43 protein-coding genes and 1 pseudogene are annotated in these 51,862 nt (G+C 70.8%); 18 read left to right on the forward strand and 26 right to left on the reverse strand.

Features of this window, described 5'->3' with window-relative positions; translation table 11 throughout:
• The first annotated feature begins 137 nt into the window (after positions 1-137).
• Positions 138-1,775 (forward strand): MSCRAMM family protein, encoded by a 1,638-nt coding sequence (locus tag AC07AW_RS05535; protein WP_478814149.1) that lies wholly within the window; start codon positions 138-140, stop codon positions 1,773-1,775.
• A 106-nt stretch (positions 1,776-1,881) separates the two neighbouring features.
• Here AC07AW_RS05535 and AC07AW_RS05540 read toward each other — a convergent pair whose 3' ends face one another.
• The gene (locus AC07AW_RS05540) at positions 1,882-2,892 is read right to left on the reverse strand and encodes a polyprenyl synthetase family protein (RefSeq protein WP_392151127.1); all 1,011 of its coding nucleotides are present in this window, start codon (positions 2,890-2,892) and stop codon (positions 1,882-1,884) included.
• Positions 2,893-3,153: 261 nt separating this feature from the next.
• Here AC07AW_RS05540 and AC07AW_RS05545 point away from each other — a divergent pair.
• Positions 3,154-3,336: pseudogene (locus AC07AW_RS05545) on the forward strand (peptide MFS transporter); the annotation flags it as partial.
• Positions 3,337-3,372: 36 nt separating this feature from the next.
• On the forward strand, positions 3,373-5,379 hold the full coding sequence (locus AC07AW_RS05550; protein ID WP_478814150.1) for a CocE/NonD family hydrolase: 2,007 nt from the start codon (positions 3,373-3,375) through the stop codon (positions 5,377-5,379).
• Between the two features lie 32 nt (positions 5,380-5,411).
• On the opposite strand, the gene AC07AW_RS05555 is transcribed toward AC07AW_RS05550, so the two are convergent.
• Positions 5,412-6,743, reverse strand: coding sequence for a peptidase (locus AC07AW_RS05555; protein ID WP_478814151.1), 1,332 nt, complete (start codon positions 6,741-6,743; stop codon positions 5,412-5,414).
• 294 nt (positions 6,744-7,037) lie between these two features.
• Between AC07AW_RS05555 and fahA the strand changes: the two genes are divergently transcribed.
• Both fahA and AC07AW_RS05565 read left to right on the forward strand, forming a co-directional pair.
• Entirely contained in the window at positions 7,038-8,264 is a 1,227-nt protein-coding gene (gene fahA / locus AC07AW_RS05560; RefSeq protein ID WP_478814152.1) for a fumarylacetoacetase, read from the forward strand.
• A 137-nt stretch (positions 8,265-8,401) separates the two neighbouring features.
• Positions 8,402-9,118 carry a DUF6445 family protein gene (locus AC07AW_RS05565; protein WP_478814153.1) on the forward strand — a complete coding sequence of 239 codons (717 nt, stop codon included), beginning with the start codon at positions 8,402-8,404 and terminating at the stop codon, positions 9,116-9,118.
• 60 nt (positions 9,119-9,178) lie between these two features.
• Here AC07AW_RS05565 and nuoN read toward each other — a convergent pair whose 3' ends face one another.
• Genes nuoN through AC07AW_RS05635 form a run of 14 tightly spaced genes read right to left on the reverse strand, consistent with a single transcriptional unit; the run spans position 9,179 to position 24,904 of the window.
• Complete coding sequence (gene nuoN / locus AC07AW_RS05570; RefSeq protein ID WP_478814154.1) at positions 9,179-10,828, reverse strand: NADH-quinone oxidoreductase subunit NuoN; 1,650 nt, start codon at positions 10,826-10,828, stop codon at positions 9,179-9,181.
• Entirely contained in the window at positions 10,825-12,405 is a 1,581-nt protein-coding gene (locus tag AC07AW_RS05575; RefSeq protein WP_478814155.1) for an NADH-quinone oxidoreductase subunit M, read from the reverse strand. Before AC07AW_RS05575 ends, nuoN begins: the two co-directional genes overlap by 4 nt.
• Positions 12,406-12,410: 5 nt before the next feature.
• Positions 12,411-14,303, reverse strand: coding sequence for an NADH-quinone oxidoreductase subunit L (gene nuoL, locus AC07AW_RS05580; RefSeq protein ID WP_478814156.1), 1,893 nt, complete (start codon positions 14,301-14,303; stop codon positions 12,411-12,413).
• Positions 14,304-14,313: 10 nt separating this feature from the next.
• Positions 14,314-14,613, reverse strand: coding sequence for an NADH-quinone oxidoreductase subunit NuoK (nuoK, locus tag AC07AW_RS05585; RefSeq protein ID WP_017239464.1), 300 nt, complete (start codon positions 14,611-14,613; stop codon positions 14,314-14,316).
• Entirely contained in the window at positions 14,610-15,428 is an 819-nt protein-coding gene (locus AC07AW_RS05590) for an NADH-quinone oxidoreductase subunit J (RefSeq protein ID WP_478814157.1), read from the reverse strand. Before AC07AW_RS05590 ends, nuoK begins: the two co-directional genes overlap by 4 nt.
• Entirely contained in the window at positions 15,425-16,021 is a 597-nt protein-coding gene (gene nuoI, locus AC07AW_RS05595; RefSeq protein ID WP_478814158.1) for an NADH-quinone oxidoreductase subunit NuoI, read from the reverse strand. The genes AC07AW_RS05590 and nuoI overlap by 4 nt, the downstream gene beginning before the upstream one ends.
• Positions 15,996-17,360, reverse strand: coding sequence for an NADH-quinone oxidoreductase subunit NuoH (gene nuoH, locus AC07AW_RS05600; protein WP_478814159.1), 1,365 nt, complete (start codon positions 17,358-17,360; stop codon positions 15,996-15,998). The genes nuoI and nuoH overlap by 26 nt, the downstream gene beginning before the upstream one ends.
• Entirely contained in the window at positions 17,357-19,840 is a 2,484-nt protein-coding gene (locus AC07AW_RS05605; RefSeq protein WP_478814160.1) for an NADH-quinone oxidoreductase subunit G, read from the reverse strand. Before AC07AW_RS05605 ends, nuoH begins: the two co-directional genes overlap by 4 nt.
• Positions 19,837-21,186, reverse strand: a complete 1,350-nt coding sequence (gene nuoF / locus AC07AW_RS05610; RefSeq protein ID WP_478814161.1) for an NADH-quinone oxidoreductase subunit NuoF — start codon at positions 21,184-21,186, stop codon at positions 19,837-19,839. The genes AC07AW_RS05605 and nuoF overlap by 4 nt, the downstream gene beginning before the upstream one ends.
• The gene (gene nuoE, locus AC07AW_RS05615) at positions 21,186-21,926 is read right to left on the reverse strand and encodes an NADH-quinone oxidoreductase subunit NuoE (RefSeq protein WP_478814162.1); all 741 of its coding nucleotides are present in this window, start codon (positions 21,924-21,926) and stop codon (positions 21,186-21,188) included. Before nuoE ends, nuoF begins: the two co-directional genes overlap by 1 nt.
• Positions 21,923-23,245, reverse strand: coding sequence for an NADH-quinone oxidoreductase subunit D (locus AC07AW_RS05620; RefSeq protein WP_478814163.1), 1,323 nt, complete (start codon positions 23,243-23,245; stop codon positions 21,923-21,925). Before AC07AW_RS05620 ends, nuoE begins: the two co-directional genes overlap by 4 nt.
• Positions 23,245-23,976: an NADH-quinone oxidoreductase subunit C gene (locus AC07AW_RS05625; protein ID WP_478814164.1), complete on the reverse strand. Its 732-nt coding sequence runs from the start codon at positions 23,974-23,976 to the stop codon at positions 23,245-23,247. Before AC07AW_RS05625 ends, AC07AW_RS05620 begins: the two co-directional genes overlap by 1 nt.
• Complete coding sequence (locus AC07AW_RS05630) at positions 23,973-24,527, reverse strand: NuoB/complex I 20 kDa subunit family protein (protein WP_024756031.1); 555 nt, start codon at positions 24,525-24,527, stop codon at positions 23,973-23,975. Before AC07AW_RS05630 ends, AC07AW_RS05625 begins: the two co-directional genes overlap by 4 nt.
• A gap of 17 nt (positions 24,528-24,544) precedes the next feature.
• Positions 24,545-24,904, reverse strand: coding sequence for an NADH-quinone oxidoreductase subunit A (locus AC07AW_RS05635; protein WP_478814165.1), 360 nt, complete (start codon positions 24,902-24,904; stop codon positions 24,545-24,547).
• A gap of 670 nt (positions 24,905-25,574) precedes the next feature.
• Here AC07AW_RS05635 and AC07AW_RS05640 point away from each other — a divergent pair.
• On the forward strand, positions 25,575-26,432 hold the full coding sequence (locus AC07AW_RS05640) for a C40 family peptidase (RefSeq protein ID WP_478814166.1): 858 nt from the start codon (positions 25,575-25,577) through the stop codon (positions 26,430-26,432).
• A 67-nt stretch (positions 26,433-26,499) separates the two neighbouring features.
• Here the strand turns inward: AC07AW_RS05640 and AC07AW_RS05645 are convergent, their stop codons facing one another.
• The 4 genes from AC07AW_RS05645 to AC07AW_RS05660 all read right to left on the reverse strand — a co-directional run bounded on the left by AC07AW_RS05645 (position 26,500) and on the right by AC07AW_RS05660 (position 30,587).
• Positions 26,500-27,714, reverse strand: a complete 1,215-nt coding sequence (locus AC07AW_RS05645; RefSeq protein ID WP_478814167.1) for an ABC transporter permease — start codon at positions 27,712-27,714, stop codon at positions 26,500-26,502.
• A 122-nt stretch (positions 27,715-27,836) separates the two neighbouring features.
• Entirely contained in the window at positions 27,837-28,541 is a 705-nt protein-coding gene (locus AC07AW_RS05650) for an ABC transporter ATP-binding protein (protein ID WP_478814168.1), read from the reverse strand.
• Positions 28,538-30,064 carry a peptidoglycan-binding protein gene (locus tag AC07AW_RS05655; protein ID WP_478814169.1) on the reverse strand — a complete coding sequence of 509 codons (1,527 nt, stop codon included), beginning with the start codon at positions 30,062-30,064 and terminating at the stop codon, positions 28,538-28,540. Before AC07AW_RS05655 ends, AC07AW_RS05650 begins: the two co-directional genes overlap by 4 nt.
• Positions 30,057-30,587, reverse strand: a complete 531-nt coding sequence (locus AC07AW_RS05660) for a hypothetical protein (RefSeq protein WP_478814170.1) — start codon at positions 30,585-30,587, stop codon at positions 30,057-30,059. The genes AC07AW_RS05655 and AC07AW_RS05660 overlap by 8 nt, the downstream gene beginning before the upstream one ends.
• A gap of 297 nt (positions 30,588-30,884) precedes the next feature.
• On the opposite strand from AC07AW_RS05660, the gene AC07AW_RS05665 reads away from it, so the two are divergent.
• The 3 genes from AC07AW_RS05665 to AC07AW_RS05675 all read left to right on the forward strand — a co-directional run bounded on the left by AC07AW_RS05665 (position 30,885) and on the right by AC07AW_RS05675 (position 32,993).
• The gene (locus AC07AW_RS05665) at positions 30,885-31,301 is read left to right on the forward strand and encodes a hypothetical protein (RefSeq protein WP_478814171.1); all 417 of its coding nucleotides are present in this window, start codon (positions 30,885-30,887) and stop codon (positions 31,299-31,301) included.
• A 151-nt stretch (positions 31,302-31,452) separates the two neighbouring features.
• Positions 31,453-32,397, forward strand: a complete 945-nt coding sequence (locus AC07AW_RS05670; RefSeq protein WP_478814172.1) for a hypothetical protein — start codon at positions 31,453-31,455, stop codon at positions 32,395-32,397.
• Positions 32,398-32,585: 188 nt separating this feature from the next.
• Positions 32,586-32,993, forward strand: coding sequence for a response regulator transcription factor (locus AC07AW_RS05675; RefSeq protein ID WP_478814173.1), 408 nt, complete (start codon positions 32,586-32,588; stop codon positions 32,991-32,993).
• Between the two features lie 6 nt (positions 32,994-32,999).
• Here AC07AW_RS05675 and AC07AW_RS05680 read toward each other — a convergent pair whose 3' ends face one another.
• Together AC07AW_RS05680 and AC07AW_RS05685 are read right to left on the reverse strand one after the other, a co-directional pair.
• Entirely contained in the window at positions 33,000-34,286 is a 1,287-nt protein-coding gene (locus AC07AW_RS05680; protein WP_478814174.1) for a geranylgeranyl reductase family protein, read from the reverse strand.
• A 65-nt stretch (positions 34,287-34,351) separates the two neighbouring features.
• On the reverse strand, positions 34,352-35,044 hold the full coding sequence (locus AC07AW_RS05685; protein ID WP_392151151.1) for a demethylmenaquinone methyltransferase: 693 nt from the start codon (positions 35,042-35,044) through the stop codon (positions 34,352-34,354).
• A gap of 136 nt (positions 35,045-35,180) precedes the next feature.
• Here AC07AW_RS05685 and AC07AW_RS05690 point away from each other — a divergent pair, with 136 nt between their 5' ends.
• The gene (locus AC07AW_RS05690) at positions 35,181-35,723 is read left to right on the forward strand and encodes a SigE family RNA polymerase sigma factor (RefSeq protein ID WP_392151152.1); all 543 of its coding nucleotides are present in this window, start codon (positions 35,181-35,183) and stop codon (positions 35,721-35,723) included.
• Positions 35,724-35,731: 8 nt separating this feature from the next.
• Positions 35,732-36,523 (forward strand): hypothetical protein, encoded by a 792-nt coding sequence (locus tag AC07AW_RS05695; RefSeq protein ID WP_478814175.1) that lies wholly within the window; start codon positions 35,732-35,734, stop codon positions 36,521-36,523.
• Between the two features lie 19 nt (positions 36,524-36,542).
• Here AC07AW_RS05695 and AC07AW_RS05700 read toward each other — a convergent pair whose 3' ends face one another.
• The 3 genes from AC07AW_RS05700 to AC07AW_RS05710 form a co-directional block, all read right to left on the reverse strand.
• Complete coding sequence (locus AC07AW_RS05700; protein ID WP_478814176.1) at positions 36,543-37,142, reverse strand: imidazolonepropionase-like domain-containing protein; 600 nt, start codon at positions 37,140-37,142, stop codon at positions 36,543-36,545.
• Between the two features lie 5 nt (positions 37,143-37,147).
• The gene (mqnC, locus tag AC07AW_RS05705) at positions 37,148-38,347 is read right to left on the reverse strand and encodes a cyclic dehypoxanthinyl futalosine synthase (protein ID WP_478814177.1); all 1,200 of its coding nucleotides are present in this window, start codon (positions 38,345-38,347) and stop codon (positions 37,148-37,150) included.
• Between the two features lie 315 nt (positions 38,348-38,662).
• Positions 38,663-39,535 carry a menaquinone biosynthetic enzyme MqnA/MqnD family protein gene (locus AC07AW_RS05710; protein ID WP_478814178.1) on the reverse strand — a complete coding sequence of 291 codons (873 nt, stop codon included), beginning with the start codon at positions 39,533-39,535 and terminating at the stop codon, positions 38,663-38,665.
• 261 nt (positions 39,536-39,796) lie between these two features.
• On the opposite strand from AC07AW_RS05710, the gene AC07AW_RS05715 reads away from it, so the two are divergent.
• Positions 39,797-40,000: a cold-shock protein gene (locus tag AC07AW_RS05715; protein WP_015035453.1), complete on the forward strand. Its 204-nt coding sequence runs from the start codon at positions 39,797-39,799 to the stop codon at positions 39,998-40,000.
• 90 nt (positions 40,001-40,090) lie between these two features.
• Here the strand turns inward: AC07AW_RS05715 and AC07AW_RS05720 are convergent, their stop codons facing one another.
• Entirely contained in the window at positions 40,091-40,927 is an 837-nt protein-coding gene (locus tag AC07AW_RS05720; protein WP_478814179.1) for a M23 family metallopeptidase, read from the reverse strand.
• Between the two features lie 141 nt (positions 40,928-41,068).
• Between AC07AW_RS05720 and AC07AW_RS05725 the strand changes: the two genes are divergently transcribed.
• The 6 genes from AC07AW_RS05725 to AC07AW_RS05750 all read left to right on the forward strand — a co-directional run bounded on the left by AC07AW_RS05725 (position 41,069) and on the right by AC07AW_RS05750 (position 51,645).
• The gene (locus AC07AW_RS05725; RefSeq protein WP_478814180.1) at positions 41,069-41,467 is read left to right on the forward strand and encodes a DnaJ family domain-containing protein; all 399 of its coding nucleotides are present in this window, start codon (positions 41,069-41,071) and stop codon (positions 41,465-41,467) included.
• A 31-nt stretch (positions 41,468-41,498) separates the two neighbouring features.
• On the forward strand, positions 41,499-42,008 hold the full coding sequence (locus tag AC07AW_RS05730; protein WP_478814181.1) for a mycothiol transferase: 510 nt from the start codon (positions 41,499-41,501) through the stop codon (positions 42,006-42,008).
• 296 nt (positions 42,009-42,304) lie between these two features.
• Positions 42,305-44,575 carry an FG-GAP repeat domain-containing protein gene (locus tag AC07AW_RS05735; RefSeq protein WP_478814182.1) on the forward strand — a complete coding sequence of 757 codons (2,271 nt, stop codon included), beginning with the start codon at positions 42,305-42,307 and terminating at the stop codon, positions 44,573-44,575.
• An 11-nt stretch (positions 44,576-44,586) separates the two neighbouring features.
• Positions 44,587-46,839: an FG-GAP repeat domain-containing protein gene (locus tag AC07AW_RS05740; protein WP_478814183.1), complete on the forward strand. Its 2,253-nt coding sequence runs from the start codon at positions 44,587-44,589 to the stop codon at positions 46,837-46,839.
• A 91-nt stretch (positions 46,840-46,930) separates the two neighbouring features.
• Entirely contained in the window at positions 46,931-49,228 is a 2,298-nt protein-coding gene (locus AC07AW_RS05745; protein ID WP_478814184.1) for an FG-GAP repeat domain-containing protein, read from the forward strand.
• Between the two features lie 104 nt (positions 49,229-49,332).
• Positions 49,333-51,645 carry an FG-GAP repeat domain-containing protein gene (locus AC07AW_RS05750; protein WP_478814185.1) on the forward strand — a complete coding sequence of 771 codons (2,313 nt, stop codon included), beginning with the start codon at positions 49,333-49,335 and terminating at the stop codon, positions 51,643-51,645.
• The last annotated feature ends 217 nt before the right edge of the window (positions 51,646-51,862 follow it).

The following is a 51,862-nucleotide window of genomic DNA, read 5'->3' on the forward strand; positions in this document are numbered from 1 at the left end:
GCAGGCGTCGCTGAGCATCTCCGATCGCTGTCAGATCTACCTTGATCGAGGCCCACCTCCGCCACCGGCGAGAGATCCGGTGGCATTCCCTTGTCGTGAGCCGGGTGCACACCACCGTTAATCGAGGAGAATCCGAAGTGATCGGATCAGTACGGTCCTGGAATCCCCCAGGGCGCCGCACGCGCAAGTCCGTCGTCCGCGCGATGGCGACGGCGGCCGTCATGGCGGCCACGCTGGCCCCGGCGCTGCAGGCATCGGGCGCGCCTCTGCCCGGCACGATCAGCCTGGACGGCAGCAACTTCGAGATCGAGAAGAACGCCAACCTGGTCGTGGACCACGGCGGCGACGACTGGGCCAGCATTCCGCAGGGCACCGGCGACAACCAGGAGCACCGCAAGGACGACCTGCCGTCGGGTCAGAACGACAACTCGTTCGTCGAGGGCACCAAGGAGAACGACACGTCGCCGCCGACCATCGGCACCGGCTCGATCCCGAACAACAAGAGCGACCTCAAGACGTTCGGCATCTACACCGAGAAGACCGCCGCGGGCCGCAATTTCCTGAACCTGTACTGGACCCGTGTGCAGGACCCCTCGGGCTCCACGAACATGGACTTCGAGTTCAACCAGAGCTCGACCACCTCCTCGAACGGCGTCACCAAGGTCCGCACGGCGGGCGACCTGCTGGTCCAGTACGACCTGCCCCAGGCGACCGTGAACAACCCCGACCCGACCCTGGACCTGTCCCTGCGCAGGTGGACGGGGAGCGGGTGGGGTCCGGCGCAGGTCCTGTCGACGCAGGGCGACGCCACCGGCGGGATCAACACCTCCGCGATCGACGCCGTCAACGCCGACGGCCTGGGCTCGCTCAGCGTGCGCACCTTCGGTGAGGCCCAGCTCGACCTGGACGAGATCCTCGGCTCCGGGTCGACCTGCACGACCTTCGGGTCGGCGTACCTGAAGAGCCGGGCGTCGCAGTCGTTCAACGCGGTGCTGAAGGACTTCATCGCGCCGCAGTCGATCCGGGTGAGCAACTGCGGCAGCGTCAAGATCCTCAAGGAGGACGACGACGGCGCCCCGCTCGCGGGCGCCGAGTTCACGCTCTACCAGAACGGCCAGCCGACCACCTTCAAGTGCACGACCCTGGCCGACGGCAGCTGCACCATCAACAACGTGCCGGCCGGGGACTACGTCGCCCACGAGAGCAAGACCCCCAACGGCTTCGAACCGGCGCCCGACGAGCCCGTCCACGTCGACGCCAGCAGCACGGTCGAGGTCGGCCCGCTGACCGACACCCGGAAGACGGGCGCGATCAAGGTCACCAAGGTCCGCAAGATCGCGGGCCATGGCGACGACACCCGCCCGCACCCCGGGGTCACGTTCACGATCCTGGGCACCACCAAGTCCGGCGAGACCGCGATCGACGACATGGGCGACGCCACGGTCTGCTTCGACGGCCTGCCCGTCGGCAGCAGCTACACCGTGCACGAGGTCGTCCCCGTCGGCTACAGCGGCGAGGCGGACAAGATCGTCCCCGTGACCGAGGGGGCGACCTGCCAGGACCCCTCCTTCCACGGCAGCACCGTCACGTTCCGGAACACGCCGCTGACGAACCTGACGCTCACCGCCACTCCGCAGGACCCGGGGGCCACCGAGTCCACGTTCACCTGCACCAACAGCTCGCAGCTGACGCCGTCCTCCACCACCCCGACCTCGGCGTCGTTCAACGGCCTGGCGCCCGGTAAGTACACCTGCACCGTGATCATCGACCCGTGATCCCGGTGCCGCGGCGCCCGAACCGCCGCTGAACGCCCGAAGGGGCTCCCCGCCACGGGCGGGGAGCCCCTTCGCCGTCTTCGGGCCGTGAGGCGCCGGACGGGCCTCAGCCCGCCCGGTGGACGACCGCGTCGCACATCTCCGCGAGCGCCGCCTTCGCGTAGCCGTCGGGCAGCGGCGCCAGCATCGCGCGGGCCTCCTCGGCGTACCGCACGGTGTCCCGGCGGGCCTGCTCGAGGGCGGGGTGGGCGCGCAGCAGGCGCAGGGCCTCGGCGTGCCGCTCGTCGTCGCCGAGGTCGCCGTCGATCAGGGCGACGAGCTCCAGGTCCTCCGGGCGCCCGTGGGCGGCCGCGGCGGCCCGCAGGTGGAGGACGGGGAGGGTGGGGATGCCCTCGCGGAGGTCGGTGCCGGGGGTCTTGCCGGACTCGTGGGAGTCGGAGGCGATGTCGAGGACGTCGTCGGCGAGCTGGAAGGCGACGCCGAGGCGCTCGCCGTACTGGGTGAGGATGTCGACGACGCTCTCGTCGGCGCCGGACATCATGGCGCCGAAGCGGCAGGAGACGGCGACGAGGGAGCCGGTCTTGCCGCCGAGGACGTCGAGGTAGTGGTCGACGGGGTCGCGGCCGTCCATCGGGCCGGCCGTCTCCAGGATCTGGCCGGTGACGAGCCGTTCGAACGCCTCGGACTGGATGCGTACGGCCTCGGGACCGAGGTCCGCGAGCGTGTGCGAGGCGCGGGCGAAGAGGAAGTCACCCGTGAGGACGGCGATCGAGTTGCCCCAGCGGGTGTTGGCGCTGTCGACGCCGCGCCGGACGTCGGCCTCGTCCATGACGTCGTCGTGGTAGAGCGTGGCCAGGTGGGTGAGCTCGACGACCACGGCGGAGGGCACGACGCCCGGCGCGTAGGGGTCGCCGAACTGGGCGGCGAGCATCACGAGCAGGGGGCGGAACCGCTTACCGCCGGCCAGGACGAGGTGCTGAGCGGCCTCCGTGATGAAGGGGACATCGCTCTTGGTGGCGTCCAGGAGGCCCGCCTCCACAGCCGCCAAACCCGTCTGGACATCGGCCTCAAGAGCCTGGTCCCGCACGCTAAGACCGAACGGCCCGACGACGGTCACGAGGGGGTCTCCTGTCTGCTGACGCCTACTGACGATCACACGGATTGTTCACATGGACTGTTGACGATCACATGGATTGTCGATGTGTCGCTCGCTTCACTCAAGCCAGCGTATCCGGTCACCTTTCGATCACCGTGGGCGCCTTCCCGTCACCCCCGGTATGTTCGGGATCAGCTCATACGACCAGGAGTAGGCGTTTTGTCCCGAACAGCGATCGACACCGATACGAACGGCGAGTTGCCTCCCCCGAAGGACGACCGCGCCTTCCTCGGGCATCCACGGGGTCTGCTGAGCCTCTCCGGCCTGTACGTCGCCGGCCGCCGTCACCCGGCCGGACGCAAGCACTCCGCCGAGTTCGCCCTCCCGCCCGAGGCGACGCGCCGGGCGGTACGCCGGATGGTGGTCGGCGCGGTCGCCACGGCCCTCGCCCTGGCGCCCTGGCTGCGCCGCACGATGCACCCCGTCCCCTAGGGAGCCGCGATGAAGATCCGTACCGACTTCCCGTACGAGACCCGCCACGAGGACCTCCGCATCCCTCTGCCGGACGGCACCAGGCTGTACGCGCGCGTGTGGCGCCCGCTCACCGACGAACCCGTACCGGCCCTCCTGGAGTACCTGCCGTACCGCCTCACCGACTGGACAGCTCCCCGCGACTGGCAGCGCCACCCCTGGTACGCGGGCCACGGCTACGCCTCCGTACGGGTCGACGTCCGCGGCCACGGCAACAGCGAGGGCCTGCCCGGCGACGAGTACGACCCCGTCGAGCTCGCCGACGGCGTCGCCGTCGTGAACTGGCTCGCCGAGCAGCCCTGGTGCACCGGGAAGGTCGGCATGTTCGGCATCTCCTGGGGCGGCTTCAACGCGCTCCAGGTCGCCGCCCTCGCCCCCGAACCGCTCAAGGCCGTCGTCACCGTCTGCTCCACCGACGACCGCTACGACAACGACGTGCACTACATGGGCGGCTCGGTCCTCGGCGTCGACATGCACGCCTGGGCCGCCACCATGCTCGCCTTCGTCTCCCGCCCCCCGGACCCCCAGTACATGGGCGAGGAGTGGCGCGAGCTGTGGCTGGAGCGCCTGGAGGCCGTCGAGCCGCTCATCCACACCTGGCTCGCCCACCAGACCCGGGACGCGTACTGGAGGCACGGCAGCGTCTGCGAGGACTACGGGGCGATCCGGGCCGCCGTCCTCGCCGTCGGCGGCTGGCACGACCCGTACCGCGACACCGTCCTGCGGCTCGCCCGACACCTCCCCCAGGACCGGGTGCGCGGCATCATCGGGCCCTGGTCCCACCAGTACCCCGACCGCGGCCTGCCGCCGGGCCCGGCGATCGGCTTCCTCCAGGAGACCCTGCGCTGGTGGGACCACCACCTCAAGGGCACCGAGAACGACGTGATGGCCGAGCCGCTGCTGCGCTCCTGGATCAGCGACTCGCACCCGCCGGCCACCGTCTACGAGGAGCTGCCCGGCCGCTGGGTCGCCGACCCCGCCTGGCCCTCCCCGCACGTCACCCCCGTCACGTACGGCTTCCAGGGCGCCCCGGTCGTCGTCGACTCGCCCCAGCAGACCGGCATCGACGCCGGCCGCTTCTTCCCCTTCGGCAACGACGCCGACCTGCCGCCCGACCAGCGCGACGAGGACGCCCACTCGGCCTGCTTCGACTTCCCCGTCCCCGAGTCCTCCGAGGGCGGAGTCCCCATCGAGATCCTGGGCCGGCCCTCCGTGAGCCTCGCCGTGCGCACCGCCGCCCCCACCGGACAGGTGATCGCCCGGCTCTGCGACATCGCCCCGGACGGCTCCTCCACGCTCGTCACCCGGGGCGCCCTGAACTTCTCCGCCCGCTACGGCCGCGACCGGGCCGTCGAGGCGCAGATCGGCGAGACCGAGAGCCTCGTCTTCGAGCTGAACGGCATCGGGCACACCTTCCCGCCCGGCCACCGGGTCCGGCTCGCCGTCTCCTCCACGTACTGGCCGTGGATCTGGCCCCAGCCCGACGCCGCCGGCTTCACCCTCGACCCGGCCGGCTCCTCCCTCACCCTCCCGGTCCGCGCGCACACCCAGGACGCCGTCGAGTGGGAGGAGCCGGAGCAGTCCGCGCCCCTCGGGGTCGCGTACCCGGCCACCCTGGAGGAGCCGCGCCCGGAGCGGGTGGTGGTCCGGGACGTGGCGAAGGGCGAGTGGAGGCTGGAGGTCGACCCCAAGTACGGCGGCACGCGCGTGTACCCGGACGGCCTGGAGTACACCGAGGACGCCGTGGAGACCTACACGATCGAGGAGAGCGGCCCGCTGTCCGCCCGGACCCGCTCGGAGTGGACGATCCGGCTGCACCGGCCCGAACTGGCCTGGGACGTCACCGTCGACACCCGCTCGGAGATCTCCTGCGACGCGGACACCTTCCGCACCGAGAACGAGGTGGTGTGCCGGGAGGGCGGCGAGGTCGTCTTCCACCGCACCTGGGAACGGCGGATCCCCCGTACGGCGGGCTGAACGCGCGCGCGTACGGGGGATCGCAGGCCTGGTTACGCGTTCGCGCCGGCCTTGCGGCGGCGGGCGACGACCAGCGCGCCGGTGCCGAGGGCGACGGCCCCGGCGGCGGCGAAGCCGAGCGGCAGGGTGTCGTTCGCACCGGTGGCGGCGAGGCTGCCGTTCACGGGCGTGTTGGACGAGCCGCCCTGCTGGGTGGTGTTCGTGTTGCCGCCGGTGGTGGCGGACGGGGCCGGGGTCGTCTCCGACGGCTTCGGCGTCGGCTTGTCACCCTTGTCGGCGGCGAGGATGCCGAACTTCAGGTCGGCGAAGTCGGCGCCGATGCCGCAGGAGCCGTCGTTGTTCTCGTACTCGCCGTAGCTGAAGAGCATGCCCTTGCCGGCGGGGGCCTTGGCGTCGACCGTGAGGCGCAGCTTCACGTCGTAGCTGGCGCCCTTGGCGAGCTTGCCGACCTCGATGGACTGGAACTCCTCGGTGATCGGCGTCCACTCCAGGACGTCGGCGGAGGACCACTCGACGGGGATGACGTACTTGGCGAAGTCGGTCTCCTCGTCGATCTCCGTGCCGGGCTCGGGGAGCCGCATGGCGTTCGTGAAGGCGTTGACGACGTCCAGGGTGTGGTCGGAGGTGTTGGTGACGCGCAGCGAGAAGACCGTGGGCTCACCGGCGGTGACCGTCTTCGGGCCGCTGACGGCGACCTTCACGGCGGAGTCCTCCTCGCACTCCTCCCCGATCTCCTCGTAGAACGCCAGCTCTTCCTTGGCCTCGTCGAGCTTCTCGGCGGCGGCCTTCTTCACCTTCTCGGCGAGCTTGACCACGCCGTCGGCGTCGTCCTTGGCGGCGGTGAGGGCGGCCGTGGCCTCCGTCAGCTTCGCGTCGGCGGCGGTCTTGGCGGTGGCCGCCTCGTCGGCGGCCGTCTTCGCGGCGGTGACGGCAGCGGCGGCGGCCGTCTTCTGCTCCTCGGTGGCCGCGGTGTCGGCGTCGACGACCCGCTTGGCCTCCTCGGCCTTGGCGAGCGCCTCGTCGGCCGCGGTCTTCTTGGCCGCGGCCTCGTCGGCGGCCTTCTGGGCGTCGGCGACCGCGACGACGAGGACGTTGTCGGCCTTGTCCAGGGCCTTCCGGTCCGTGGTGGCCTTGTCGAGGTCGACGACGGCCTCGTCGTACTCCTTCTGCGCCAGCGCGACGGCGGCCTTCAGCTCCTCGAGGGACGGCATGTCGTCCTCGGGGTCGTCCTCGTGCGTCGCGGGCTTCTGCGTCGACGGCGCCGACGGCTTGGCGTCGGCGAACGCCGGAGCGGCCGAGAGGAACACGACCGGGGTGGTCACGGCGGCGGCCACGGCGGTCGCCAGAATGCGGCGGATCTTCACGTTGCGGACCTTTTCCTGGTCAGAGAGAAAGACAGCGAAGAATGGTGGTGGGCGCGCGCCCGCGGCTACTTCACGCGGCGCGACACCAGCCTGATCGTAGGGGTGGAAGGGGTCCTTGGGGAGCCTTGTTTCCGCAGCTCGCAGGGGTGTTCGGAGCCCGCTCGCGACACAAACCGCGTGAATGCGGACAGTTGCCCACGGAGGCCGCGGTTTCTGTGTGATCCATGTCATCCGCGCCCGGCGGCCCGCCCCGTAACGTGTCCCCCACACACGTGGAAAGCGAGGCACGCACCGATGTCCGAGCACAGCCCGCTCGATCTGGCCGAGGGCGATCCCTTCGGCCCGCACAACCTCCCGTACGGCGTCTTCTCGACCGCCGACGAGCCCGGGCGGCGCCGGCTCGGCGTCCGTATCGGCGGGCACGTCCTGGACGCGGGTGCCGCGGCGCACGCGCTCGGCTCCCCGTACGCGACGCTGCTCGCGCAGCCCAGCCTCAACCCGCTGCTCGCGGCCGGGCGGACCGCCTGGCGCGACGTCCGCCGGGCGCTGACGGCCTGGGTGACGGTGCCCGCGCACCGGGCGGACATCGAGCCGCTGCTGCACCCGCTGGACGCGGTGACGCTGCACCTGCCGTACGAGGTCGCGGACTACGTCGACTTCTACGCGAGCGAGCACCACGCGACGAACGTGGGCAAGATCTTCCGCCCGGACGGCGACGCGCTCACCCCCAACTGGAAGCACCTGCCGATCGGTTACCACGGTCGCGCGGGCACGGTCGTGGTCTCCGGCACCGATGTCGTACGTCCCTCCGGGCAGCGCAAGGCCCCGTCGGACCCGGCGCCGGTCTTCGGCCCCTCGGTGAAGCTGGACATCGAGGCGGAGGTCGGCTTCCTCGTCGGCACCCCGTCCGAGCTCGGGAAGCCGGTCCCGCTGGCCGACTTCCGGGAGCACGTCTTCGGTCTGACGCTGCTCAACGACTGGTCGGCGCGGGACGTGCAGGCCTGGGAGTACGTGCCGCTCGGCCCGTTCCTCGGCAAGTCGTTCCAGACCTCCGTCTCGGCGTGGGTGACGCCCCTGGAGGCCCTGGACGCGGCCCGGACCGCCCCGCCCGCGCGGGACTTCCCGCTGCTGCCGTACCTGGACGACGCGGCGGAGGAGGAGCCGGGCGGCTTCGACCTGCGGATCTCGGTGGAGATCAACGGCGAGGTGGTGGCCGAGCCACCGTTCTCCTCCATGTACTGGACGGCGGCCCAGCAGCTCGCCCACATGACGGTGAACGGCGCCTCGCTCCGTACGGGTGACCTGTACGGCTCCGGCACGGTGTCCGGGCCCGAGGTGAACCAGCGCGGCTCGCTCCTCGAACTCACCTGGAACGGCCGCGACGCCCTCGACCTGCCGGGCGGCAAGCGGACGTTCCTGGAGGACGGCGACGAGGTCGTCCTGACGGCCTGGGCGCCGGGCGCGGACGGCACCCGGGTGGCCCTCGGCGAGGTCCGGGGCCGGATCGTCCCCTCCGCCTGATCCGTACCGACGAGGTGAAGGGCGCCCCCGCGCGGGGGCGCCCTTTCCTTTCCATGGGCTCGCGCACACCATCTCTTGTCGGAGCCTTGGCCGGGGCTTTGGCGCCCCCATCCCGGTACCGAACTAGCGTTCCCGGCATGTCCTTCAACCCCCCACATTCCCCCATCCGTCCCCCCGGCCGTCCCCCTTCCCGACCCGCCGGACTGCCGGTCCTCCCCTACCGGAAGCCGACGCGGGGCCGCGACTACTGGGTCCTGGACGACGTCCTGCCCGACATCGGCGCCGTCCGCGCCCGGTGCCTCGCGAAGGACGACTGGGTCCAGGGCGCCCCGGTCAATCCCGAGCCCTGGCCGGGCCTGCGGGCCATGCCGGGCCTGGAACCGGACGAACTCGCCCATGTGGAACGGCTGGTGCGCAAGGCCACCGGCGCCCCCCGGATCTGGTCCGTGGACCCGGACCGCGCCGGCACCTTCAACCACAACTGCGTCCAGGTCGTCGGCAAGGACGAGTGCGAGCCCCGCCCGCACACCGACTCCCGCAGCCTGTGCCGCTACGCCGCCGTGCTCTACCTCAGCCCGGACGCCCCCAAGGACTGCGGCACCAGCTTCTACCGCCAGAGCCTCCCGGGCGGCCGGCTCGGCGGCAACCAGGTCCTGGCCCCCCACGACAACCTGGTCGACGCCCTGGGCACCCGCTTCGTCCCCCCGGACTCCTTCACCGAGGACATCAGCGTCCCCCACCGCTACAACCGGCTGCTGCTCTACTCCGCGAACCTGATGCACAGCGCCACGGGTTACTGGGGCACCACCCTGGAGGACAAGCGGATGACCGCCGTCTTCTTCTGGATGGCCTGACCGGTACGACGAAGGGCCCGGCTCGCCCCCGAGCCGGGCCCTTCGCGTGTGCGGCCCGTGCTACCGGACGAACACGCTCGCCTGGTTCGCCAGGTCCAGGAAGTACTGCGGGGCGAGGCCGAGGACCAGGGTGACCGCGACGCCCGCCGTGATCGTGATGCTCGTCAGGGCCGAGGGCACGGCGACCGTGGGGCCGTCCGCCTTCGGCTCGCTGAAGAACATGAGCACGATGACCCGGATGTAGAAGAACGCGGCGATCGCCGAGGAGATCACACCGACCACGACGAGCGCACCCGCGCCGCCGTCCGCCGCCGCCTTGAAGACCGCGAACTTCCCGGAGAAGCCGGAGGTCAGCGGAATGCCGGCGAAGGCGAGCAGGAAGACCGCGAAGACCGCCGCGACGAGCGGCGAACGGCGGCCGAGCCCGGCCCACTTGGACAGGTGGGTGGCCTCGCCGCCCGCGTCCCGGACCAGGGTGACGACGGCGAAGGCGCCGATCGTCACGAAGGAGTACGCCCCCAGGTAGAAGAGGACGGACGAGATCCCGCTCGGCGTCGCCGCGATGACACCCGCGAGCAGGAAGCCCGCGTGCGCGATCGACGAGTACGCCAGGAGCCGCTTGATGTCGGTCTGGGTGATGGCGACGATCGCACCGCCCAGCATCGTGACGATGGCGACGCCCCACATGACCGGCCGCCAGTCCCAGGTGAGACCCGGGAGCACCACGTACAGCAGGCGGAGCAGCGCGCCGAAGGCGGCGACCTTGGTGGCGGCGGCCATGAAGCCGGTGACCGGGGTCGGGGCGCCCTGGTAGACGTCCGGGGTCCACATGTGGAACGGCACGGCGCCGACCTTGAAGAGGAGCCCCATGAGGACCATCGCGAAGCCGATGAGCAGCAGCGCGTCGTTGCCCATGGTGTCGGCGAGCGCGGGGTCGACGGAGCCGATGGAGCCGTCGACGACGCGGGCGATGGTGGCGTACGAGACGGAGCCCGCGTAGCCGTAGAGCAGGGCGATCCCGAAGAGCAGGAAGGCCGAGGAGAAGGCGCCGAGCAGGAAGTACTTGACGGCCGCCTCCTGCGACATCAGCCGCTTGCGGCGGGCGACGGCGCAGAGCAGGTACAGCGGGAGGGAGAAGACCTCCAGGGCGACGAAGAGCGTCAGGAGGTCGTTGGCCGCGGGGAAGACCAGCATGCCGGAGATCGCGAAGAGCGCGAGCGGGAAGACCTCGGTGGTGGTGAACCCGGCCTTGACGGCGGCCCTCTCCTGCTCGCTGCCGGGGACGGCGGCGGCCTCGGCGGCGAAGGAGTCGACCTTGTGGCCGTGGTCGGCCGGGTCGAGCCGGCGCTCGGCGAAGGTGAACACCGCCACGATGGAGGCGAGGAGAATGGTGCCCTGGAGGAAGAGGGCGGGCCCGTCGACGGCGATGGCGCCCATGGCCGCGATGTGGGCCTTGGTGGAGCCGTAACCGGCCGCCGCCAGGCCGACGATGGCGGCGAAGGCGGCGGCGAGCGCCGCGACGGAGAGGAACACCTGGCTGTGGTAGCGGGCCTTGCGGGGCACGAAGGCCTCGACGAGGACGCTGACGACCGCGGCGCCGAGCACGATGAGCACGGGCGAGAGCTGCGTGTACTCGATGTGGGGCGCCGGGATCTTGTCCAGCGGCGCGGCAGCTGTCGTCCACAAGCTGTGGACAGCCATGGAACTCACTTGGCCGCCTCCACGTTCTGAATCTGGGGCTGGGGGTCCTTCTGCTGGACGTCGGACATGGTGTGCCGGACGGCCGGGTTGACGACGTCCGTCAGCGGCTTCGGGAAGACCCCGAGGAAGATGAGGACGGCGATCAGCGGGACGACCACGGCCAGCTCGCGCGCCCGCAGGTCGGGCAGCGCCCGCACCTCCTCCTTCACCGGCCCGGTCATCGTCCGCTGGTACAGGACGAGGGTGTAGAGCGCGGCGAGGACGATGCCGGTGGTGGCGATGATGCCGGCCACCGGATAGCGGGCGTACGCGCCGACCAGGACCAGGAACTCGCTGACGAACGGGGCGAGTCCGGGCAGCGACAGCGTCGCGAGGCCGCCGATCAGGAAGGTGCCGGCGAGCACCGGGGCGACCTTCTGCACACCGCCGTAGTCGGCGATGAGCCGCGAGCCGCGCCGGGAGATCAGGAAGCCGGCGACGAGCATCAGGGCGGCCGTCGAGATGCCGTGGTTGACCATGTAGAGCGTGGCACCGGACTGGCCCTGGGTGGTCATCGCGAAGATGCCCAGGATGATGAAGCCGAAGTGCGAGATCGACGCGTAGGCGACCAGGCGCTTGATGTCCCGCTGGCCGACGGCGAGCAGCGCGCCGTAGACGATGCTGATCAGCGCCAGGACGACGATCGCCGGCGTGGCCCACTTGCTCGCCTCGGGGAAGAGGCCGAGGCAGTAGCGGAGCATCGCGAAGGTGCCGACCTTGTCGACGACGGCGGTGATGAGGACGGCGACCGGGGCGGTGGACTCCCCCATCGCGTTCGGCAGCCAGGTGTGCAGCGGCCAGAGCGGCGCCTTCACCGCGAAGGCGAAGAAGAAGCCGAGGAACAGCCACCGCTCGGTGCTGGTCGCCATCTCCAGGGAGCCGTTGGCCCGGGCCTCGGCGATCTCGGTGAGCGAGAAGTTCCCCGCGACCACGTAGAGCCCGATGACCGCGGCCAGCATGATCAGGCCGCCGACGAGGTTGTAGAGCAGGAACTTGACGGCCGCGTACGAGCGCTGGGCCGCCGCGTTCTCGTCGGAGCCGCTGTGGGCGCGGTCGCCGAAGCCGCCGATGAGGAAGTACATCGGGATGAGCATGGCTTCGAACAGGATGTAGAAGAGGAAGACGTCGGTGGCCTCGAAGGAGAGGATCACCATCGCCTCGACCATCAGGATCAGGGCGAAGAAGCCCTGCGTCGGCCGCCACCTCTTCGAGGAGGTCTCCAGCGGGTCGGCGTCGTGCCAGCCGGCCAGGACGACGAACGGGATCAGCAGCGCGGTGAGCGCGATGAGCGCCACCCCGATGCCGTCGACGCCGAGTTCGTACCGGACGCCGAAGTCCTTGATCCAGGAGTGGGACTCGGTCAGCTGGTAGCGCTCGCCGCCGGGCTCGAACTGCACCCAGACGACGGCGGCGAGCACGAGCGTGGCGAGCGAGACGCACAGCGCCAGCCACTTGGCGGCGGTGCGGCGGGCGGCGGGGACGGCGGCGGTGAGGATCGCACCGACCGCCGGCACCGCTGCCGTCACCGTAAGGAGCGGGAAGGACATGGCAGTTACACCGCCCTCATCAGCAGGGTCGCGGCGATCAGCACCGCCGTACCTCCGAACATGGAGACCGCGTACGAGCGGGCGTAGCCGTTCTGGAGCTTGCGCAGCCGGCCGGAGAGTCCGCCGACGGCGGCCGCGGTGCCGTTGACGACGCCGTCGACCAGGCTGTGGTCGACGTACACGAGCGAGCGCGTCAGATGCGTACCGCCGGTGACGAAGACGGCGTGGTTGAAGTCGTCCTGGAGCAGGTCGCGGCGGGCGGCCCGGGTGAGCAGCGAGCCGCGCGGGGCGACGACCGGGACGGGCCTGCGGCCGTACTGGACGTAGGCGAGGCCGACGCCGATCACCATGACGGCGACGGTGGCGGCGGTGACGACGCCGGCGCTGATCGGCGAGTGGCCGTGCGCGAAGCCGGTGACCGGCTCCAGCCACTCGACGAAGCCGGAGAACTCGAAGAGGGCGCCCGCGGCGACCGAGCCGACGGCGAGCAGGACCATGGGGATGACCATGGACTTCGGCGACTCGTGCGGGTGCGGCGGCTGACCGTTCTCGTCGTCCTGCCAGCGCTTCTCACCGAAGAAGGTCATCAGCATCACGCGGGTCATGTAGTACGCGGTGATGGCGGCGCCGAGCAGGGTGACCACGCCGAGGATCCAGCCCTCGGTGCCGCCCTTCGCGAAGGCCGCCTCGATGATCTTGTCCTTGGAGAAGAAGCCGGACAGGCCGGGGAAGCCGATGATCGCGAGGTAGCCGAGGCCGAAGGTGATGAAGGTGACCGGCATGTACTTCCGCAGGCCGCCGTACCTCCGCATGTCGACCTCGTCGTTCATGCCGTGCATGACCGATCCGGCACCGAGGAACAGGCCGGCCTTGAAGAAGCCGTGCGTCACCAGGTGCATGATCGCGAAGACGTAGCCGATGGGGCCGAGGCCGGCCGCCAGGATCATGTAGCCGATCTGCGACATCGTCGAACCGGCGAGCGCCTTCTTGATGTCGTCCTTCGCGCAACCGACGATCGCACCGAAGAGGAGCGTGACGGCGCCGACCACGGTGACGACGAGCTGGGCGTCCGGCGCCGCGTTGAAGATGTCGGCCGAGCGGACGATCAGATAGACACCGGCGGTCACCATCGTGGCCGCGTGGATGAGGGCCGAGACCGGGGTCGGGCCCTCCATCGCGTCCCCGAGCCAGGACTGCAGCGGCACCTGGGCCGACTTGCCGCAGGCCGCGAGGAGCAGCATCAGGCCGATCGCGGTCAGCTTGCCCTCGGAGGCCTCGCCCGTCGACGCGAACACCGGACCGAAGGTGAAGGTCCCGAAGGTGGTGAACATGATCATGATGGCGATCGACAGACCCATGTCGCCGACCCGGTTGACGATGAACGCCTTCTTCGCGGCGGTGGCCGCCGTGGGCTTGTGCTGCCAGAAGCCGATCAGGAGGTACGAGGCGAGGCCGACGCCCTCCCAGCCGAAGTACAGGAGCAGGTAGTTGTCGGCGAGGACGAGCAGGAGCATCGCCGCGACGAACAGGTTGAGGTAGCCGAAGAACCGGCGGCGGCGCTCGTCGTGCTCCATGTAGCCGATGGAGTACACGTGGATGAGCGTGCCGACCCCGGTGATCAGCAGGACGAAGGTCATCGACAGCTGGTCGAGCTGGAAGGCCATGTCCGCCTGGAAGCCCTCGACGGGGATCCAGGTGTAGAGCGTCTGGTACAGGGCCCGGTCGTCGGCGCTCTTGCCGAGCATGTCGGCGAAGAGCGCCAGGCCGATCACGAAGGACACGGCCGCGAGGAGCGTGCCGATCCAGTGCCCGGACCTGTCGAGCCGCCGGCCGCCGCAGAGCAGCACCGCAGCGCCGAGCAGGGGCGCCCCGATGAGCAGCGCAATGAGATTTTCCACGGTCAGCCCCTCACAGCTTCATCAGGCTGGCGTCGTCGACCGAGGCCGAGTGGCGGGCACGGAAGACGGACACGATGATCGCGAGCCCGACGACGACCTCCGCGGCGGCGACGACCATCGTGAAGAAGGCGATGATCTGGCCGTCGAGGTTGCCGTGCATGCGGGAGAACGTGACGAACGCGAGGTTGCAGGCGTTGAGCATGAGCTCGACGCACATGAACACGACGATCGCGTTGCGCCGGATCAGCACCCCGGCCGCACCGATGGTGAACAGCAGGGCGGCGAGATACAGGTAGTTGACGGGATTCACCGGGAAGCCTCCTCTTCGCGGCCCAGGCGCTCCGCCGACCGCTGCTCCAGGGCCTTGAGGTCCGAGAGCGCCTCGGTGGACACGTCCCGGATCTGGCCCCGCTTGCGCAGCGTCCCCATGACGGTGAGATCCGCCGGGGTGCCGTCGGGCAGCAGACCGGCGATGTCGACGGCGTTGTGCCGGGCGTACACACCGGGCGCGGGCAGCGGCGGCACGTGCCTGCCCTCGCGGACGCGCTGCTCGGAGAGCTCGCGCTGGGTGCGGGCCCGCTCGGTGCGCTCGCGGTGGGTGAGCACCATCGCGCCGACGGCCGCCGTGATCAGCAGCGCGCCGGTGATCTCGAAGGCGAAGACGTACTTGGTGAAGATGAGGGCGGCGAGGCCCTCGACGTTCCCGCCGTGCGCGCTGTTGGCCGTGCCGAGTCCGGCGAACTCCGTCAGCGAGGCCTGGCCGATGCCGGCGATCAGCAGGACGCCGAAGCCGAGGCCGCAGGCCGCGGCCCACCAGCGCTGCCCCTTGATGGTCTCCTTCAGCGAGTCCGCGGCCGTGACACCGACCAGCATGACGATGAAGAGGAAGAGCATCATGATCGCGCCGGTGTAGACGACGATCTGGACGATGCCGAGGAAGTACGCGCCGTTGGCGAGGTAGAAGACCGCGAGGACGATCATCGTCCCGGCCAGCGACAGGGCGCTGTGCATGGCCTTCTTCATGAGGATCGTGGACAGCGCACCGACGACGGCGACGGTGCCGAGGACCCAGAACTGGAAGGCCTCACCGGAGGAGGTCGTGTACGCCGCGAGGTTCGCGCTCATGCGTCCGCCCCCTCCGGCTCGCCCTTCTCCCCCTTGGACACGGCGACCTGACGGACGGTGCCGGGCGCGGCCCCGGTGACCAGGCCCCGGTAGTAGTCCTGCTCGGTCATCCCCGGGAAGATCGCGTGCGGGGTGTCGACCATCTCCTCCTCCAGGCCCGCGAGGAGCTGCTCCTTGGTGTAGATCAGGGCCTCGCGGGAGGAGTCGGCCAGCTCGAACTCGTTGGTCATCGTCAGCGCGCGCGTGGGGCACGCCTCGATGCACAGTCCGCAGAGGATGCAGCGGGCGTAGTTGATCTGGTAGACGCGGCCGTACCGCTCGCCCGGCGAGTAGCGCTCCTCGTCGGTGTTGTCCGCGCCCTCGACGTAGATGGCGTCGGCGGGACAGGCCCAGGCGCACAGCTCGCAGCCGATGCACTTCTCCAGACCGTCGGGGTGACGGTTGAGCTGGTGCCGGCCGTGGAAGCGGGGCGCCGTCGTCTTCTGCTGCTCCGGGTACTGCTCGGTCAGCCGCTTCTTGAACATGGCCTTGAAGGTCACGCCGAAGCCGGCCACCGGATTCTGGAAATCAGACACCGTCCGTCCCCCTTTCATCACTCTCGGTAGCAGTATCGGGGCCGCCACTGACAACGAGGTCCCGCTCGTGGCGTGGCCTGCGCCGCGGCACGGGCGGCAGGGACTGTCCGGGCTTGGGCGGTACGGGGAAGCCGCCGGCCATCGGGTCGAAGACCGGCTCCTCGGCGGGCCCGGCCGCGGCCTCCTTCGCCTTCCGGTCGCGGAACGCGTCGAACAGGAAGGAGAGGAGGAGCAGGGCGAGGACGGCGCCGGCCACGTACAGCACGATGTTGGAGAAGGCGATGTTCTCGTTCCGCAGCGCGCGGACGGTGGCGACGAGCATCAGCCAGACCACGGAGACCGGGATGAGGACCTTCCAGCCGAGCTTCATCAGCTGGTCGTAGCGGACGCGGGGCAGGGTGCCGCGGAGCCAGATGAAGAAGAACAGCAGCAGCTGCACCTTGATGACGAACCAGAGCATCGGCCACCAGCCGTGGTTCGCGCCCTCCCAGAAGGTGGAGATCGGGTACGGGGCCCGCCAGCCGCCCAGGAAGAGGGTCACCGACACGGCCGAGACCGTCACCATGTTCACGTACTCGGCGAGCATGAACATCGCGAACTTGATGGACGAGTACTCGGTGTTGAAGCCGCCGACGAGGTCGCCCTCGGACTCCGGCATGTCGAAGGGGGCGCGGTTCGTCTCGCCGACCATCGTGACGATGTAGATGATGAACGAGACCGGCAGCAGGATCACGAACCAGCGGTCCGCCTGCGCCTCGACGATCTTCGAGGTCGACATCGACCCGGAGTAGAGGAAGACCGAGGCGAAGGCCGCGCCCATGGCGATCTCGTACGAGATCATCTGCGCGCAGGACCGCAGGCCGCCGAGGAGCGGGTACGTGGAGCCGGAGGACCAGCCGGCGAGGACGATGCCGTAGATGCCGACGGAGGCGACCGCGAGGACGTACAGCATCGCGATCGGCAGGTCGGTGAGCTGCATCGCGGTCCGGTGGCCGAAGATCGAGACCTCGTTGCCGGCCGGGCCGAAGGGGATCACGGCGATCGCCATGAACGCGGGGATCGCGGCGATGATCGGGGCGAGGACGTAGACGACCTTGTCGGCCTTCTTGACGATCACGTCCTCCTTGAGCATCAGCTTGATGCCGTCCGCGAGGGACTGGAGGAGACCCCAGGGGCCGTGCCGGTTGGGGCCGATACGCAGCTGCATCCAGGCGACGACCTTGCGCTCCCACACGATGGAGAAGAGCACGGTGATCATCAGGAAGGCGAAGCAGAAGACGGCCTTGATCAGCACGAGCCACCAGGGGTCCGTGCCGAACATGGACAGGTCTTCGGCAGCCAGGACGTTCGGGGTCATGCCTGCACCTCCTGCGGGGTCGCCGGGCCGATGCGGACCAGGTCGCCGGGGTGGGCGCCGGTGTCGGAGAGGACGCCGCGGCCGGCCGAGTTCAGCGGGAGCCAGACGACCCGGTCGGGCATCTCGGTGACCTGGAGCGGGAAGGTGACGGAGCCCGCGGGGCCGGTCACCTCAAGGACGTCGCCGTCCTTGACGCCGGTGTCGGTGGCGGTGGCGGCGGAGAGCCGGGCGACCGCGGCGTGCCGGGTGCCGGCCAGGGCGGTGTCGCCCTCCTGGAGCCTGCCGAGGTCGAGGAGGAGCCGGTGTCCGGCGAGGACGGCCTCGCCGTCGCCGGGCCGGGGCGCCGGCTGTCCGGGCGAGCTGGGCTCGGTGGCCCGCTCCTCGGTCCAGCCGCCGAGCCGGTCCAGCTCCCGGCGGGCCGACCGCAGGTCGGGCAGGCCCAGGTGGACGTCGAGGGCGTCGGCGAGCATGTGGAGGACGCGGGCGTCGGTCGGCGCGAGCGGCCTCGTCATCTGCTCGGGCTTGAGCGCGGCCTCGAAGAGCCGGGCCCTGCCCTCCCAGTTGAGGAAGGTGCCGGGCTTCTCGGCGACGGCCGCGACCGGCAGGATCACGTCGGCGCGCGCGGTGACCTCGCCGGGCCGCAGCTCCAGGGAGACCACGAAGGCCGCGTCGAGGGCCTCGCGCGCGCGTGCCGGGTCCGGCAGGTCGGCGACCTCGACGCCGGCGACGAGCAGCGCGGTGAGTTCGCCGCCGGCGGCGGCCTCCACGATCTGGCCGGTGTCGCGGCCGTAGCGGTGCGGGAGTTCGCGGACGCCCCAGGCGGCGGCGACCTCCTCACGCGCGCGGGGATCGGTCGCGGGCCGGCCGCCGGGCAGCAGCGTCGGGAGCGCGCCGGCCTCGACGGCGCCGCGCTCGCCGGCGCGGCGCGGGATCCACACGAGGCGGGCGCCGGTGGCGGCCGAGGCGCGCAGGGCGGCGGTGAGCGCGCCGGGCACGCCCGCGAGCCGCTCGCCGACGGCGAGGACGGCGCCCTCCTGGCGGAGGGCCTCGGCCGCGGCGGCGCCGTCCTCGGAGAGGCCGACCCGGGAGGTGAGGGCGTCGAGCCACTCGGTCTCGGTGCCGGGGGCGGCGGGCAGCAGGGTGCCGCCCGCCTTCTCCAGGCCCCGGGTCGCGAACGACGCGACGGCGTACGTCTTCTGGCCGTGCTTGCGCCAGGCCTTGCGGAGCCGCAGGAAGACGCCGGGGGCCTCCTCCTCGGACTCCAGACCGACGAGGAGCACGGCCGGTGCGGCTTCGAGCGAGGTGTACGTGACACCCGTGCCGTCCAGGTCGCGTCCCCGTCCGGCGACGGCGGAGGCCAGGAAGTCGGCCTCCTCGCCGGAGTGGATCCGGGCCCGGAAGTCGATGTCGTTGGTGTCGAGGGCGACCCGGGCGAACTTGGCGTACGCGTAGGAGTCCTCGACGGTCAGCCGGCCGCCGGTCAGGACACCGGTCCGGCCGCGGACGAGCCCGCGGGCGGCGGCCTCCAGGGCCTCGGGCCAGGAGGCCGGCTCCAGTTCACCGGTGTCGGTGTTCCGGACGAGCGGCGTGGTGAGTCGGTCGCGCTGCTGGGCGTACCGGAAGGCGAAGCGGCCCTTGTCGCAGATCCACTCCTCGTTGACCTCCGGGTCCTCGGCGGCGAGCCGCCGCATGACCTTGCCGCGCCGGTGGTCGGTGCGGGTGGCGCAGCCGCCGGCGCAGTGCTCGCAGACGGACGGCGAGGAGACCAGGTCGAAGGGGCGGGAGCGGAAGCGGTAGGCGGCCGAGGTGAGGGCGCCGACCGGGCAGATCTGGATGGTGTTGCCGGAGAAGTACGACTCGAAGGGGTCGCTGTTGCCGAGGCCGACCTGCTGGAGCGCGCCGCGCTCGATCAGTTCGATCATCGGGTCGCCGGCGACCTGGTGGGAGAAGCGGGTGCAGCGCGCGCACAGCACGCACCGCTCGCGGTCGAGCAGCACCTGCGTGGAGAGCGGGATCGGCTTCTCGTAGGTGCGCTTGTGGCCCTCGAAGCGGGACTCCGCCTGCCCGTGGGACATGGCCTGGTTCTGCAGCGGGCACTCGCCGCCCTTGTCGCAGACCGGGCAGTCCAGCGGGTGGTTGATGAGCAGCAGCTCCATCACGCCGTGCTGGGCCTTCTCGGCGACGGGCGAGGTCAGCTGGGACTTCACCACCATGCCGTCGGTGCAGGTGATGGTGCAGGAGGCCATGGGCTTGCGCTGGCCCTCGACCTCGACGATGCACTGGCGGCAGGCGCCGGCGGGGTCGAGGAGCGGGTGGTCGCAGAAGCGCGGGATCTCGATGCCGAGCTGTTCGGCGGCGCGGATGACCAGGGTCCCCTTGGGGACGGAGATCTCGGCGCCGTCGATGGTCAGCGTGACGAGGTCTTCCGGCGGTACGGCCGGGCTGGCGCCGCCCGCCGAGCCGGACGTGGCGACGGTCATGCGGTCACCTCCTTGTGGTTGTCCGCCCAGGCGGTCGACTTGGCCGGGTCGAAGGGGCAGCCCTTGCCCGTGATGTGCTGCTCGTACTCCGCGCGGAAGTACTTCAGCGAGGAGAAGATCGGCGAGGCGGCGCCGTCGCCGAGAGCGCAGAACGACTTGCCGTTGATGTTGTCGGCGATGTCGTTGAGCTTGTCGAGGTCGGACATCTTCCCCTTGCCGGCCTCGATGTCGCGGAGCAGCTGGACGAGCCAGTACGTGCCCTCGCGGCAGGGGGTGCACTTGCCGCAGGACTCGTGGGCGTAGAACTCGGTCCAGCGGGTGACGGCCCGGACGACACAGGTGGTCTCGTCGAAGCACTGGAGCGCCTTGGTGCCGAGCATGGAGCCGGCGGCGCCGACGCCCTCGTAGTCGAGGGGCACGTCGAGGTGCTCGTCGGTGAACATGGGGGTGGAGGAGCCGCCGGGCGTCCAGAACTTGAGCCGGTGCCCGGGCCGCATGCCGCCGCTCATGTCGAGGAGCTGGCGCAGGGTGATCCCGAGGGGGGCCTCGTACTGTCCGGGCGAGGCGACGTGCCCGCTGAGCGAGTAGAGGGTGAAGCCGGGGGACTTCTCGGTCCCCATGGACGTGAACCAGTCCTTGCCCTTGTGCAGGATCGCGGGAACCGAGGCGATGGACTCGACGTTGTTCACCACAGTGGGGCAGGCGTACAGACCGGCGACCGCGGGGAAGGGGGGTCGCAGCCGGGGCTGGCCGCGGCGCCCTTCGAGCGAGTCGAGCAGCGCGGTCTCCTCACCGCAGATGTACGCGCCGGCGCCGGCGTGCACGGTGAGTTCGAGGTCGAGTCCGCTGCCGAGGATGTTCGTGCCGAGGTAGCCGGCGGCGTAGGCCTCGCGGACGGCCTCGTGGAGGCGGCGCAGGACGGGGACGACTTCGCCACGCAGATAGATGAAGGCATGGTTCGAGCGGATCGCGTAGCAGGCGATCACGATGCCTTCGATGAGGGAGTGCGGGTTGGCGAAGAGGAGGGGGATGTCCTTGCAGGTGCCGGGCTCGGACTCGTCGGCGTTGACGACGAGGTAGTGCGGCTTGCCGTCGCCCTGCGGGATGAACTGCCACTTCATGCCGGTGGGGAAGCCGGCGCCGCCGCGTCCGCGGAGGCCGGATTCCTTGACGTACGCGATGAGGTCGTCGGGGCTCATCGCGAGGGCCCGCTTGAGGCCCCGGTAGCCGTCGTGGCGCTCGTAGGTCTCCAGGGTCCAGGAGTCGGGCTGGTCCCAGAAGGCCGACAGGACGGGTGCGAGCAGCTTCTCGGGGCTGCTGTTGTTGATCTCGGCGGCCAAGGTCATCACTCCCCCTCCTGACTGGCTGCCTCACCGCGCGGGTGGACGATTCGGTGGTGCGGGGTCTCGCCCTTGGCCAGGCGCAGGCCGACGAGGGAGGCGGGTCCGGCTCCGCCGGTGGCCTCGACGGCGCCGGGGCGCTCGTCGGGGAAGCCGGCGAGGATGCGGGCGGTCTCCTTGAAGGTGCAGAGCGGGGCGCCGCGGGTGGGTTCGACGGTGCGTCCGGCCCGGAGGTCGTCGACCATCTTCTTGGCGGACTCGGGCGTCTGGTTGTCGAAGAACTCCCAGTTGACCATCACGACGGGCGCGAAGTCGCAGGCCGCGTTGCACTCGATGTGCTCGAGGGTGATCTTGCCGTCGTCGGTGGTCTCGTCGTTGCCGACGCCGAGGTGCTGCTTGAGCTCCTCGAAGATGGCGTCGCCGCCCATGACCGCGCAGAGCGTGTTCGTGCAGACGCCGACCTGGTAGTCGCCGGAGGGCTTGCGCCGGTACATCGTGTAGAAGGTGGCGACGGCGGTGACCTCGGCGGTGGTCAGGCCGAGGAGCTCGGCGCAGAACCGCATGCCGGTACGGGTCACATGGCCCTCCTCCGACTGCACGAGGTGCAGCATCGGCAGGAGCGCGGAGCGGGAGTCCGGGTAGCGGTCGATGATCGCCCGGGCGTCCTCCTCCAGGCGGGCGTGGACGTCCGCCGGGTAGGAGGGCGCGGGGAGCTGGGGCATCCCCAGGCTGATGTTCTCCGTCATCGGTCGACGCCTCCCATCACGGGGTCGATGGAGGCGACGGCGACGATGACGTCGGCGACCTGGCCGCCCTCGCACATCGCGGCCATCGCCTGCAGGTTGGTGAAGGACGGGTCGCGGAAGTGGACCCGGTAGGGACGCGTGCCGCCGTCGGAGACCACGTGGACGCCGAGCTCGCCCTTGGGCGACTCGACGGCCGCGTAGGCCTGCCCGGCGGGGACCCGGAAGCCCTCGGTGACCAGCTTGAAGTGGTGGATCAGGGCCTCCATGGAGGTGCCCATGATCTTCGCGATGTGGTCGGTGGAGTTGCCGAGGCCGTCCACGCCGAGCGCGAGCTGCGCCGGCCAGGCGATCTTCTTGTCGCCGACCATGACCGGGCCGGGCTCCAGGCGGTCGAGGCACTGCTCGACGATCCGCAGGGACTGCCGCATCTCCTCCAGGCGGACGAGGAAGCGTCCGTAGGAGTCGCAGGTGTCGGCGGTCGGGATGTCGAAGTCGTAGTTCTCGTAGCCGCAGTACGGGTCGGTCTTCCGCAGGTCGTGCGGGAGGCCCGCCGACCGGAGGATCGGTCCGGTGGCGCCGAGGGCCATGCAGCCGGAGAGGTCGAGGTAGCCGACGTCCTGCATGCGGGCCTTGAAGATGGGGTTGCCGGTGGCGAGCTTGTCGTACTCCGGCAGGTTCTTCTTCATGGTCTTCACGAACTCGCGCACGGCGTCGACGGCGCCGGGCGGGAGGTCCTGGGCGAGGCCGCCGGGGCGGATGAACGCGTGGTTCATGCGCAGACCGGTGATCAGCTCGTACAGGTCCAGGATCATCTCGCGGTCCCGGAAGCCGTAGATCATGATCGTGGTGGCGCCGAGCTCCATGCCGCCGGTGGCGATGCACACCAGGTGCGAGGAGAGCCGGTTGAGCTCCATCAGCAGGACGCGGATGACGCTGGCGCGGTCCGGGATCTGCTCGGTGATGCCGAGGAGCTTCTCCACGCCGAGGCAGTACGCCGTCTCGTTGTAGAACGAGGTGAGGTAGTCCATGCGCGTGACGAAGGTGGTGCCCTGCGTCCAGGTCCGGTACTCGAGGTTCTTCTCGATGCCGGTGTGGAGGTAGCCGATGCCGCAGCGGGCCTCGGTGACGGTCTCGCCGTCGATCTCCAGGATCAGGCGGAGCACGCCATGGGTGGACGGGTGCTGGGGGCCCATGTTGACGATGATGCGCTCGTCGTCGGCCTTCGCGGCGGACTGGACGACCTCTTCCCAGTCGCCGCCGGTCACCGTGTAGACGGCGCCTTCTGTCGTCTCGCGGGGAGACGCGTGTTCGGTGGACATCAGCTGTACGACCTCCGCTGGTCCGGAGCCGGGATCTGGGCGCCCTTGTACTCGATGGCGATGCCGCCGAGGGGGTAGTCCTTGCGCTGCGGGTGGCCCTGCCAGTCGTCCGGCATCATGATCCGGGTGAGGGCGGGGTGGCCTTCGAAGACGATGCCGAAGAAGTCGTACGTCTCGCGCTCGTGCCAGTCGTTCGTCGGGTAGACCGCGACGAGGGACGGGATCCGCGGCTCGCTGTCCGGGGCCGAGACCTCCAGGCGGATCAGCCGGCCGTGGGTGATCGAGCGCAGGTGGTAGACGGCGTGCAGCTCGCGGCCCTTGTCGCCGGGGTAGTGGACGCCGGAGACGCCGGTACAGAGCTCGAAGCGGAGCGCCGGGTCGTCGCGCAGGGTGCGGGCCACGCGGACGAGGTGCTCGCGCTCGATGTGGAAGGTGAGCTCGCCGCGGTCGACGACGGTCTTCTCGATGGCGTTCTCGGGCAGGAGCCCCTGCTCCTCCAGAGCGCCCTCCAGCTCGTCGGCGACCTCGTCGAACCAGCCGCCGTACGGGCGGGCGGCCGGGCCGGGGAGCCGGACGGAGCGGACGAGGCCGCCGTAGCCGGAGGTGTCGCCGCCGTTGTTGGCGCCGAACATGCCGCGCTGGACGCGGACCTCCTCGCCGTGGTCCCCGCGCTGACCCGGCAGGTTCTGCGCGCTGAGGTCCTTCTCGGGGTTGGGTGTCTCGTCGCTCACCGGAGCAGACCCTTCAACTCGATCGTCGGCAGCGCCTTGAGCGCCGCCTCCTCCGCCTCGCGGGCCGCCTCCTCGGCGTTCACGCCGAGCTTGGAGGTCTGGATCTTCTGGTGGAGCTTGAGGATCGCGTCCAGGAGCATCTCCGGACGCGGCGGGCAACCGGGCAGGTAGATGTCGACCGGCACGATGTGGTCGACGCCCTGCACGATCGCGTAGTTGTTGAACATGCCGCCCGAGGAGGCGCAGACGCCCATGGAGATGACCCACTTGGGGTTGGGCATCTGGTCGTAGACCTGCCTCAGGACGGGCGCCATCTTCTGGCTGACCCGGCCGGCGACGATCATCAGGTCGGCCTGGCGCGGCGAGCCGCGGAAGACCTCCATGCCGAAGCGGGCCAGGTCGTACCGGCCGGCTCCGGTGGTCATCATCTCGATGGCGCAGCAGGCGAGGCCGAAGGTCGCGGGGAACACGGACGCCTTGCGCACCCAGCCCGCGGCCTGTTCGACCGTCGTCAGCAGAAAGCCGCTCGGGAGTTTCTCTTCGAGTCCCATAGGTGCCCCTCAGCCCCTCAGTCCCATTCCAGGCCGCCGCGCCGCCACACGTACGCGTAGGCGACGAAGACGGTGAGCACGAAGAGCAGCATCTCCACGAGCCCGAAAACCCCCAGGGCGTCGAAGGTGACGGCCCAGGGGTAGAGGAAGACGATCTCGATGTCGAAGACGATGAAGAGCATCGCCGTCAGGTAGTACTTGATCGGGAAGCGGCCGCCTCCGGCCGGAGTGGGCGTCGGTTCGATGCCGCACTCGTACGCTTCCAGTTTGGCCCTGTTGTATCGCTTTGGCCCGATAAGCGTGGCCATGACCACGGAGAAGATCGCAAACCCCGCACCCAGGGCACCGAGCACGAGGACGGGCGCGTACGCATTCACGCTCCTCGCTCCTTCCAGTCGTCCTTGACCGTTGGACCGCACTGCCGGCCGTGAAAGATCGCCTCCATGTGAGGCAGTTCACAAGCCTGGCTGCCCCGCATCTTATGCCCGCCCCTCTGTGATCTGCGACACGGGGTACAGCAACGACTTTGTGATCTCCACCACCTGACGAAGGATCATGAAGTCGGATGAGCGGTGATCTTGTTGCGCGAAGCGCCCAGGTGATCACCAGATGTGACATCCGTACCGGAAATCGCTGCTCGGAGGGGGTGTCGCACTATCAAGTGTTGGCCCATGCAGGCAAATTGGCACTGGACGCGTCCGGGTGATAAAGGAACGGGCCGTCGCCCGGTCGGGGGGTCCGGCGTACGAAGGTGGACGCGTGCACGGATTCACGAATGGTCACGGGACCATAACGTGATCTGCGTCACGTCACGGGAGCCCCGGAAAGAAGGGGGCTTGGCCATCGGCGTCAAGAGGTGGTAAGCGTCGGGCAATTCGGGCTTTTCATTGAAAACCCGTGATCAAGGGCCGGATGAGCCATGCCCGATTTGCCCGTTACGGCGTCAATAAGGCTGGCACGGGGGCGGATTCACAGATTCCAAACGCAACTGTGGCGCAACCCACGTTTCTTGAAGGGAACCGTGAAGCCCTGATAGCGGTTGTACCCATGTCCCACACCGCTCACATACCCAGCCACCGGAAGCCCCGCCGCAGCGCCTCGAAGCTCGCGCTCCGTGCCGGAGTTGCCGGTGGCGTCCTCGGCACCATCGCGGTGGCCGGTGCTGCCGGGCCGGCGAATGCCGAGCCGGTGACCGAGACCATCGAAATGCCCACCCTGGGCTCCCTCGACGACGGCGCCGGCCTCGCCAGTGCCGTCGCCGCCTCCGCGGAGGCCTCCCAGCAGGAGGCCCTCGACCAGAACCTGCAGACGCAGGAGGACGCGGCGCTGCAGAAGGCCGCCAAGGAGGCCAAGAAGGCCAAGTCCGAGGCCGACCGCAAGGCCGCGGCCGAGCGCGCCGAGAAGGCCCGCCTCAAGGCCGAGCAGGAGCGCAAGGAGGCCGCCGCGCGCGCCTCCCGCGACAGCGCGCGCACCCAGCTCTCCAGCACGAGCGCCTCGAACGACAGCGGCTCCACCGCCTCGGACAGCGGCAGCCAGACGCAGGCCCCCACCGGCTCCGCCGCCGCGATCGTGGCCTTCGCCCGCGCCCAGATCGGCGACGCGTACGTCTCCGGCGGCACCGGCCCCAACTCCTGGGACTGCTCCGGCCTCGTCCAGGCCGCCTACCGCGCGGCCGGCATCGACCTGCCCCGCATCTCGTACCAGCAGTCGAGCATGGGCACCGAGGTCTCCCTGAGCAACCTCCAGCCGGGCGACATCCTGTACTGGGGCAGCCGCAGCGGCTCGTACCACGTCGCCATCTACGTCGGCGGCGGCAAGTACGTCGGCGCGCAGAACCCGTCCAGCGGCGTCGTCGAGCACACCATGGACTGGGACACCCCCTCGGGCGCGGTCCGCATCCTCTGATCCACCCGCACGTACGCCGAAGGGCCGTCACTCCTCGGGGGAGCGACGGCCCTTCGGCGTACCGGTGTCAGCGGCGCAGCGCCTCGGCCGGTTCGATCCGGGAGGCCCGCCAGGCCGGGTAGAGACCGGCGACGACGCCCGTGACCAGGCCGACGGCCGGGGCCGCGACGACCGTCGCCGTGTGCATCACCGGCGTCCAGTCCCGTACCAGCGCCACCACGATCACCGTGGACACCCCCAGCGCCGTACCGACGAGCCCGCCCATCGCACCCAAAGCGCCAGATTCCGTGAGGAACTGGACGGTGATGTGCCGTCCGCGGGCCCCGAGGGCCCGTCTCAGGCCGATCTCACCGGTCCGCTCCAGGACCGCGACGAGGGTGGTGTTGGCGATCCCGACCGCGCCGATCACCAGGGAGACCCCCGCCAGGAGCAGGAAGAGCTGGTCCAGGTCGTCGGTCACGCCCGCGCGCAGGGTCCTGGGGTCCGGCGGCGGGATCGCCTTCAGATACTCCGGGTGGTCCGGGCGCAGCGCGACCGGCGCCTCCTGCGCGATCTGCCGGGCCGCGCCCGTCGCGGTCGTGATGAGCATCTTCGCGTCGCCCTGCTGCGGCGGCCCCCAGAGCTTCTCGGCGGTCGTCCGGGGCACGGTGACCGACATCAGGACGTCGGCCCTGCGCTTCACGTCGTCGATGATCCCGGCGACGGTGAAGGGCTCGTCGCCGATGAACACCGCCGGCCGGGTCTCCAGGGTCGTGATGCCGAGCCGGTCCGCGACCGACTTGCCGAGCACCGCGACCGACTGCCCGGACCTGGAGGTGAACTCGTCGTACAGGCGGCCCTGCCGGAGGGTCGGCGCCGCCGCCCGCAGCGCGCCGGGGGACGCGGCGACGACATCGATCCGCTCGCTGCCCGCGCCGTCGCCGACCGGCGCGGAGCGGACGGCCGTGCCGGGTGCCAGCCGGACGGACCAGTAGACACCGGCGTCCTCGACCCCGCCGAGGCGTTCGATCCGGGCGTCCGCGTCGGCCGGGAAGGCGGGGTCGGCGAACTCGTTCTGGTCGCGGGCGACGTCCTCGACGGTCACCTCGGTGGCCGTGAGCAGGTTGAACCGCGAGTCGATCTGCGAGGACGTGGTCGCGGTCAGCCCGAGGATCGCGACGAACGTGCCGACGCCGAGGACGGTGCCGAGCGCGGTGAGGACCGAGCGCCCGGGGCGCTGGAGCATTCCGGCGACGGCCTCCGCGAGGACGTCACGGGCGGCGAGCCGGGAGGGTTCGACCACCCGCCTCTTGCGCGGTCCTCTCGGGGAAGCCTTCGGGGAAGCCTTCGGGGAGTCTTGGGGGGAATCCTTCGCGGAATCCTTCGGGGAGGAGTCCTTCAGGGAGGAGTCCTTCGGGGATCGGCTCACGCCGCTCGCCTCCCCCTCGTCGGCTCGCTGAGCACCCCGTCGCGGATCGTCACCGTGCGCTCGCCGCGCTCCGCCACCTCCGCGTCATGGGTGATGACGACGATCGTCATCCCGGACGCGTGCAGTTCGCCCAGGAGGTCGAGGACCGACGCGGCGTTGTCCGAGTCGAGGTTGCCGGTCGGTTCGTCGCACAGGAGCAGCGACGGGCGGCCGGCCAGGGCCCGGGCGATGGCCACCCGCTGGCGTTCTCCGCCGGAGAGCCGGCCGGGCAGCGCCTCGGCCCGGTGGGCGAGTCCCACCCGTTCGAGGGCGGTACGGGCCCGGGTGCGGCGCTCGGCACGGGGCACCGCCGAGTACACCATCGAGAGCATGACGTTCTCCGTGGCGCTGCGGTGCGGCAGGAGGTGGAAGGACTGGAAGACGAAGCCGATCCGCCGCCCGCGCAGGGCCGTGCGCTCTCCGTCGCGCAGCGCCGCCGTGTCGATGCCGTCCAGGAGGTACGTACCGCCGGTGGGTGCGTCGAGCAGTCCCGCGACGTTCAGGAAGGTCGACTTGCCGGATCCGGACGGGCCGACGACGGTGATGAACTCGCCTCTGCGTACGGTGAGTTCACAGGGCCTCAGGGCGGCGACGGGCGGCGGTCCGGGGTAGGTCAGGGCCACCGCGCGGAACTCGATGACCGGGACGTCCTCCTCGCTCACGGCGACCCCTCGGTACTGCCCGACGCGGCGCCCGGGTTGACCCCGGTGACCACCTTGTCGCCCTCCTTGAGCGCGCCGGCGGTGATCGGGACGACCTCCACGAAGCCGTCGCCGGTCGTGCCGGTCCGTACCTCGATCCGCTCCTGCCGGCCGGTGCCGTCGACGGTGGTGACGACGGTCTTCCCGTCCACGCCCGCGGAGACGGCGGTGACCGGGACGACCAGGGCCTTGCCGTCGGTGGAGGCGGCCTCGATGGTGAGCCGCACCTCCTGGCCGGCGAGGCCGGAGGGCAGTTCGCGGCCGGGATCGACGGTGAAGAGATAGCCGACGGCGCCGTTGCCCTGGGTGCCCTCCCCTCCCCCTCCGGTGGTGTTGTTCCCGCCGGAGCCCGAGTCCTGCGCGCCGGACTGCTGGTCCTGGATCTGGGACGGGGTGTCCGCCACCGAGACCACCTTGCCGGCGGTCTCCTGCCCTGTCGTCTCGGCGAGGATCCGTACCTTCTGTCCGGCGCGGACCATCCCCTTCTGGTGCTCCTGGAGGTAGCCCTGCGCCATCAGCCGGCCGGAGGAGAGGGTCATCGCGGTGCCGGAGACCTGTGCTCCCGGCCGGGCCGTGACCGTGGCGACCCGCGCGGGGAAGGCCCGTACGAACACGACCTCGGCCGCCGGGACCATCGGCCCGGCGGCCGCCTCCGCCTTCGCGAGGGTCTCGCGCGCGGTGTCCAGGTCCTCGGCGGCACGGTCGCGCGACTTCTTCAGCGTCTTCGTCTGCGCGTCGTCCTTGTTGGCCGCGAGCGCGTCGCGGGCGTCCACGAGGGCCCGCTCGGCACCGGTGACGGCGGCCTCGGCACCGTCCACGGCGGCCCCGTCGTCGTCGACGGCGGGCTTGGGGTCGTAGCCGATGGAGGAGTAGAACTCCTCGACCGCGTCCTTCGTGCCGGGGCCGAAGGTGCCCCTCGCGTCGCCGCCGCGGCCGTGGCCGAGCGCGGCGAGCGCGTCCTGGAGTTGCTTCACGTCGTCGCCGGTGGCGCCCGGCTTGAGGTCCCGGTAGACGGGCAGGCCGCCGCGCAGCACGAAGACCGGCCGGCCGGATATCTCCAGGAGCACCTTCCCCGAGCGCACCGCGTCCCCGCTCTTCACGGACACCTTGGTGATCACGGGGGCGGCGCCGCCCTCGCCGCCCGCCGAGACGGGCGCGACCTGGATGCTCTGGCCGGCCGCGACGGTGCCGCGCAGGACGACCGTCTCCGCGAGGACCCGGTTCTCGACCCGGGCGATCAGCACGTCCTGCGGCGGCGGCTCGGCGTCGGCCGCGACCTGTGCGGGCGAGCGGATCAGGGAGGTGGCCGCGACGCCGGCGCCGGTCAGGGCCACCGCCCCCGCGACGAGGGCGGCGACCCAGAACCGGCGCCGGTTCATCCGGGCGCCCCCGGCGTCGCCGCCGGGGGTCCGGGAACTGTCCGCGACCTCGCCCGGCGGCTCCGCGCCGGGCGTGGTCGTGTCGTCCGGGGTGTCGTCAGCCACCGACGACCGTCCCGCCGTCTCCGCCGGCGGCCTTGGGGCCGCAGGCCTTCAGCGCCTCGACCACCTTGGGGTCGCCCTTCATCCGCGCGCCGAGGTCGCCGTTGAGCGCCACCTCGCCGGTCGCCGGGTCGGGGTCCGGGTAGTCGGCGATGCCTTCCTTGCGCATGCAGGCGGAGAGCTTCTTGGCGGCCTCGAGGCGGGCCGGGTCGACCGGGCCCCTCGCGGGCAGCTTCGCGACGCACGCCTTCTCCGCCGCGACGATCGCTTCCGGCTTGTTGGCGTCCTTGTCGACGCGCTTCTCCCCGCCCCCGGTCTCCTGGAGCTTGAGCCCCTGGGCGCCGAGGCAGTCGTAGTAGGCGGCCCAGTCGGCGGTGCCCTGCGAGGCTCCGGCGGAGGGGGCGGCGGACGAGGGGGCGGCGGGGGCGGACGAGGCTCCGGTGCTCGGTTCCGACCGGGTCGCGCCGTCCCCGTCACTCGAACACCCCCCGAGCCCGAGGGCGAGGATGAGTACGGGCAGAGCCATGAGGCGTCTCATCAGAAACGGTCCTTCCGACGGGGATCTCCCCGCCTACGGGGCGTCATGGGAACGCGCAGGAGGGGGCCGACGCGGCGTTGCGCTCCGCCACGTACAAGGCCCCTGCGCGGTAGGTCGCCGGCGCCCGGCGGGCACCTCGACACGACGAGCATAACCGGCACCGGCCCGACCGGTAACTGTCTCAACGGACAGTGGACGAAGCCGAGTTGGCGATGTTCGTATGGACACCGGCCCACTCCGGGCCACAGCAACCACATCCGAAACAGCTACGTGAAAGGCAACGACATGCAGCGCACTGCACTCCGTCGCGTCGCCGCCACGGCCATCGCGCTCGCCGCCCTCGGCGCCGGCGCGCTCGCCACGGCCGGCTCGGCCTCCGCGGCCACCGGCAAGAACGGCTACCTGGAGAGCGGCGAGTTCGGCCTGTACTACAACTCGTACCAGGGTGGCGCGGTCTTCGACCTCTACGTCTCGGACGACAACTTCGACGACGACTGGTTCTCGGGTCCGGGCAACGGCGCCGGCCAGAAGGTGAACGACAACACCGCCTCGTACCGCAACGCGGACTCGAACACCTGGTGGGTCTACACCGACGCGTACGCCGGTGGCGTCGAGGGCAGCCTGCCGGTCGGCTACTCCGGCAACGCGTCCACGACCTTCAAGAACCAGATCTCCTCGGCCTACTACTACAAGGCCCGTTGATCCTGAGGTCCGCACCACCAGCTGAACCGCCGGAGTAGCTTCCAGACCCCGGCACACGCACGACCGCGGCAGCCGTTGCTCCGCCCGAATGAGGCGGGCAGAGCAACGGCTGCTCCCATGGTAGACACGCACACGTCTCTGGAGCAGCCCCATGCGTCCACTCGTCGCCCGCGCGACCGTTCTCCTCCTGAGCGCCGCGCTCCTCACCGCCTGTTCCTCCGAGTCCGGAGGCGGTGACGGGGGTTCCGCGAAGGAACCGGAGATCGGCACGGTTCCCCGGATGCTGTCGACGACGGGCCTCTCCTTCCCCCTGGACGGTTACGCGACCACCGAGGACCAGCGCCGCAAGCTGGAGCGGGCCCAGTCACGGGTGGTCAGCGACTGCATGACGCGCTTCGGCTTCACGTACGAGCTGCCGCTGTCGCCCGCCCCGAGCAGCCGGTCCGGGGAATCCCGTCGCTACGGCCTCACCGACCCCGCGGTCGCGGCCCGCTACGGCTACATCCCGAACCGCGGCGCCGAACCGCCGACGAAGCCCGCCGCCCAGACCCTCAGCGCGAACGGCAAGCTCGCGCTCAACGGCCCCACCGACTACAAGGGCCCCCAGCCGGCCAGCCTGGAAGAGGCCAAGGCCAAGGACAGCGGCAAGACCCTCAACGGGCAGAAGGTGCCCGTCGGCGGCTGCATCCGGGAGAGCTTCCTGACGGTCTACGCGCCGAAGAAGGGCGCGGTGGACGCCCTGTTCGTCACCAACCTGGGCATGGACGCCAACGCCCGCTCCCGCGAGGACTCCCGGGTCATCGCCGCCGTGAAGGCCTGGTCCGCCTGCATGGCCGAGAAGGGCTACAAGGCGGACGAGCCCGTCAGCCCGCAGAGCGACCTCGGGCTCAACCCGAACACCTACGGGGGTCCGAAGGCGATCGCCGCCGCCCGGCAGGACGTCGCCTGTAAGGAAAAGGCCAACCTCGTCGGCATCTGGTACACCGTCGAGAGCGCCTACCAGAAGCGGAGCATCGAGCAGAACGCGGAGACCCTGAACCAGGCGAAGACCGAGCTCAACGACCGTTTGAAGCTGGCGGCCACGCTGGTCGGCTGAGCCGCGGGGCCGAGGAGCACCGGCCGGCGGCCTGGTCGTTTTCCGGCCGACGGGACGTCCCGGGGACGTCCCGATCCGGCCGTGCGGGCATCGTTTCCTGACGCGATCCGGTTACCGTTCCCATCGGGAACCAGTGCTGCGCTTCCGTCGCACGGTGCCCCACGAATGCATTCTCTGGGGGGAGACTCATGCATCGTCAGTGCCCGTACTGCTGCCGACCTGAACCGGCCGAGGGCGACGTCACCCGAGCCGCCAGGATCAACCCGGTCACCACCGCGTTACGCCACCTGGACACCCTGACGGACCGCGAGGTCGAGGTCCTCTGGGCGATGCCCGGCGGGGAGTCCAACACGGATCTGGCCGAGTGCCTCGGCATCACCGAGCGCACCGTCAAGTTCCACGTCACCAACATGCGCGAGAAGCTGGGCGGCCTGTCGCGCGCCCAGCTCCATCTGCTCGCCCTGCTCGCCGAGACGGTCCTGCCGTACCGTCACTGTCACCACGACGCGCCCGGCCGGAGCACCGAGCTGCGCGCCCGCGTGCCCCGGCCCCTGAAGACCCGGCAGTACGCCGGCGCCGTCAGGCACTGCGCCTGACGGCGCTCACGCCTTCGGCGCCACCTTCGACAGACCGTTGATGATGCGGTCCATGGCGTCGCCGCCCGTCGGGTCGGTGAGGTTGGCCAGCATCTTCAGCGTGAACTTCATCAGGAGCGGGTGCGTCAGACCACGCTGGGTCGCGATCTTCATGATCTTCGGGTTTCCGATGAGCTTCACGAAGGCACGGCCCAGCGTGTAGTACCCGCCGTAGGTGTCCTTGAGGATCTGCGGGTAGTTCCGCAGCGCCAGCTCACGCTGGGCGGGGGTCGCGCGCGCGTGCGCCTGGACGATGACGTCGGCCGCGATCTGGCCCGACTCCATGGCGTACGCGATGCCCTCGCCGTTGAACGGGTTGACCAGGCCGCCCGCGTCACCGACGAGCAGCAGGCCCTTGGTGTAGTGCGGCTGGCGGTTGAAGGCCATCGGCAGGGCCGCGCCGCGGATCGTCGTCGTCATGTTGTCCGGGGTGAAGCCCCAGTCCTCCGGCATCGAGGCGCACCAGGCCTTGAGGACCTCGCGCCAGTCCAGCTCCCGGAACGCCGAGGAGGAGTCGAGGATGCCCAGGCCGACGTTGGACGTGCCGTCGCCCATGCCGAAGATCCAGCCGTAGCCCGGGAGCAGCCGGTCCTGCGGGCCGCGCCGGTCCCACAGCTCCAGCCAGGACTCCAGGTAGTCGTCCTCGTGCCGGGGGGTCTTGAAGTACGTGCGGACGGCGACGCCCATCGGCCGGTCCTCGCGCCGGTGCAGGCCCATGGCGAGGGAGAGCCGGGTGGAGTTGCCGTCGGCGGCGACGACGAGCGGCGCGTGGAAGGTGACTTCGCGCTTCTCCTCGCCCAGCTTCGCGTGGACACCGGTGATCCGGCCCGTACGGTCGTCGATGATCGGCGCGCCGACGTTGCAGCGCTCGTACAGCCGGGCGCCGGCCTTCTGCGCCTGGCGGGCGAGCTGCTCGTCGAAGTCGTCGCGCTTGCGGACGAGTCCGTAGTCCGGGTACGAGGCGAGCTCCGGCCAGTCCAGTTCGAGCCGGACGCCGCCGCCGATGATCCGCAGGCCCTTGTTCCGCAGCCAGCCGGCCTCTTCGGAGATGTCGATGCCCATGGAGACGAGCTGCTTCGTGGCGCGGGGGGTGAGGCCGTCGCCGCAGACCTTCTCGCGCGGGAACGCCGTCTTCTCCAGGAGCAGGACGTCGAGACCGGCCTTGGCCAGGTAGTACGCGGTGGTGGAGCCGGCCGGGCCTGCCCCGACGACGATCACATCTGCGGTGTGCTCGGAGAGGGGGTGCTCGGTCACGGCGGAACTCCCGAAGGGGTCGAGGGAAGGATGGGGAAATTTTATGGCGGCGGGGCCGGGGTCGGTCAGGCCTTGAATCCGCGGTGCAGGGCGACGATGCCGCCCGTCAGGTTGCGGTACGCCACCTTCGACCAGCCGGCCTTCTGCAGCATGCCCGCCAGCGTCGGCTGGTCCGGCCAGGACTGGATGGACTCCGCCAGGTACACGTACGCGTCGGGGTTGGAGGACACGGCACGGGCCACCGGCGGCAGCGCGCGCATCAGGTACTCCTCGTACACCGTGCGGAACGGCGCCCAGGTGGCGTGCGAGAACTCGCAGATGACGACCCGGCCGCCGGGCTTCGTCACCCGGTACAGCTCGCGCAGCGCCTGGTCCGTGTCCTGGATGTTCCGCAGCCCGAAGGAGATGGTGACCGCGTCGAACACGTCGTCGCGGAAGGGCAGCTTCGTGCCGTCGCCCGCCGTGAACGGCATCCACGGGTGCTTCTTCTTGCCCACCTGGAGCATCCCGAGGGAGAAGTCGCACGGCACGACGTACGCCCCCGCCCGCACGAACGGCTGCGAGGAGGTGGCGGTGCCGGCGGCCAGGTCCAGGACCTTCTGCGCGGGACGGGCGTCGACCGCCTTCGCGACCTCCTTGCGCCAGCGGCGGTCCTGCCCGAGGGAGAGCACGTCGTTGGTCAGGTCGTAGTTCGCCGCCACGTCGTCGAACATCGAGGCGACTTCGTGCGGCTGCTTGTCCAGGGATGCTCGGCTCACCCGGCCATTGTGGCAGCCACCCCCCGGGCGGGCGGGGACCGGCCCCGGCCCCCCGGAAAAAACCCGGAATCCGCCTTCAACCTTTTTCCGGCGAGCGCGCTCAAGGAAGGGTGACAGTGCTGACGAAGGGAGCGAGATGCCGTCACCGCTTGGCTCGGACGCCGGGTTCGAGGAGTTCGCCCGATCCGCGCAGACGCGGCTGTACCGCACCGCCTACCTCCTGTGCGGGGACGCGGAGACCGCCCGCGACCTCACACAGACCACCCTCGCCAAGCTCTTCCAGCACTGGCGGCGGGCCGGATCGGCGGAGCATCCGCATGCCTACGCCAAGACCGTCCTCACCCGCACGTTCCTCTCCGAACGGCGACGCCGACTGCGTGATCTGCTCGCCTTCACCAAGACCGGCGGGCTCGGCCCGGCGCGGGCCACCGAGCAGCCGGACCTCCGGGTCACGCTGCTCGCCGCGCTCGCCGAGCTCCCGCCCAGAGCCCGCGCCATGGTCGTCCTTCGCTACTGGGAGGACCTGAGTGTGGAGACCGTCGCCTCGCTGATGCGCTGCAGCGAGGCGACGGTCAAAAGCCAGTGCTCACGCTCACTGGCCAGGCTCCGGGACCACCTCGGCGAGGCACACCTCTACACCGCCGATCCCCACCACCTTCACCACACCATCGGAAGCTGAGGCCCCGAGTGGACGACGAAACGATGCTCCGCCGTGCCATGGACCGGACGGCACACGACCTTCCCCCCCTTCCCGACCTCGCTCCCTCCGCGATGCGCCTGGGCCGCAGGCGCCGCGCACGCGCCCGGCTCACCGTCGCCGGCGGCGTCTTCGGGACCGTGACCGCGGCCGCCCTGGGACTCTCCCTGCTGTCCGGCGCCGACTCCGGCGTCGCCATGCCCGCCGCCCCGCCGGCCGCCTTCCCCTCGGCGTACCACACGCCCGTACCGGCGGAGCCGACCCCGGGCCAGCAACCGCCGGAGAAGCTGTCCGACGCCGAGAGCGCCCGCCACGCCCAGTTCCAGCAGCAGGTGTCGGCCCTCCTCGACGAACTCCTTCCGGCGTCTGTCACGGACATCCGGCCGGTCGTGGACGAGGTCTCCGCCTACCGGATCACGGCGGGCGGCCAGGCCTTCCACGTGACGCTGTCCATCCGGCCCGCGGAGGGCGCGCGGCTCCAGGAGTGCCGGAACATCCCGTCGAAGAAGACGACGTGCGAGAAGGCCGAGCTGGGCGGGGGCCGGACCGCGCAGGTGTACGCGACGGCCGTGAACAAGCCCGAGACCCTGGGGTCGATGGTCGTCACGCGGTACGGCAGGAGCAGTGTGCTGCTGTCCGTCAGCCCCTCGGACACCGCCTCGGCACCCGTGACACCGGACCAGCTGCTGACCGTCGTACGCGACGCGCGCTTCACGGATCTGCTGAAGTACGCGGACGAGTACCCGGTGCAGGAGAAGAGCACCCCGGTCCGCGGCGGCTGAACCGAGGGCCCGGGTCCCGCTAGCGCCGCCGGAACACCAGCCGGCCTTCGACGACGGTCGCGACGCAGGTCGACGCGCCGAGGCGGACGAGCGCCGCCCGGTCCGGGACGTCGAAGACGGCGAAGCGGGCGGGGCCGCCCGGCACCAGGCCGGGCAGCAGCACCAGCGGCGCCGGGGAGAAGGACGGCGGGCCGGGGAGCCGCTCCGGGCGGCGGCCGACGGCCAGACCGGCCCGGCGCACGGCGTCCACGGCGGCCCGAACGCGGAGTTCACCGGCGACGGCGACCGTGCCGTGTGCGAGGAGCCGCTGCACACCGCGGCGCGCGGAGGCGCCACGGCGGGCGGGGTCGGCCCGGAAGATCTCCCGCGCCCGCTCCCCCGTGATCGGCTCGGTGCCGAACTCGACGGCCTCCCGGGGGTCCGGGTGGTACGTCTCCTCCAGGAGCTCCGGCCCGTACGGGTTGAGGAGTCCGGGCGTGAGGATGCCGGGCCACCGCCGCAGCCGGGCGTTCGGGTGCTGCTCGGCCAGCTCCTCGTACGGGCCGACGGCGGCGACCAGGGCGCCGTCGACCAGGACGGCGCTCTCGGGTGTCGCCTCGGCGACGTGGAGGGTCAGCACCGGCGTCAGTTGGCGTCGAGGAGCTTCAGCTCGGGGTGCGCCGTGCCGCCCTCGATCGCCACGGACGAGATGTGCGAGGCGACGCGCTCGTCGACCGGGTCGTTCGCCGGGTCGTCGTGGACGACGAGGTGCTCGTACGTGGTGCTGCGCTGCGCCGGGACGCGGTCCGCCGTGCGGATCATGTCGATCATCTCGCGCAGGTTGGAGCGGTGCCTGGCGCCGGCGGAGGAGACGACGTTCTCCTCCAGCATGATCGAGCCGAGGTCGTCCGCGCCGTAGTGCAGGGTCAGCTGGCCGATCTCCTTGCCCGTGGTCAGCCACGAGCCCTGGATGTGGGCGACGTTGTCGAGGAAGAGCCGGGCGACCGCGATCATGCGCAGGTACTCGAAGAGCGTGGCCTGCGTGCGGCCCTTGAGGTGGTTGTTCTCGGGCTGGTACGTGTACGGGATGAAGGCCCGGAAGCCGCCCGTCCGGTCCTGCGTGTCACGGATCATCCGCAGGTGCTCGATCCGCTCGGCATTGGTCTCGCCGGTGCCCATCAGCATGGTGGAGGTGGACTCGACGCCCAGCTTGTGGGCGATCTCCATGATCTCCAGCCAGCGCTCGCCGCTCTCCTTGAGCGGGGCGATCGCCTTGCGCGGCCGCTCGGGCAGCAGCTCGGCGCCGGCGCCGGCGAAGGAGTCGAGACCGGCGGCGTGGATGCGGGTGATCGCCTCCTCGACGGAGACGCCGGAGATGCGGGCCATGTGCTCGACCTCGGAGGCGCCGAGGGAGTGGATGACCAGCTGCGGGAAGTCCTTCTTGATGGCCGCGAAGTGCTTCTCGTAGTACTCGACGCCGTAGTCCGGGTGGTGGCCGCCCTGGAACATGATCTGGGTGCCGCCGAGCTCCACGGTCTCCGCGCAGCGGCGCAGGATGTCGTCGAGGTCCCGGGTCCAGCCCTTCTCGGTGTCCTTCGGGGCGGCGTAGAACGCGCAGAACTTGCACGCCGTCACACAGACGTTCGTGTAGTTGATGTTCCGCTCGATGATGTACGTCGCGATGTGCTCGGTCCCCGCGTACCGGCGGCGGCGCACGGCGTCGGCGGCGGCGCCCAGCGCGTGCAGGGGCGCCGAGCGGTAGAGGTCGAGCGCCTCCTCGGGGGTGATCCGGCCACCCGCGGCGGCGCGGTCGAGAACGGACTGGAGTTCGGCCTTCTCGGTCACCGGGTGCGTCCCTTTCGGAGGGGTTCTGATCGACCGAACCAGCCTACGCCAGGGCTCCCGGCGGCTTCCGTCGGGTGGCGGTGCGCGCGGCCGGTGAATATTCGGTGAATTGGCGGTGCGGCCGGAGGCGCCCTATTGGGGCCTTACCGGGGCGCGTCCGCGGGCGCCTTCGCAGGCGTCTTCGCGGGCGTCATCACGGGTGTCTTGGCGGACGTCTTCGCGGGCGTCTTCGCGGGCGTCCGGAAAGGCGCGTCCGGTGCACGCGCCGGGTGCACCGGTATTTCTTTCCCGCGCCTTTCCTTACGGCTCCGCCGCTTATCGCGCGGGAGGCGGCAGGAGTTCCACCGCGACGTCCGCCGGGAAGCCGGTCGTGGGGCCGGTGCGGCGGGCGAACTCCCGTACGCCGGCGAGCTGCTCGGGGCCGAATCGGAAGTCGAGCGTACGGAAGTACCGCTCCAGCAGTTCGGCGTCGAAGGTCTCCCAACGGGCGGCCTGCTCGGCGACCTTGGCGACCTCTTCGAGGGAGAGGTCGCGCGAGGCGAGGAACGCCTGGTGGACCTCGTGGACGGTCTCCGGCTCGCGGGCCAGGAAGTCCTTGCGGGCCGCCCACACGGCGAAGACGAACGGCAGGCCCGTCCACTCCTTCCACATCAGCCCCAGGTCGTGGACCTGGAGGCCGAGCCGCGGCGCGTCGTGCAGGGAGGCCCGGAGCGCGGCGTCGCCGATCAGGACGGCGGCGTCCGCCTCCTGCATCATCAGGCCCAGGTCCGGCGGGCAGCTGTAGTAGTCGGGCCGGACCCCGTACTGCTCGGCCAGGATCAGCTGGGCGAGGCGCACCGAGGTGCGGGAGGTGGAGCCGAGGGCCACGCGCGCGCGGTCCAGCTCCGCCAGGGGCCGCTGGGAGACGATCACGCAGGACATGACAGGCCCGTCGCAGCCGACGGCGATGTCGGGGAGCGCGACCAGGTCGTCGGCGTTGCGGAGGTATTCGACGAGGGTGATGGGCCCGATGTCGAGATCGCCCCGGACGAGGCGCTCGCTGAGCTTCTCCGGGGTGTCCTTGGTGAGCTCGAGATCGAGGAGCGTCCCGGTCCTGGCCAGGCCCCAGTAGAGGGGAAGGCAGTTCAGGAACTGGATGTGTCCGACGCGGGGCCGGCTGCGCTGCTGGTCGTCGGTTGCTTTGTCCACATCGCGAGGCTAGACCTGTCTCGCAGTGTGGGCATCGCCGGGGCACGCGCGTCAGCACGCGGAACGGAATCAAACATGTGGGTGACGTGATCTTTCCCTCTACCGCCGAGAGCGTCCTGCGTGCTACGCTCAACGCAAGTTGCAGTTTGGTTTCCCTTGCAGTACAGAGCCTGCGGAGCATGTGACCCGCAGGCTTTTGTAGTTTTCAGACTTGTTTGCAGGTTCTGGAGCAGGGCGACCCTTTGGCCCATAGGAGGGCTCATGGCTACCGGAACCGTGAAGTGGTTCAACGCTGAAAAGGGCTTCGGCTTCATCGCCCAGGACGGCGGCGGCCCGGATGTCTTCGTCCACTACTCCGCGATCAACGCGAACGGCTTCCGCTCGCTCGAGGAGAACCAGCTCGTGACCTTCGACGTCACGCAGGGCCCGAAGGGCCCGCAGGCGGAGAACGTCTCCCCGGCCTAAGTTGCCCGGGTCGGCGAGAACGCACGACTAGAGCAGTACCCAAGGAGCCCCGCTCCGTGCCTCACGGCACGAGCGGGGCTCCTGCCCTTTTCAGCAGCTCGGGATCACGGTCCCGTTGTTGTCGCGGGCCTCGTCGTTGCCCCAGCGGGACAGGTAGTACGCGGAGACGTACGCTCCGTAGCCGTTCTTGCCGGCGTAGACGGTGTCGAGGTCGGTCCGCAGCCACCAGTGGTTGTAGTTCCCGGAGCCGTCGCGGACCTCAGCGCCCCAGACCTTGCAGTACACGTAGTTCGTGCCCGCGTTCAGGACGCCCTGCGGGTCGTTCGTGTTCGCCTGGGCATAGCCGGTGGCGTTGGCGAAGGTGTCGACCCAGTACTTTCCGCCTCCCCCGCCCGAGCAGCCGTTGTCGCTGGTCAGGGACTTGGATCCGTAGGAGGAGGGGTAGGGGGCGAGGGAGACGCCGTTGATCACGATGGTCTGGCCGACGCCGTTGTAGAGCTGCTCGTAGTGGATGTGGGCGCCGGAGCTGTTGCCCGTGGTGCCGGTGGTGCCGATCTGCTGCCCCTGGGAGACCGGGGCGCCGTCGGCGACGGAGTAGGCGTTGAGGTGGAAGTAGTACGTCTTCCAGCCGCCGCCGTGGTCGATCACGATGTAGTTCCCGGCGCCGGTCGGCTGGGAGTAGCGGTAGGCGGTGCCGGACGCCGAGGCGAGGACCGGGGTGCCGGCGGTGGTGCCGCCGTCGGAACGGATGAAGTCGAGCGCCTGGCGGACCTCGGCCGAGTGGTGGCTGTAGGTCCAGGTCTGCCCGCAGGGGAAGGGCGCCTTGAAGAGCGGCGCGGCCTGGGCGGGGCCGGCGGTGACGAGCGCGGTGAGCAGGCCCGCGACGAGCGCGAGGAGGGTGCCGAGGGGGGTGATCCGTGCACGCATACGTCCTCCGGGACATGGCTGGGGCATGGCTGGGACATGGGTCGACGCGCGTTGAACGGACCTCAGAGTGCCGGAAGATCACGGGTCGCAGTAGCCCGCGAGAACCACACCCGTACCGCGGTGGTTACGTAGTCTGGACACATGACCGAACGCAAGCCGCCCGGAGTCAGCTTCGAGTCGTTCGTCGACAAACAGATCCGCGAGGCCGCGGAGCGCGGCGATTTCCGGGGCCTGTCCGGCTTCGGCAAGCCCCTCCCCGACGACTCGGCCCCGTACGACGAGCTGTGGTGGATCAAGGGGAAGATGCACCGCGAGGGCGCGTCCGTCCTGCCGCCCTCCCTGGCCCTGCGCAAGGCGGCCGAGGACGCGGAGGCCGAGGTCGCAGCGGCCGTCTCGGAGCGCCAGGTCCGACGCATCCTCGGGGAGATCAACACCCGGATCGCCGAAGCCCTCGCCCGCCCGCCGTCCGGTCCCCCGCTGAACCTGAGGCCCTTCGACGTGGAGGCCGTGGTGGAGCGGTGGAGGGCGGAGCGTTCCTAGACCCCCGGGTCCCCGACCTTGAGGAGCCCCCATGAACAGCGCCGGTCTGCTGGTCGACTCGTTCGGCCGGATCCGTGAGGTCGTCCACGACACCGTGGAGGGCCTCACCGACGAGGAGCTCGCCGCCCGCGTCGACCCCGACGCCAACACGGTCGCCTGGCTCGTCTGGCATCTCACCCGGGTCCAGGACGACCATCTCGCGGACGCCTTCGGCACGGACCAGCTGTGGACCTCGGACGGCTGGGCGGACCGCTTCGGGCTGCCCTTCCCGAAGCGCGCCACCGGCTACGGGATGACGAGCGCGCAGGTCGGCGCGGTCCGCGCCCCGGCGGAGCTGCTGCTCGGCTACCACGACGCCGTGCACGCCCGCACCGAGGACCTGATCCGCACGGTCACCAACGCCGACCTGGACCGGATCGTCGACACCCGCTGGGACCCGCCGGTCACCCTCGGCGTCCGCCTGGTGTCGGTGATCGCGGACGACCTCCAGCACGCGGGGCAGGCGGCGTACGTACGGGGTGTGGTGGAGCGGCGGGGGTAGCCGTACGCCGCCAACCACCGTACCTGTGGCGGATTTTCGGCCTATCGACGTACAACCTCTTGATCGTCTCGTGTGTCTGACCGAACGTCGCACGCATGCGCGCGTGCGGCGACGTTCGGTTCTCACGGGGGAAAACTTGAACACAGCACGCTCCTGCACGGCCGCCCGCATCTCCGGCGGGGCCCCGAGCGGCGCCATCACCCCGTACGAGCCGGTCTCCTGACGCACCGCCACCGAGGCGCGCGTCGCTCTGGCGTGCCCTCGTCCTTCTCCCCTCCTCACGAAGGATCGACCACGTGCACACCCGTACCTCCCGGCACCGGCTCGCCGCCGCCGTGACCGCCGTCCTCGCCGTGACGGCGGGCGCGGCCCTCACCGTCGCCACCCCGGCGACGGCGGCCCCCGCGGCCGTCCGGGCCCCGGTCCAGGCCGCCGACACCGTGGGCGCCATCGCGGACGACGCCCACGTCGTCAGCGCGGGCACCACCGGCTACCTCTCCCGCCGGATCAGCTCCAACTCCACGATCACGTACTACTGGACGCGCTTCGCGGACGGCACGACCAAGGCCCTGGACCCCGGCTACGTGTACGCCGGCGGCCGCTCGGACTTCGTCGTGGCGCGCAGGCCGACCGAGTCCACCTACGAGCTGATCGACATGGCCCACCCGGACACCAGGCCGATCTCGCTGTCGTACGGCGACCAGAGCTACTACCTCGCCGGGGTGGCCGGCGAGACCCTGGTCATGACGTACTACGACTACAACCGCAACACGCTCGACGCGTTCCTCATGAGCCGCCCGGGCGGCATGTCGTCCTCTCCGGTCACCCACGACCTGGCACTGCCCGCCGACGCGCGGGCCGTACGCGTCGCGGCCACCACCCCCGACGCGGCGCTGATCCAGTACCAGAGGGGGACCGGCAGCGAGGCCGAGTACTTCCTCGCCAGTGCCGAGCTCGCCACCGGCACCCTCACCAAGACCGTCTCCGTCGGCACCACCCCGCCCAAGGGCGGCGTCTACCTGACGGCCGACCGGTTCGCGTGGGTCGTCAACCCGACCGGCACCGCCGCGCAGCTCGTCACCGAGCCGCGCGGCGAGGGCGCGCGGACCTCCCTGAGCCTCGGGGCCACCTACCCCGGCGCCCAGCTCGACCTCGCCCTCCTGGACGGCTGGGCCCTGACGGCCGAGAAGGGCGGCGGCAACGCCACCCACGCCTCCGCGCAGTACCCGCTGACGGCCCGGTCCCTGGGCGACCCGTCCGTCACCCGCAAGCTCCTCGACCACGTCGACTCCATGGCCTCGGCCCCCGACGGCTCGCTGATCGTGCGCGGCGGCTCGCTGACGGGCGGCGGCGAGGGCGTCTACCGGATCGCGAGCGACGCGAGCGGCACCCCGGTCGCCACCCTCGTCTCGACCGCCGGCGAGAAGACGGAGCTCACCTTCGCGGGGACCCCGAACGTCCCGGCCACCGTGGACCTCGACGCGAGCGGCGGCACCTCCTCCTTCTCCTGGCCCCTGAACCGGTCCAACGCCCAGGGCACCGTGACCCTGCGGCACGTCGCCACCGGCAAGCGGGCCCAGATGTCCTTCGCCGGCTACGACGGTCTGCTCCGGGAGACGGGCGTCGTCACCTTCAACTGGGGCGGCCTGGTCGCCCCGACCGTCGGCGGCTACGCCTCCTACGCGCCGAGCGGCGACTACGTCTGGGAGTTCTCGGCGAAGCCGCTCAACGGCATCGGACCCGACCTCGTGAAGACGGGCACCTTCAAGGTCGCCCGCAAGGCCGGCCTGCACGACCACACGAACAACGGCAGCCCGGACCTGCTCTCGCGCGACTCCTCCGGCCGCCTCTTCCGCGACGACACCGTCAAGGTCCCGTCCTCCGCCGAGGTCTACTCGCCCGAGCGGGTCCAGATCGGCACCGGCTGGCAGATCTACAACCAGCTGGAGGCCGTCGGCGACCTCGCGGGCGGCACGGCCGCCGACCTCGTCGCCCGGGACTCCTCCGGCGTGCTGTGGGAGTACCTCGGCAAGGGCGACGGCACCTTCGCCACCCGGTTCAAGATCGGCGCCGGCTGGAACGCGTACAACAAGATCACCGGCGGCAGCGACGTCAACGGCGACGGCCGTTCCGACCTCCTCGCCACCGACACCTCCGGCGTCCTGTGGTTCTACAAGGGCACGGGCGACTACCGGGCGCCGTTCGCCGGCCGCGTCCGCGTCGGCGCCGGCTGGGGCGTCTACAACCAGATCACCGCCGTCGGGAACATCGCCGGCACGGCCCACGGCGACCTCGTCGCCCGCGACACCTCCGGCGTCCTCTGGCTCTACCAGGGCACCGGCAACGGCACCTTCGCCACCCGCATCAAGATCGGCGGCGGCTGGGGCTCCTTCACCCACCTCGTCGGCGTCGGCGACGCCGACCGCGACGGCCTGAACGACCTCTACGCCGTCGGCTCCTCCGGCTCCCGCCTCTACCCCGGCACCGGCAGCACGACCGCCCCGTTCAAGCCGAGTGTCTACACCTCGGTGAACTCGGACGCGGCCCGCTACAACTCGACCTTCTAAGGAAAGCGAACGTGAAGCACACCCGCATCTCCGGCCGCCGCCTGGCCGCCGCACTGCTCACCCTGTCCACGGTCACCGCCGTGACCGGCACGCTCGTCACCGTCCCGGCCGTCGCGGCCGTCCCCGCCGCCGTCGCCGGGGCGCAGGCGGCCGCCGAGGCGAACCTGCCGCTGGACGCCGAGGTCGTCAGCACCGGCACCACCGGCTTCCTCACGTCCCGCAAGAACGAAGTCGGCGACCCGGTCCTGGAATGGCACGCGTACGCCGACGGCTCGGTCGTGCAGGTCGGCTCCGGCCTCCAGGGCCACGACAGCTACTCCGACTTCGCCGTGATGAGCAACGGCGGCGCCTCGGTCCAGATCCGGGACATGAAGGCCGGCACGAACTGGTCCACGACGTTCCTCGACCTCTACTCCGAGTTCAAGCCCGGCTCCCAGCTCGTCGGCGTCGTCGGCGACAACCTCTTCGTGAGCGTCCCCAGCGGCACCGAGAACTACCGCGAGCTGTGGAAGCTCGCCAAGGTCAACGGCGTCAGCCAGAAGGCGAAGCTGTCGTCCCGCACGCGCAACGTGGACTACAAGGTCGTCGCCTCCGACGGCACGAACATGGTCGTCCTCGGCACCGAGATGGTGCAGTCCACGTCGGGCATGGTGCCCTCCTGGTGGACCGCGACCACGACCCCCACCGCCAACCAGGTCATCGACTGGGGCGGCTCGTCGGGCACCCGCGAGTGGTACCCGACGTCCACCGGCGCCCTCACGGCCGCCCACCGGGCGGTCGTCATCAAGTCGCAGTTCGAAGGCACCCCCGAGATCTCCGTGGACGGCGGCACCCTGCGCATCCCGCTGACCGGCGCGCTGAGCGGCGGGATCGTGGCCGGAATCGTCGGTGACGTGGTCCTGTACGGCGTCCCGGGCACGGCCGGGAGCGATGCGCTGAGCCCGCTGTACGCGCGGAACATCAAGGACCCGGCCGCCGCCCCGTACAAGTTCCTGGAGCACTTCTCCAGCGTGGCCCACGCCCAGGACGGCTCCCTGCTCGTGCGCGGCGCCACGACCGCGTCCGACGGCCTGTTCCGGATCTCCGGCGGCGTCGGCGGCGCCCGCCCGACCGCCGAGCTCAAGGCGGACACGGGCCGGTCCCTCGGCCTCCAGGTGGTCGAGTCGAAGGTCCCCGCCACCGCGGACCTGGAGAAGCCGGGCTCGACGGTCCCGATGCAGTGGTCCCTGTCCCGTGACAGCGCCTCCGTGCAGCTGACCCTCACGCACACGGCCACCGGCAAGAAGTTCACGTACAAGCCCTCGCAGCCGCTCACCGGCAGCGTCTTCAGCTACACGTGGAACGGCATCATCGAGGGCATCAGCGCCCCGAACGGCGCCTACACCTGGCAGCTCACCGCCACCCCCACCGACGGCGTCGGCAGCCCGGCGACCGCGTCGGGCTCCTTCCAGGTCAAGCGCCTGAACAACCCGCACGACTACAACGACAACGGCTCCACCGACGTCCTCGCGCGGAACGCCGCGGGCGAGCTGTGGCGGGACGACCTCTTCGACGGGCCGGTGGCCGGTCAGTACAAGACGGCGAAGCGGACGAAGATCGGCAACGGCTGGGGCATCTACAAGCAGGTCGAGGCCGTCGGCAGCGTCGGCGGCGCCGCCCACGGCGACCTCGTCGCGGTCGACGCCGCGGGCGACCAGTGGCTCTACCTCGGCAAGGGCGACGGCACCTTCGCCCCCCGCGTGAAGGTCGGCACCGGCTGGCAGATCTACAACAAGATCACCGGCGGTTCGGACCTCGACGGAGACGGCCGCGCCGACCTGGTCGCCACGGACAGCGCCGGCTACCTGTTCTTCTACAAGGGCACCGGCAACTACGCGAAGCCGTTCGCGCCCCGGCTCCGGGTCAGCTCGGGCTGGAACTCCTACAACCAGATCACCATGGTCGGCAACATCGCGAACTCGCCGGTCACCGACCTCGGCGCCGGCGACATGGTCGCCCGCGACACCGCCGGCGTCCTGTGGCTCTTCCGGGGCACGGGCGGCGCCGGCTTCGAGAGCCGGATCAGGATCGGTGCGGGCTGGGGCGCGTTCTCCCAGCTCGTCGGCGGAGGTGACGTCACCGGCGACGGCCGGCCGGACCTGATCGCGTACGGGTCGGGCGGCACGTACGTCTACAGCTCCACGGGCTCCTCCACCGCCCCGTTCGTCCGCCAGACGACGAACCTGTACGCGGGCGAGGGAACCAAGTTCAACGCGGTCCTCTGACCGCTCGTACAACCATTCGGCCCCTTCGGGAGTCCTGCGGGCGTGGCGAGACACCGCCACGCCCGCATCCCTGGGGGAGAAACACACCTTGATGCCCACTCGTACCGCCCGCCTGCGGCTCGGTGCCGCCGTGGCGGCCGTGCTCGCCGTCACCGCGGGCGGTCTGACCGCCGCCGTCCCCGCCACGGCGGCCACCGCCCCGGCCGCCGTCACGGCCCCTGCGGCGACCTCGGCGGTCCTGCCCTACCCGACCGAGCGGCCCGAACTCGTCGCGGCCGGCACCACCGGGTTCCTGACCTGGACCACCGGCGAGAACAACGAGCTGCACGCCGTCTGGACCCGGTACGCGGACGGTTCGACGGCCGAGCCGTGGCAGCTGTCCCAGGACTACATCACCAGGTCCTACGCGTCCGACGTGCTCGTGCGCGTCCAGATGAACGGCTACGTCACGCTCCGGGACATGGCGACGGACCAGGACGTCCTGTCCGTCGACCCCGAGATCGCGGGCCCCGGCGGCACCTTCGTCGGGGCCGTCGGCCGGACCGTGGTCGCCAAGGCGTCCAACGCCACGGGCGGGCACGACGTCCACCTGCTCTCCCAGGGCGACGACGGCCGCATCGCCGACCGGCTCGTGACCAAGCTGCCGGGCGACGCGAAGAACCCGATGGTCCGGGCCGCCACCGCCGACACCGCCCTGCTCACGTACGACTCCGCCACGGGCAGGCACTGGGCCACCGTGGACCTCGCCACCGCCGCCGTCACGGAGACCGCGACCATCGCGGGCACCCGGGAGCAGTCGCCCGCGATCGCGCTCACGGGCAAGCACGTCGCCTGGCTGGAGCGCGGCACCTCGGCGGGTTCGACCGTGGTCGTCACCGAGCGGGGCCCCGCCACCGGCACCCAGCGGATCACGGTGCCCGGCGCGACCACCCACATCGGCCTGGTCGGCAGCTGGCTGACGTACGCGCAGGCCGGCGGGTACGAGGAGCGGAACCCGTCCCCGGCGTACGCCGTCACCGCGCGCTACCTCGGCAACGGCACGACCAAGAAACTCATGGACGACATGGCCGGCTCGGCCGTGGCTCCCGACGGGACCCTGTACGTCCAGGGCGGCACCGTCGCGGGCGGCGAGGGCCTGTACCGGATCGCGCCCGGCGCCGACGGCGCCCCGGCCGCCACCCAGGTCGCCTCCTCGGGCCTCTCCACCAAGGTCACGCTGCTCTCGCACAACATCCCGCCGGTCCTCGACCTCGACAAGAGCGGCGGCAAGTTCACCCTGGTCTGGCAGCTCAGCCGGTCCGAGGTGGAGATGACCGTCAGGATCCGCAACACCCGGACGGGCGAGACGCTTTCGGACGGGGTCTACCCGCTCAACGTCTACGAGTACGACCCGCACAGGGCGCCGTACACCTGGAACGGCCAGCTCACCTGGAACAACACCCCCGATCTGTGGACCGGCGCGCAGAGCGGCCCGTACACCTGGGAGATCACGGCCAAGCCGATGAACGGCATCGGACCGGAGCTGAAGTCCTCCGGCTCGTTCACCGTCACCCGCAAGCCCGGCGCGCACGACTTCGACGCCGACGGCTCGCCGGACGTCCTCATGCGGGACACCTCGGGCCGGCTGTGGATCCACGACACCCTCCTCGCCCCCTCCCTCGACCCGCTGACGCAGAAGCCCTACTCCGACCAGCTGGACCAGAACCCCGGACTGCTCGTGGGTTCGGGCTGGGGGATCTACGACCGCATCGAGGCGGCCGGCAACATCGCCGGCTCGGCCGTCAGCGACGTCGTCGCCCGGGACAGGTCCGGCGTGCTCTGGCTCTACCAGGGCACCGGACTCGCCAAGACCCCGCTGGCCACCCGGGTCCGGATCGGCTCCGGCTGGAACACGTACACCCAGCTCACCGGCGGCAGCGACCTGACGGGCGACGGACGCCCTGACCTGGTCGCCACCGACAAGGCCGGCGACCTGTGGCTCTACAAGGGCACGGGCAACACCACCGCCCCGTACGCGGCCCGCAAGAAGATCGGCTACGGCTGGGGCATCTACAACCAGCTCACCGCCACCGGCAACATCGCCGGCGGAGCCGCCGGAGACCTCGTCGCCCGCGACAAGGCCGGCGTCCTCTGGCTCTACCTCGGCAACGGCGACGGCACCTTCGCCGCCCGCACGAAGATCGGAGCCGGCTGGGGCGGGTACGACCAGCTGCTCGGCATCGGCGACGCGAACCGCGACGGCCGCCCCGACCTGTACGCCAGGACGAACAACACCACCGAGGCCATGCTCTACAAGGGCACGGGCTCCTGGAAGGCTCCGTTCGGCCCACGGAGCACGGTCAACTGGTACAGCTTCTCCCCCGACCTCAGGTACGACCTCCTCTCCTGAGCACCGGCTCCAAGATCGCGTACAACCATCGGCGCGGGTCTTGAGTCCAACCGGATGCGGCGCCGATCTTGCGCCGCATCCGGTCTCTGGGGGGAGAACCCAACGTGAAGCACAACCCTTCGGCCCGCCGTCTCGCCGCAGCCGTCACCGCCGTCCTCGCGGTCACCGCCGGCACGCTGGCCGCAGGCCCCGCCGCCTTCGCCACCGCTCCGGCCACCGCGCACACCGCGGCCGTCGCGTCGAACACGGCGGACGCGCCGGTCCCGTACCCGGGCGACGCGAAGATCGCGGGCGCCGGTACCACCGGCTTCCTGACCCGCGCCACGGACAGCGAGCAGAAGCTGTTCTGGACCCGCTACGCGGACGGCACCTCGACCGAGGTGACCTACGCCCAGGGCGGCGGCCTCGACGTCACCGGCACGGACATCCTCGCCATCGGGGACTCGCGCTTCCCGAACCAGTTCCGCACGTTCACGCTCCGGGACATGGGCCACCCGGAGGCCGGGGCCGTCCACTTCGACCTCGGCTCCGTCTTCCCGCAGCAGGTCGCCACGTACGTGAAGGCCGTCAGCCCCAACTCCGCCCTCGTCCAGGTCGCCGTGGCCGCCGGCACCGACGGCATCGGCATCGAGGAACTGCACCTCGTCACCTCCGACGCAGGCCGTGTCTCGGAGCGCCGGGTGACCGGACTCCCCGCCAACGCGGGCGACTTCTTCACCTCCGCGCCCGTCCTCGACGGCAAGGTCCTCGTCGGGTACGCCACGGGCCCCACCGACGCCCGCACCGGCGGCCGCGCCGTCATCGACCTGCTGACGGGCGAGGTCAAGGAGACGTACGCCTCCGCCACGTCCGGCTACCTCAGCAACCCGCTCCTCCTCTCCGCGACGCACGTGGGCTGGGAGGAGGGCACCTCCACCGGCGGCGAGCGCTCCGTCGTCACCGTCGACCGCACGACCGGCGTCAAGAAGACCCTCCCGCTCGGCACCCCCGAGGAGACCCTCACCGGCCTCGTCGGCGACTGGCTGGTCTACGGGCAGCCGACCGCGCTCACCGACGGCTGGAACGCGCCCCTGCGCCCCCTGAGGGCCACGTCCCGCACGGCCGCCGGCGAGCCCGTCGAACTCCTCGCGTACGCCACGTCCGTCAAGCCGGCCGCCGACGGCACGCTGCTCGCGCGCGGCGGCACGATCGAGCACGGCGAGGGCCTCTACCGGATCGCCCCCGGCGCCGACGGCACCCCCACGGCCGAGCTGGTCGCCACGACCGGCAAGCCGACCGCGCTCACCTACCTCGGCGACGAGGTGCCGGACGTCATCGGCTTCGACGGCACACCGTCGGTCGACTTCAGGTGGCGGATGAGCCGCGTCAACGCCGACGTCTTCCTGAAGGTGACGAACCAGAAGTCCGGCCAGACCTTCACCCGCATGATGAAGCTGAGCCGCGAGTCGGCCGGCGCGTACACCATCGACGACACCACTTTCGGACTCACCTGGGACGGCGTCCTGGAGGACTTCGACGGTACGCAGCCGGGGAAGCCCGCCCCCAACGGCGACTACACCTGGTCGATCCGCGCGACGCCGCAGAACGGGATCGGGCCGGTCGTCGAGCAGACGGGCACCTTCAAGATCGCCCGCTCCCCCAAGCTCCACGACTTCAGCGACAACGGCACCCCGGACCTGCTCGCGCGGAACGCGGCGGGCGAGCTGTTCCGCGCGGACACGCTGAAGGGCCGCGCCTCGGGCGCACCCGTCAAGGTCGGCCCCGCCTGGAACTACCCGCAGATCGAGACCGTCGGGAACATCGGAAGCACGAGCGCGCCCGACGTGGTCGGCGTCGACTCGGCCGGCGTGCTGTGGGTGCACCCGGGCACGGGCGACGCGACGAAGCCGTTCGGCACCCGGGTCAAGGTCGGCGGCGGCTGGCAGGTCTACAACAAGATCACCGGCGGCTCCGACCTCGACGCCGACGGCCGGGCGGACCTGGTCGCCACCGACAAGGCCGGCGACCTGTACTTCTACAAGGGCACGGGGTACCTGACCGCCCCCTTCGCCCCGCGCAAGAAGATCGGCTCCGGCTGGGGCATCTACAACCAGCTCACCGCCACCGGCGACATCGCCGGAGTCCGGGCCGGCGACCTCGTCGCCCGCGACAACAACGGCGTCCTCTGGCTCTACCTCGGCAAGGGCGACGGCACCTTCGGCTTCCGCAGCCAGATCGGCTCCGGCTGGAACCAGTACAGCCAGCTCGTCGCCGTCGGTGACGTGAACGACGACAAGCGGAACGACCTGTACGTGTACGGCCCGAACAACACCTCGTACATCTACACCAGCACGGGCACCTGGAGCGCGCCGTTCGCGAAGCGCACCGCCACCGACGTCCTCCTGAACGGCGGCGCGGCCTACAACCACGTCTCCTGACCCCTCCCCACCACCCACCGGAAGGCAGAACCCCACACATGATGAACCGGCCCCGGTGGGTCGCCGCCGCCGTCACCACCGTCCTCGCCGTCACGGCGGGCACGGCGGTGACGGCGCCGGCCGTCGCCGCCGCACCGCAGACCGTCGCCACCGTCGCGGCCGCGTCGGAGGCCGGTGATCCGATCGTCCTCACCCCGGGTGCCGAGGTGACGCAGCT

Source organism: Streptomyces sp. NPDC044003 (assembly GCF_056435185.1).

Coding starts and splice junctions, on each gene's coding strand:
- AC07AW_RS05720 (WP_478814179.1), bottom strand. CDS start 40,927: ATGCGTGCACGGATCACCCCCCTCGGCACCCTCCTCGCGCTCGTCGCG.
- AC07AW_RS05690 (WP_392151152.1), top strand. CDS start 35,181: ATGCCGTCACCGCTTGGCTCGGACGCCGGGTTCGAGGAGTTCGCCCGA.
- AC07AW_RS05725 (WP_478814180.1), top strand. CDS start 41,069: ATGACCGAACGCAAGCCGCCCGGAGTCAGCTTCGAGTCGTTCGTCGAC.
- AC07AW_RS05670 (WP_478814172.1), top strand. CDS start 31,453: ATGCGTCCACTCGTCGCCCGCGCGACCGTTCTCCTCCTGAGCGCCGCG.
- nuoH (WP_478814159.1), bottom strand. CDS start 17,360: ATGACCCCGAACGTCCTGGCTGCCGAAGACCTGTCCATGTTCGGCACG.
- AC07AW_RS05640 (WP_478814166.1), top strand. CDS start 25,575: ATGTCCCACACCGCTCACATACCCAGCCACCGGAAGCCCCGCCGCAGC.
- AC07AW_RS05665 (WP_478814171.1), top strand. CDS start 30,885: ATGCAGCGCACTGCACTCCGTCGCGTCGCCGCCACGGCCATCGCGCTC.
- fahA (WP_478814152.1), top strand. CDS start 7,038: ATGTCCGAGCACAGCCCGCTCGATCTGGCCGAGGGCGATCCCTTCGGC.
- AC07AW_RS05675 (WP_478814173.1), top strand. CDS start 32,586: ATGCATCGTCAGTGCCCGTACTGCTGCCGACCTGAACCGGCCGAGGGC.
- AC07AW_RS05730 (WP_478814181.1), top strand. CDS start 41,499: ATGAACAGCGCCGGTCTGCTGGTCGACTCGTTCGGCCGGATCCGTGAG.
- AC07AW_RS05620 (WP_478814163.1), bottom strand. CDS start 23,245: ATGTCCACCGAACACGCGTCTCCCCGCGAGACGACAGAAGGCGCCGTC.
- AC07AW_RS05630 (WP_024756031.1), bottom strand. CDS start 24,527: ATGGGACTCGAAGAGAAACTCCCGAGCGGCTTTCTGCTGACGACGGTC.
- AC07AW_RS05565 (WP_478814153.1), top strand. CDS start 8,402: ATGTCCTTCAACCCCCCACATTCCCCCATCCGTCCCCCCGGCCGTCCC.
- AC07AW_RS05605 (WP_478814160.1), bottom strand. CDS start 19,840: ATGACCGTCGCCACGTCCGGCTCGGCGGGCGGCGCCAGCCCGGCCGTA.
- AC07AW_RS05550 (WP_478814150.1), top strand. CDS start 3,373: ATGAAGATCCGTACCGACTTCCCGTACGAGACCCGCCACGAGGACCTC.
- AC07AW_RS05745 (WP_478814184.1), top strand. CDS start 46,931: ATGCCCACTCGTACCGCCCGCCTGCGGCTCGGTGCCGCCGTGGCGGCC.
- AC07AW_RS05590 (WP_478814157.1), bottom strand. CDS start 15,428: ATGAGCGCGAACCTCGCGGCGTACACGACCTCCTCCGGTGAGGCCTTC.
- AC07AW_RS05660 (WP_478814170.1), bottom strand. CDS start 30,587: ATGGCTCTGCCCGTACTCATCCTCGCCCTCGGGCTCGGGGGGTGTTCG.
- nuoE (WP_478814162.1), bottom strand. CDS start 21,926: ATGACGGAGAACATCAGCCTGGGGATGCCCCAGCTCCCCGCGCCCTCC.
- AC07AW_RS05575 (WP_478814155.1), bottom strand. CDS start 12,405: ATGTCCTTCCCGCTCCTTACGGTGACGGCAGCGGTGCCGGCGGTCGGT.
- AC07AW_RS05715 (WP_015035453.1), top strand. CDS start 39,797: ATGGCTACCGGAACCGTGAAGTGGTTCAACGCTGAAAAGGGCTTCGGC.
- nuoI (WP_478814158.1), bottom strand. CDS start 16,021: ATGAAAGGGGGACGGACGGTGTCTGATTTCCAGAATCCGGTGGCCGGC.
- nuoF (WP_478814161.1), bottom strand. CDS start 21,186: ATGACCTTGGCCGCCGAGATCAACAACAGCAGCCCCGAGAAGCTGCTC.